At 64.9% G+C, this 55683-nt stretch carries 58 protein-coding genes and 1 pseudogene (2 of these 59 only partly in view); 29 read left to right on the forward strand and 30 right to left on the reverse strand.

Features of this window, described 5'->3' with window-relative positions; all coding sequences use genetic code 11:
• The 4 genes from AC07X9_RS23250 to AC07X9_RS23265 all read right to left on the reverse strand — a co-directional run.
• Nucleotides 1-1614 carry the 5' portion of a copper resistance system multicopper oxidase gene (locus tag AC07X9_RS23250; protein WP_086485388.1) on the reverse strand. Its footprint begins 339 nt before the window's first position, so only the first 1614 of its 1953 coding nucleotides appear in the window; its start codon is at nt 1612-1614; its stop codon lies beyond the left edge, outside the window.
• Nucleotides 1615-1680: 66 nt separating this feature from the next.
• Nucleotides 1681-2247 (reverse strand): RNA polymerase sigma factor, encoded by a 567-nt coding sequence (locus AC07X9_RS23255; RefSeq protein ID WP_086485387.1) that lies wholly within the window; start codon nt 2245-2247, stop codon nt 1681-1683.
• Nucleotides 2244-2681: a periplasmic heavy metal sensor gene (locus AC07X9_RS23260; RefSeq protein WP_025550099.1), complete on the reverse strand. Its 438-nt coding sequence runs from the start codon at nt 2679-2681 to the stop codon at nt 2244-2246. The genes AC07X9_RS23255 and AC07X9_RS23260 overlap by 4 nt, the downstream gene beginning before the upstream one ends.
• Nucleotides 2681-2953, reverse strand: coding sequence for a hypothetical protein (locus AC07X9_RS23265; protein ID WP_007406394.1), 273 nt, complete (start codon nt 2951-2953; stop codon nt 2681-2683). Before AC07X9_RS23265 ends, AC07X9_RS23260 begins: the two co-directional genes overlap by 1 nt.
• Before the next feature lie 132 nt (nt 2954-3085).
• On the opposite strand from AC07X9_RS23265, the gene copC reads away from it, so the two are divergent.
• From copC to fabI, 10 genes are all read left to right on the forward strand, one after another.
• Nucleotides 3086-3463 carry a copper homeostasis periplasmic binding protein CopC gene (gene copC, locus AC07X9_RS23270; protein ID WP_007406420.1) on the forward strand — a complete coding sequence of 126 codons (378 nt, stop codon included), beginning with the start codon at nt 3086-3088 and terminating at the stop codon, nt 3461-3463.
• 4 nt (nt 3464-3467) lie between these two features.
• Nucleotides 3468-4412 (forward strand): copper homeostasis membrane protein CopD, encoded by a 945-nt coding sequence (gene copD / locus AC07X9_RS23275; RefSeq protein ID WP_007406374.1) that lies wholly within the window; start codon nt 3468-3470, stop codon nt 4410-4412.
• 36 nt (nt 4413-4448) lie between these two features.
• On the forward strand, nt 4449-5123 hold the full coding sequence (locus tag AC07X9_RS23280) for a class I SAM-dependent methyltransferase (RefSeq protein WP_017501308.1): 675 nt from the start codon (nt 4449-4451) through the stop codon (nt 5121-5123).
• Between the two features lie 107 nt (nt 5124-5230).
• Complete coding sequence (locus AC07X9_RS23285) at nt 5231-7588, forward strand: heavy metal translocating P-type ATPase (protein ID WP_021245221.1); 2358 nt, start codon at nt 5231-5233, stop codon at nt 7586-7588.
• Nucleotides 7585-7983, forward strand: a complete 399-nt coding sequence (gene cueR / locus AC07X9_RS23290; protein WP_007406402.1) for a Cu(I)-responsive transcriptional regulator — start codon at nt 7585-7587, stop codon at nt 7981-7983. Before AC07X9_RS23285 ends, cueR begins: the two co-directional genes overlap by 4 nt.
• A 41-nt stretch (nt 7984-8024) precedes the next feature.
• Nucleotides 8025-8198, forward strand: coding sequence for a hypothetical protein (locus tag AC07X9_RS23295; RefSeq protein WP_021245222.1), 174 nt, complete (start codon nt 8025-8027; stop codon nt 8196-8198).
• Nucleotides 8199-8386: 188 nt separating this feature from the next.
• The gene (locus tag AC07X9_RS23300; protein WP_021245223.1) at nt 8387-10108 is read left to right on the forward strand and encodes a PHA/PHB synthase family protein; all 1722 of its coding nucleotides are present in this window, start codon (nt 8387-8389) and stop codon (nt 10106-10108) included.
• A 3-nt stretch (nt 10109-10111) separates the two neighbouring features.
• Nucleotides 10112-11539: a bifunctional enoyl-CoA hydratase/phosphate acetyltransferase gene (locus tag AC07X9_RS23305; protein ID WP_021245224.1), complete on the forward strand. Its 1428-nt coding sequence runs from the start codon at nt 10112-10114 to the stop codon at nt 11537-11539.
• Entirely contained in the window at nt 11532-12722 is a 1191-nt protein-coding gene (locus tag AC07X9_RS23310) for an acetate/propionate family kinase (protein ID WP_031291181.1), read from the forward strand. Before AC07X9_RS23305 ends, AC07X9_RS23310 begins: the two co-directional genes overlap by 8 nt.
• Nucleotides 12719-13492, forward strand: a complete 774-nt coding sequence (gene fabI / locus AC07X9_RS23315) for an enoyl-ACP reductase FabI (protein WP_021245226.1) — start codon at nt 12719-12721, stop codon at nt 13490-13492. Before AC07X9_RS23310 ends, fabI begins: the two co-directional genes overlap by 4 nt.
• Before the next feature lie 27 nt (nt 13493-13519).
• On the opposite strand, the gene AC07X9_RS23320 is transcribed toward fabI, so the two are convergent.
• Nucleotides 13520-13939: a hypothetical protein gene (locus tag AC07X9_RS23320; protein ID WP_017501314.1), complete on the reverse strand. Its 420-nt coding sequence runs from the start codon at nt 13937-13939 to the stop codon at nt 13520-13522.
• A 281-nt stretch (nt 13940-14220) separates the two neighbouring features.
• Between AC07X9_RS23320 and atpD the strand changes: the two genes are divergently transcribed.
• The 10 genes from atpD to AC07X9_RS23370 all read left to right on the forward strand — a co-directional run bounded on the left by atpD (nt 14221) and on the right by AC07X9_RS23370 (nt 22452).
• On the forward strand, nt 14221-15627 hold the full coding sequence (gene atpD / locus AC07X9_RS23325) for a F0F1 ATP synthase subunit beta (protein WP_438943869.1): 1407 nt from the start codon (nt 14221-14223) through the stop codon (nt 15625-15627).
• Nucleotides 15624-16034: a F0F1 ATP synthase subunit epsilon gene (locus AC07X9_RS23330; protein WP_017501317.1), complete on the forward strand. Its 411-nt coding sequence runs from the start codon at nt 15624-15626 to the stop codon at nt 16032-16034. Before atpD ends, AC07X9_RS23330 begins: the two co-directional genes overlap by 4 nt.
• On the forward strand, nt 16031-16306 hold the full coding sequence (locus tag AC07X9_RS23335) for an AtpZ/AtpI family protein (protein WP_021245229.1): 276 nt from the start codon (nt 16031-16033) through the stop codon (nt 16304-16306). Before AC07X9_RS23330 ends, AC07X9_RS23335 begins: the two co-directional genes overlap by 4 nt.
• Complete coding sequence (locus AC07X9_RS23340) at nt 16303-16569, forward strand: ATP synthase subunit I (RefSeq protein ID WP_017501319.1); 267 nt, start codon at nt 16303-16305, stop codon at nt 16567-16569. Before AC07X9_RS23335 ends, AC07X9_RS23340 begins: the two co-directional genes overlap by 4 nt.
• 26 nt (nt 16570-16595) lie before the next feature.
• On the forward strand, nt 16596-17267 hold the full coding sequence (locus AC07X9_RS23345) for a F0F1 ATP synthase subunit A (protein ID WP_441347661.1): 672 nt from the start codon (nt 16596-16598) through the stop codon (nt 17265-17267).
• Nucleotides 17264-17506 (forward strand): F0F1 ATP synthase subunit C, encoded by a 243-nt coding sequence (locus tag AC07X9_RS23350; protein ID WP_017501321.1) that lies wholly within the window; start codon nt 17264-17266, stop codon nt 17504-17506. The genes AC07X9_RS23345 and AC07X9_RS23350 overlap by 4 nt, the downstream gene beginning before the upstream one ends.
• Before the next feature lies 1 nt (nt 17507).
• A complete protein-coding gene (locus AC07X9_RS23355) occupies nt 17508-18257 on the forward strand; it encodes a F0F1 ATP synthase subunit B family protein (RefSeq protein WP_021245231.1) in 750 nt (249 codons plus the stop codon).
• Entirely contained in the window at nt 18229-19761 is a 1533-nt protein-coding gene (locus AC07X9_RS23360) for a F0F1 ATP synthase subunit alpha (protein ID WP_306303067.1), read from the forward strand. The genes AC07X9_RS23355 and AC07X9_RS23360 overlap by 29 nt, the downstream gene beginning before the upstream one ends.
• Complete coding sequence (locus tag AC07X9_RS23365; protein WP_021245233.1) at nt 19758-20606, forward strand: F0F1 ATP synthase subunit gamma; 849 nt, start codon at nt 19758-19760, stop codon at nt 20604-20606. Before AC07X9_RS23360 ends, AC07X9_RS23365 begins: the two co-directional genes overlap by 4 nt.
• Before the next feature lie 79 nt (nt 20607-20685).
• Nucleotides 20686-22452, forward strand: coding sequence for an oleate hydratase (locus AC07X9_RS23370; protein ID WP_021245234.1), 1767 nt, complete (start codon nt 20686-20688; stop codon nt 22450-22452).
• 143 nt (nt 22453-22595) lie between these two features.
• Here the strand turns inward: AC07X9_RS23370 and AC07X9_RS23375 are convergent, their stop codons facing one another.
• The 5 genes and pseudogenes from AC07X9_RS23375 to AC07X9_RS23395 form a co-directional block, all read right to left on the reverse strand.
• Nucleotides 22596-23216 carry a response regulator transcription factor gene (locus tag AC07X9_RS23375; protein WP_021245235.1) on the reverse strand — a complete coding sequence of 207 codons (621 nt, stop codon included), beginning with the start codon at nt 23214-23216 and terminating at the stop codon, nt 22596-22598.
• A gap of 592 nt (nt 23217-23808) precedes the next feature.
• Nucleotides 23809-24004, reverse strand: a pseudogene (locus tag AC07X9_RS23380) (hypothetical protein); the annotation flags it as partial.
• Nucleotides 24005-24173: 169 nt separating this feature from the next.
• Nucleotides 24174-25058: a ribose-phosphate pyrophosphokinase gene (locus AC07X9_RS23385; RefSeq protein ID WP_021245237.1), complete on the reverse strand. Its 885-nt coding sequence runs from the start codon at nt 25056-25058 to the stop codon at nt 24174-24176.
• Entirely contained in the window at nt 25055-26593 is a 1539-nt protein-coding gene (locus tag AC07X9_RS23390) for a thymidine phosphorylase family protein (RefSeq protein WP_021245238.1), read from the reverse strand. Before AC07X9_RS23390 ends, AC07X9_RS23385 begins: the two co-directional genes overlap by 4 nt.
• Nucleotides 26590-28050 (reverse strand): MBL fold metallo-hydrolase RNA specificity domain-containing protein, encoded by a 1461-nt coding sequence (locus AC07X9_RS23395; RefSeq protein WP_021245239.1) that lies wholly within the window; start codon nt 28048-28050, stop codon nt 26590-26592. The genes AC07X9_RS23390 and AC07X9_RS23395 overlap by 4 nt, the downstream gene beginning before the upstream one ends.
• 251 nt (nt 28051-28301) lie before the next feature.
• Between AC07X9_RS23395 and AC07X9_RS23400 the strand changes: the two genes are divergently transcribed.
• From AC07X9_RS23400 to AC07X9_RS23410, 3 genes are read left to right on the forward strand one after another with little or no spacing between them, the layout of a single operon-like run.
• A complete protein-coding gene (locus tag AC07X9_RS23400) occupies nt 28302-28565 on the forward strand; it encodes a DUF2933 domain-containing protein (RefSeq protein ID WP_013039078.1) in 264 nt (87 codons plus the stop codon).
• A complete protein-coding gene (locus AC07X9_RS23405) occupies nt 28562-29311 on the forward strand; it encodes a methyltransferase family protein (protein WP_021245240.1) in 750 nt (249 codons plus the stop codon). Before AC07X9_RS23400 ends, AC07X9_RS23405 begins: the two co-directional genes overlap by 4 nt.
• Nucleotides 29312-29366: 55 nt before the next feature.
• Nucleotides 29367-29642 (forward strand): hypothetical protein, encoded by a 276-nt coding sequence (locus AC07X9_RS23410; RefSeq protein WP_030541607.1) that lies wholly within the window; start codon nt 29367-29369, stop codon nt 29640-29642.
• 823 nt (nt 29643-30465) lie between these two features.
• Here the strand turns inward: AC07X9_RS23410 and istB are convergent.
• A complete protein-coding gene (gene istB, locus AC07X9_RS23415; protein ID WP_031304487.1) occupies nt 30466-31194 on the reverse strand; it encodes an IS21-like element helper ATPase IstB in 729 nt (242 codons plus the stop codon).
• Complete coding sequence (gene istA, locus AC07X9_RS23420; protein ID WP_021238707.1) at nt 31181-32695, reverse strand: IS21 family transposase; 1515 nt, start codon at nt 32693-32695, stop codon at nt 31181-31183. Before istA ends, istB begins: the two co-directional genes overlap by 14 nt.
• 136 nt (nt 32696-32831) lie before the next feature.
• Between istA and AC07X9_RS23425 the strand changes: the two genes are divergently transcribed.
• Nucleotides 32832-33404: a DUF3320 domain-containing protein gene (locus AC07X9_RS23425; RefSeq protein ID WP_086485386.1), complete on the forward strand. Its 573-nt coding sequence runs from the start codon at nt 32832-32834 to the stop codon at nt 33402-33404.
• Nucleotides 33405-33572: 168 nt separating this feature from the next.
• Here the strand turns inward: AC07X9_RS23425 and AC07X9_RS23430 are convergent, their stop codons facing one another.
• Nucleotides 33573-33842, reverse strand: a complete 270-nt coding sequence (locus tag AC07X9_RS23430; protein WP_017182168.1) for a hypothetical protein — start codon at nt 33840-33842, stop codon at nt 33573-33575.
• 122 nt (nt 33843-33964) lie between these two features.
• Between AC07X9_RS23430 and AC07X9_RS23435 the strand changes: the two genes are divergently transcribed.
• Nucleotides 33965-34642, forward strand: a complete 678-nt coding sequence (locus AC07X9_RS23435) for a hypothetical protein (protein WP_007684587.1) — start codon at nt 33965-33967, stop codon at nt 34640-34642.
• Here AC07X9_RS23435 and AC07X9_RS23440 read toward each other — a convergent pair.
• The 9 genes from AC07X9_RS23440 to AC07X9_RS23480 form a co-directional block, all read right to left on the reverse strand.
• Entirely contained in the window at nt 34622-35248 is a 627-nt protein-coding gene (locus AC07X9_RS23440; RefSeq protein ID WP_495198004.1) for a DUF6088 family protein, read from the reverse strand. The two genes, AC07X9_RS23435 and AC07X9_RS23440, sit on opposite strands and share 21 nt — an antisense overlap.
• A 144-nt stretch (nt 35249-35392) precedes the next feature.
• Nucleotides 35393-36499 carry a relaxase/mobilization nuclease domain-containing protein gene (locus tag AC07X9_RS23445; RefSeq protein WP_017182165.1) on the reverse strand — a complete coding sequence of 369 codons (1107 nt, stop codon included), beginning with the start codon at nt 36497-36499 and terminating at the stop codon, nt 35393-35395.
• Entirely contained in the window at nt 36492-37028 is a 537-nt protein-coding gene (locus AC07X9_RS23450) for a plasmid mobilization protein (RefSeq protein ID WP_017182164.1), read from the reverse strand. The genes AC07X9_RS23445 and AC07X9_RS23450 overlap by 8 nt, the downstream gene beginning before the upstream one ends.
• A gap of 251 nt (nt 37029-37279) precedes the next feature.
• Nucleotides 37280-38212 (reverse strand): ParB/RepB/Spo0J family partition protein, encoded by a 933-nt coding sequence (locus AC07X9_RS23455; protein WP_015449366.1) that lies wholly within the window; start codon nt 38210-38212, stop codon nt 37280-37282.
• On the reverse strand, nt 38212-38976 hold the full coding sequence (locus tag AC07X9_RS23460; protein WP_021245271.1) for a ParA family protein: 765 nt from the start codon (nt 38974-38976) through the stop codon (nt 38212-38214). Before AC07X9_RS23460 ends, AC07X9_RS23455 begins: the two co-directional genes overlap by 1 nt.
• 13 nt (nt 38977-38989) lie before the next feature.
• Nucleotides 38990-39166, reverse strand: coding sequence for a hypothetical protein (locus AC07X9_RS23465; RefSeq protein ID WP_017182162.1), 177 nt, complete (start codon nt 39164-39166; stop codon nt 38990-38992).
• 183 nt (nt 39167-39349) lie between these two features.
• Nucleotides 39350-39742 (reverse strand): DUF3768 domain-containing protein, encoded by a 393-nt coding sequence (locus AC07X9_RS23470; RefSeq protein WP_021245272.1) that lies wholly within the window; start codon nt 39740-39742, stop codon nt 39350-39352.
• A gap of 423 nt (nt 39743-40165) precedes the next feature.
• Complete coding sequence (locus AC07X9_RS23475; protein ID WP_017182161.1) at nt 40166-40687, reverse strand: hypothetical protein; 522 nt, start codon at nt 40685-40687, stop codon at nt 40166-40168.
• A 93-nt stretch (nt 40688-40780) separates the two neighbouring features.
• Nucleotides 40781-40945, reverse strand: a complete 165-nt coding sequence (locus tag AC07X9_RS23480) for a hypothetical protein (RefSeq protein WP_007682673.1) — start codon at nt 40943-40945, stop codon at nt 40781-40783.
• Nucleotides 40946-41251: 306 nt separating this feature from the next.
• On the opposite strand from AC07X9_RS23480, the gene AC07X9_RS23485 reads away from it, so the two are divergent.
• Entirely contained in the window at nt 41252-41686 is a 435-nt protein-coding gene (locus tag AC07X9_RS23485; RefSeq protein WP_025546704.1) for a thermonuclease family protein, read from the forward strand.
• 75 nt (nt 41687-41761) lie between these two features.
• On the opposite strand, the gene AC07X9_RS23490 is transcribed toward AC07X9_RS23485, so the two are convergent.
• The 5 genes from AC07X9_RS23490 to AC07X9_RS23510 all read right to left on the reverse strand — a co-directional run bounded on the left by AC07X9_RS23490 (nt 41762) and on the right by AC07X9_RS23510 (nt 47503).
• A complete protein-coding gene (locus AC07X9_RS23490) occupies nt 41762-42169 on the reverse strand; it encodes a single-stranded DNA-binding protein (RefSeq protein ID WP_007682669.1) in 408 nt (135 codons plus the stop codon).
• A gap of 432 nt (nt 42170-42601) precedes the next feature.
• Nucleotides 42602-43237, reverse strand: coding sequence for a hypothetical protein (locus AC07X9_RS23495; protein WP_017182158.1), 636 nt, complete (start codon nt 43235-43237; stop codon nt 42602-42604).
• 110 nt (nt 43238-43347) lie between these two features.
• Nucleotides 43348-44289 carry a DUF2493 domain-containing protein gene (locus tag AC07X9_RS23500; RefSeq protein ID WP_017182157.1) on the reverse strand — a complete coding sequence of 314 codons (942 nt, stop codon included), beginning with the start codon at nt 44287-44289 and terminating at the stop codon, nt 43348-43350.
• 557 nt (nt 44290-44846) lie between these two features.
• Nucleotides 44847-46031 (reverse strand): Na+/H+ antiporter NhaA, encoded by a 1185-nt coding sequence (nhaA, locus tag AC07X9_RS23505; RefSeq protein ID WP_021245275.1) that lies wholly within the window; start codon nt 46029-46031, stop codon nt 44847-44849.
• 167 nt (nt 46032-46198) lie between these two features.
• Nucleotides 46199-47503 (reverse strand): SLC13 family permease, encoded by a 1305-nt coding sequence (locus AC07X9_RS23510; protein WP_017183728.1) that lies wholly within the window; start codon nt 47501-47503, stop codon nt 46199-46201.
• Between the two features lie 307 nt (nt 47504-47810).
• Between AC07X9_RS23510 and AC07X9_RS23515 the strand changes: the two genes are divergently transcribed.
• On the forward strand, nt 47811-48473 hold the full coding sequence (locus tag AC07X9_RS23515) for a hypothetical protein (protein WP_235600929.1): 663 nt from the start codon (nt 47811-47813) through the stop codon (nt 48471-48473).
• A 290-nt stretch (nt 48474-48763) separates the two neighbouring features.
• On the opposite strand, the gene AC07X9_RS23520 is transcribed toward AC07X9_RS23515, so the two are convergent.
• The 3 genes from AC07X9_RS23520 to AC07X9_RS23530 all read right to left on the reverse strand — a co-directional run bounded on the left by AC07X9_RS23520 (nt 48764) and on the right by AC07X9_RS23530 (nt 53797).
• On the reverse strand, nt 48764-49684 hold the full coding sequence (locus AC07X9_RS23520; RefSeq protein WP_031291232.1) for an ArdC family protein: 921 nt from the start codon (nt 49682-49684) through the stop codon (nt 48764-48766).
• 90 nt (nt 49685-49774) lie between these two features.
• Nucleotides 49775-51787 (reverse strand): ParB/RepB/Spo0J family partition protein, encoded by a 2013-nt coding sequence (locus AC07X9_RS23525; RefSeq protein ID WP_022684360.1) that lies wholly within the window; start codon nt 51785-51787, stop codon nt 49775-49777.
• Nucleotides 51788-51898: 111 nt separating this feature from the next.
• A complete protein-coding gene (locus tag AC07X9_RS23530; RefSeq protein WP_254908005.1) occupies nt 51899-53797 on the reverse strand; it encodes a strawberry notch C-terminal domain-containing protein in 1899 nt (632 codons plus the stop codon).
• Here AC07X9_RS23530 and AC07X9_RS23535 point away from each other — a divergent pair.
• On the forward strand, nt 53779-55326 hold the full coding sequence (locus AC07X9_RS23535; RefSeq protein ID WP_086485384.1) for a tyrosine-type recombinase/integrase: 1548 nt from the start codon (nt 53779-53781) through the stop codon (nt 55324-55326). The genes AC07X9_RS23530 and AC07X9_RS23535 overlap by 19 nt on opposite strands.
• Nucleotides 55320-55683 carry the beginning of a tyrosine-type recombinase/integrase gene (locus AC07X9_RS23540; protein WP_007015935.1) on the forward strand. It continues 551 nt past the right edge of the window, so 364 of the gene's 915 nt are visible here — the first part of the coding sequence; its start codon is at nt 55320-55322; its stop codon lies off the right edge, out of view. Before AC07X9_RS23535 ends, AC07X9_RS23540 begins: the two co-directional genes overlap by 7 nt.

Genomic DNA, 55683 nt, shown 5'->3' on the forward strand with positions numbered 1-55683 from the left:
GTTGCCGGTGAGGTGAATGTCGATGCTGCGGCTCGGCGCGCGCACGTCCGGATTGCGATCGAGCGCCATCAGGTCCCTGTAGACAAGCACCTTGTGGCCGACGTCGGCGAGGCCCTGGCCGGGCTCGCCGGTGCGGTCTACGGGCATCGGCGAGATGGTCTGGACGCTCGGATCGCGCTTCACCTGCGGCGCGTTCGAGAAGTCGCGCATCTTCATCGAACCCATCGCGTGCCCGCCATGATCCATGCCCGCCATCTGGCCATCGGCGCCCATCGCGCCGTGGTCCATGCCGGCCATCGATCCATGATCCATCCCGCTCATCGCGGAATGATCCATCCCCGAATGGTCCATGCCCGCCATGGCGCTGTTGTCCATGGTCGCCATCGCTGCCGCCGCGCCGGTCGCGAGGCGCGCGGACGCGTTCTTCTCGGCCGTCGGATCGACGCCCCGCATAGCGCCGCCCGACATGTCCATGCCTTCCATGCCCGGCATCGAGGACATGTCCATGCCCATGTCCTTCATGTCGGCGAGCGGCCGTTTGCGTAAGGGAGGCACCTCGCCAGCCATGCCGGCGCGCGGCGCGAGCGTGGCACGCGCCATACCCGAGCGGTCGATGGCCTCGCCGACAAGAGTATAGGCCTTGTCCTCGCCTGGGCTGACAACGACGTCGTAGGTCTCGGCGACACCGATCTGGAACTCGTCGACGGTGACGGGCACCACATTCTGCCCGTCGGCCTGGACGATGCTGAGCGGCAGGCCGGGTACGCGGACGTTGAAGGTGGTCATCGCCGACGCATTGATGACGCGCAGCCGCACCCGCTCGCCCGGGGTGAAGAGCGCGGTCCAGTTGTCCATCGGACCATGGCCATTGACGAGATAGGTGTAGGTCGATCCGGTGACATCGGAGATGTCGGCGGGGTCCATCCGCATCTGGCCCCAGTCGAGCCGGTCCTTGAGTGGCTGGTCCTTGCCCGAGAGCAGCCCGGCCAGCGTCTGGCGCTGGAAGTTGAAATGGCCGGGGTTGACCTTGAGGCGCCGGAAGATCGCCTGCGGCGAGAGCGCGCTGTGATCGGCGAGCACGATGACATGCTCGCGGTCATAGGCGACCGGATCGGCACCGGCGGGATCGATGATGATCGGGCCGTAATGGCCTTCCTGTTCCTGCAGGCCTGAATGGCTGTGGTACCAGTAGGTGCCGCTTTGCACGACGGAGAACTGGTAGAGGTAGTTCGAGCCCGGCTTGATGCCCGGAAAAGACACGCCCGGCACACCGTCCATATTGGCCGGCAGGATCAGCCCGTGCCAGTGGATCGAGCTGTCCTCCTCCAGCTGATTGATGACGTTGAGCCGCACGCGCTGGCCCTCGCGCAGCCGGATCAGCGGGGCGGGGACCGTGCCGTTGAGGCCGATTGCCCGGAACTTGCGCCCGTCGATGGTCATCGACTGCCGGGCGATGGTGAGCGTGATGTCTTCGCCCGACACGGTCGGCAGCGTCGGTCGCATCCCCGGCGAGATCGTCTGCGCCCAGGCCGGCAGCCAGGCTGACAAGGCGGCGCCGCCGCCGGCGAGGGCCGCGCCGCAGAGGAACTGGCGGCGGTCGAGAGCAGAAATCATTCGGTTGTCTCAGCTTTAAGAAAGAGGGCGGACCTATTGGAAATACGCAGCGTGGCCTCATCCCCCTCAAACTTTCTTCAACATTTCCGCGAGGCGTGCGCGGGCGCGGTAGAGGCGGGTCTCGACGGCCTTCTGGGAGATGCCGAGGATCTCGGCGGTTTCGGCTTCCGATTTCTCGTCGATCGTCCGCAGGATGAGCGTGTCCTTGAGCGAGGCGGGCAGGGCGGCGATCGCTTTCATGGCCTCTGCCAGCTGCTGCTCGGCGCCGATCGCCTGGTCGGGTAGTGGCGCCTCGTCGACGACATGTTCGGCTTCCCCCAGCGCCAGCGCGTGGGAGAAGAAGTTGCGGACCGCGCGGCGGCGGCGCCAGTCATGGCATTTGTTGATGACGATCCGCGACATCCAGACCGGAAAAGGTCGCGCAGCGTCATAGCGGTTGAGTGCGGCGAAGGCGGCGACGAAGCTCGCCTGGGTCACGTCGAGCGCTTCGTCGCGGTTCCCGACATGGCTGCGCACGAGGCGGTGCACCCAGCCCTGATGCCGGCGGACCAGCTCGCCATAGGCCGCTTGCCGGCCTCCAAGCGCCAGAGCCGCGAGCTCCCCGTCCGAGCAGTCGGGGAGGCACGCGGTCATTTGGACTTGGCCGTCAGCGCTTTCACCACGGCGTCGTCGAACTTGTCCGTCTGATCCGGGCGCAGCACGGCCCGCATCGCGAAGATATGCTCGAGTGTTTCCTTCTGCAGCGCGCCCATCGCCTGGTGCGAGCGATCCACCGCCCCTGCAACCCGAGGACCATAGCCATGCTCCGCCTCGATCGCCTCGGCGAGCCGCGCGTTATCGGCGCGCAGTTCGGCCTCCAGTGCCTGACGCCGGATCGCATAGTTCTTCTCGATCGTCTCGAGACGGCTATGTTGCGCGGTGTCCAGCTTCAGATCGCGATGGAGCAGGTCGTGCAACTCATTTTCGACCGGGCGCACCGGAACCACATAGACGCGGCCGATGACCACACCGGCGATCGCCGCGGCAAAGGTCAGCAGGACGAGGAGCAGGAGCCGGCGGTCGCGCATCATTGTGAACTCAGCAGCGTCGAAGGAGCGAGCGCGAGCCGCGCGTCAAAGGGCGATATCGGCCCGGCTTCGGTCGACCGCACAGGCACGGCCGAGCCGGCAATTCCCAGGAACAAGGCTGCTGCCGCGGCGATACCGAATGTCGTGGCGCTCAGGCGGGGCATGGCCTGGAGCCGGGCGATCTCGGCCATGACGCGGCTGTCCAGCCCGGCAAGCCGGGGATCGAGCGGCGCTTCCCGCAACCGGCTGAGCATGTCGTCGAGGTGGTCCATGATGTTTCTCCGTCTTCACTTCTCAATACGCAGGATGGTCCGGCAACCCTTGTCCGGGAACAAAAAGAAAATTGCGAGGGGTGCAGGTCGCGGCTGCGTATTCTCTCATGTCACTGACAGGAGAATGTCCAAATGCGCTTCTTTTCGCCGCTCGCAGCCATCGCCGCCGTCGGCCTGAGTGTTTCGGCTCCGGCCTACGCCCATCCCAAGCTCGTGTCCTCGACGCCCGCCGCCAACGCCAGCGTCCCGGCGCCGTCGCGTATAACGCTCACCTTCAGTGAAGGTCTGATGCCGAAGCTGTCGGGCGCCGAGATCGTGATGACCGGCATGCCCGGCATGCCCAACCACCGCATGGCGGTAACCGGCTTCAAGACGTCCGTCGAAGGCGACAAGACGCTCGTGCTGACGCTCGCCAAGCCGCTCATGGCGGGCAGCTATCAGGTCGCCTGGCACGTCGTCTCGACCGACACGCACCGCATCCAGGGCAATCTCGCCTTTACCGTCAAGTGACGCCATGAACGACGTGGCACTCGTCGCCGTCCGCTGGGCGCTCTACGTCGATCTCGGCCTGTTGTTCGGCCTGCCGCTGTTCGCGCTCTATGCGCCCGGCGGCGGCCGGATGGTACAGCGGCATCTGCCGATGGTAGCAATGGTGGCCGGTCTCGCCTGTCTCGCCCTCCTGCTGTCGGCGCTGGGGTTCGCGTTGCAGGCAGCGGCCATGACCGGGCTGCCGCTCACCCAGCCTGATCTTTCCATGGTCGCAGAGCTGTTCAACGGCACGTCCATGGGAACGGCGCTGAAGGCGCGCCTCGTCGCGCTCCTCGTTCTTCTGCTCTCCATCCCCTTCTATCGCCGGCAATCCCGTCCTGCCTTCATCGCCTCCACTCTGGCAGGCGCGGTCGCACTCGCGACCCTCGCCTGGAGTGGGCATGGCGCGGCTGGCGAAGGCGAGGCGGGCTGGCTGCAACTGGGGGCCGATCTCATCCATCTGCTCGCCGCCGGCGCCTGGGTCGGCGCGCTTGCCGCATTCCTCGCGCTGGTACTTCCCAGGCTCGCAACCGACGATCTCGCCGCTCAAGACATGGACCGGGTCACGCTCGCCGAGGAAGCGTTGCGGGGCTTCTCCCTCGTCGGCACGATCATCGTCGCCCTGCTGATCCTGACCGGGACGGTGAACGGCTGGTTCCTCGTCGGTCCGGGCAACATCGCCTCGCTCGGGCAGTCGACCTACGGCCTGCTGCTCATCGCCAAGCTGCTGCTGTTCGCCGGCATGCTGGGCCTGGCCGCGCTCAACCGTTATCGCCTGACCCCGGCACTTGCGCAGGCGATCGAGGAAGAGGACGCGCCACGGGCGCAGGCGCTGCTGCGCGCGAGCCTCGTCGTCGAAGGCGGTCTTGCGATCGTCATTCTCGGGCTCGTCGCCTGGCTGGGGACACTATCGCCGCCCATGTCGATGTAGCTTATCGTTTCGGACGCCTCGCGTTGGGAGAAGCCAATGCAATCCTACACCCCGCCGCTCGGGACCGGATCGACGAAAGACTATGATCGCGCGATCCGCCTGTGGACGCGGGAGAAGCGGTGGCGTGCCGCCATGCTCGCCGCCCTGGCGCCCAAAGCCGGTGAGACGGTCGTCGACGTCGGCTGTGGCACCGGCAGCTTCGCGCTGATGCTCAAGCAAGCCGAGCCCAGGACGCAGGTGATCGGTCTCGATCCCGATGCCGAGGCGCTCGACATCGCGCGGCACAAGGCCGCTGTGCGGCGGGCCGATATCGACTGGCGTCAGGGATTTGCCAGGGACGTGGCCCCGGGTACCGCCGACGCTGTCGTGTCGAGTCTCGTGCTGCATCAGATGCCGGTCAGGGAGAAGGCGGCAACCCTGCGCGCCATGTTCGCCATGCTGCGCCCGGGTGGGCGCCTGGTGATCGCCGATTATGGCCGCCAGCAGGGTTTCATGCGGCTTGCCTTCCGCCTGACCGTGCAGCGGCTCGATGGCATCGATGATACCCGGCCCAATGCCGACGGCGTGCTCCCCGGCCTGATCGCGGCGGCCGGCTTCAGGCATGTGGCCGAGACGTTTCGGCTTTTGACCATCACCGGCGCGATCGACTTGTTTACGGCGCATCGACCGGCGCAGGACCACGGCCTTACGGTTGCCAATGACCTTGGCTGATGGCGGCCAGGCGAACGGGCCCGCCGATTTGTCCGCTTAGGCGATTACGTATTGACCCTGACACGGTGTCAGACCCTAGATCGTCAGGCGTCGAAAGGAGCAAGGCGATGAACGAGACACATGGAGCGGCGCATGGCGGCGGTTGCTGCGGCAGCCACGGCGCTGCGAAACCAGCGGCTGGCGTCAAGGACCCGGTCTGCGGCATGACCGTCGATCCTGCGATCACTGCGCACCATGCCGAGCATGGCGGTGAAAGCTATCATTTCTGCAGCGCGGGCTGCCGGGCAAAATTCATCGCCGATCCCGAGCGCTATCTCGGCCCGCCGGCACCGCCAGTCGCGGTGCCAGAAGGCACGATCTGGACCTGCCCTATGCATCCCGAGATTCGGCAGGACCATCCCGGGTCCTGTCCGATCTGCGGCATGGCGCTCGAGCCCGCGACCGTGACTGCCGACAGCGGCCCCAGCCATGAGCTGGTCGATTTCACACGGCGCTTCCGGGTCGGCCTGATGCTGGCCCTCCCGGTGCTGATCCTCGAGATGGGCGCGCATCTCTTTCCCGCGATCCATCGCCTCGTGCCGATGTCGATCTCGGTATGGATCCAGTTCGTGCTGGCGACACCCGTCGTGCTCTGGGCGGGCTGGCCCTTCTTCGAGCGTGGCTGGGCCTCGCTCAAGACCCGCAACCTCAACATGTTCACCCTGATCGCGATGGGGACCGGGGTCGCCTGGATCTACAGCGTCGTCGCGACGCTCGCGCCCCAGCTGTTCCCGCCCGCCTTCCGCGGAGAGGACGGCATGGTTGCCGTCTATTTCGAGGCGGCCGCGGTGATCACTGTCCTCGTGCTGCTCGGCCAGATGCTCGAACTGCGCGCGCGCGAGCGGACCTCGGGCGCGATCAAGGCGCTGCTTAACCTTGCGCCAAAGACCGCGCGCCGGATCGGTTCCGATGGCAGTGAAGAGGAAATCAGCCTCGATCTCGTTGCGGTCGGCGACCGCCTGCGTGTGCGTCCTGGCGAGAAGGTGCCGGTCGATGGCGTGGTCGAGGACGGCCGTTCCTCGCTCGACGAGTCGATGGTCACCGGTGAGTCCATGCCCGTCACCAAGGCCAAGGCCGACACGGTGATCGGCGGCACGCTCAACCAGACCGGCGCGCTCGTTATCGTCGCCGACAAGGTTGGCCGGGACACCATGCTGGCGCGCATCGTCCAGATGGTCGCCGAGGCGCAGCGCTCGCGCGCGCCGATCCAGCGCATGGCCGATCAGGTGTCGGGCTGGTTCGTGCCCGTGGTCATCGCGGTCGCGGTGGTCGCGTTCATCGCCTGGGGCATCTGGGGCCCCGAGCCGCGCTTCGCCTACGGGCTGGTTGCGGCGGTCGCCGTGCTGATCATCGCCTGTCCCTGCGCACTGGGTCTCGCCACGCCGATGTCGATCATGGTCGGGGTTGGCCGCGGCGCCGGGCTCGGCGTCCTCATCAAGAATGCCGAAGCGCTCGAGCATATGGAAAAAGTCGACACGCTCGTCGTCGACAAGACCGGCACGCTGACCGAAGGCCGGCCTGCCGTCACCCAGATCGTGCCGGCGCCCGGCTTCGACGAAGCCGAACTGCTGCGGCTTGCCGCCTCGGTCGAGCGGGCCTCCGAGCATCCGCTCGCGCTGGCGATCGTCGAGGCCGCCAAGGATCGCGGCATCCCCACGAGCGACGTCACCGACTTCGATTCCCCCACCGGACGCGGCGCGCTCGGCACCGTCGACGGCCGCCGGATCGTGCTCGGTAATGCGCGGTTCCTCTCGGAAGAGGGCATAGCAACCGACGCGCTGGCGGAGCAGGCCGACGCCCTGCGCCGGGATGGCGCCACCGCGATCTTCATCGGCGTCGACGGCACCGTCGGCGGCGCCTTTGCAATCGCCGATCCCGTGAAGCAGACGACGCCGGAGGCCCTGGCCGCACTCAAGGCCGAAGGCATTCGCGTGGTGATGTTGACCGGCGACAACCGCACCACAGCAGAGGCGGTGGCAAGGCGGCTCGGCATTGACGATGTCGAAGCCGAGGTACTGCCCGACCAGAAGAGTGCCGTCGTCGCGCGGTTGAAAAGCGAGGGGCGCGTGGTGGCGATGGCCGGCGACGGGGTCAACGACGCCCCCGCACTGGCTGCCGCCGATGTCGGTATTGCCATGGGCTCGGGCACCGACGTCGCGATCGAGAGCGCGGGCGTGACGCTGCTCAAGGGCGATCTCATGGGCATCGTGCGGGCACGGCGGCTGAGCCAGGCGACCATGTCCAACATTCGCCAGAACCTGGTCTTCGCCTTCATCTACAATGTCGCCGGGGTGCCGGTGGCGGCGGGCGCGCTCTATCCGCTGTTCGGCATCCTGCTCTCGCCGATCATCGCGGCCGCCGCCATGGCGCTCTCCTCGGTCAGCGTGGTCACCAACGCGCTGCGCCTCAACCGGAAAGCGCTGTGAACATCGGGGAGGCGTCGAAGCAAAGCGGGGTCTCGGAGCGGATGATCCGCCATTATGAGAAGATCGGCCTCATCCCGGCGCCGCCGCGCCGGGGAGCGGGTTATCGCGACTATGGCGAGAGTGACCTCCATCGCCTGCGGTTCATCGCCAATGCCCGCGATCTCGGTTTTCCGATCGAGGAGATCCGGACCCTGCTCGGCCTGTGGGCCGACACGGGCCGCAGCAGCGCCGATGTAAAGCGGGTCGCGTTGGCGCGGGCGGAGGAATTGCAGCGCAAGGCCGAAGCGCTGACGACCCTGCGCGAGACCCTCGTCGATCTCGCCGAGCGCTGTCATGGCGACGAGCGGCCAGATTGTCCCATCATCGCCGAACTGAGTCTCGACAGAAAATGTTAGCGCCGGCCGCCTCTCGGACCAGACCCGCTCTGGCGGCCGGGGTGCTGATCGCACTTGGCATTCTCACGACGGGCCTCGCGATATATTTCCTCGCAGTCCGCCCGCCACTGCTGGCGGAGGATCTTCGCCATATCGGCGGCAACCCGCAGACCCTTTCGCCGGTATTGCGGGACTGGTTCGGCGGGATAGCTGGCTCGCCCGTGCGACCGCACTGAGCCTCCTGATCGTATTTGGCCGCTTTTCATACAGCAATGTCGTGCTGAGCTCTGACTTCTGGGGCTGGCATATGCGAGGCAATCCCTCCGTAGGACTACGGAGTGCGCAGAGGCTTCCTGCGCTTCAGGGCTTGTTGCACCGCAGCAGGAGCGAAAATGTGCAGAGTCGAAGCAATATCCCTGACCCGTTGGACGGTCTGGCCACGACGCTGGATCGGTCGAGCTTCGCCGCCATCGCGCAGCTGACTTCAGGCCAGTCGCCCGCCACTTTGGCGCAGTCTTTTTCCGACTGGTGGACGCACATTCTCTGCTCGCCAGGCAGGCAGCTGCAGCTCGCCGCCAAGGGCGGGCGCAAGCTGATGCGGCTCGCCGACTATGCCATGCGCAGCGCATCCGGCAGCGATCCCGAGCCGGCGATCGATCCGCTGCCCCAGGATCGGCGCTTCGCCGACGCAGCCTGGAAGCGCCATCCGTTCGACCTGATCGAGCAGGCCTTCCTGCTCCAGCAGCAATGGTGGCATGCCGCGACGACCGGCGTGAGCGGCGTCACCGGGCACCACGAAGCGATCGTCGAGTTCGCGACCCGCCAGATGCTCGACATGGTGTCCCCGACCAATTTCATCCCGACCAACCCCGTGCTCCAGCAGCGCATCCTCGAAACCGGAGGACAATGCCTTGTCGAGGGTGCGCGATTTTTTTGCGACGACCTGGAACGCCTGGTACGCGGGGAGCCCGCAGCGGGCACGGAGGCCTATCGGGTCGGCGAGAAGGTCGCAGCCACGGCTGGCAAGGTCGTGTTTCGCAACAGGGTCATGGAACTGATCCAATATGCGCCCGCAACCGAGACGGTGCGTCCGGAGCCGATATTGATCGTGCCGGCATGGATCATGAAATATTACATCCTCGACCTGTCGCCGGAAAATTCGCTCATCCGCTGGCTGGTAGGGCAGGGCTACACCGTGTTCTGCATCTCCTGGCACAATCCCGACAGCGCCGACCGCGATCTCGACATGGAGGATTATCGCCTGCTTGGGCCGATGGCCGCCGTTGATGTCATCCAGGCGATTACCGGCACCGAGAAGATCCACGCGGCCGGCTATTGTATCGGCGGCACGCTGCTCGCCATCACCGCGGCCGCGATGGCGCGCGATGAAGATGAGCGTCTGGCGAGCGTCACGCTGTTCGCCGCCCAGACCGAGTTCAGCGAGCCGGGCGAACTTGGTCTGTTCATCGACGAGGCGGAGATCAACCTGATCGATGCGATGATGTGGGCGCGCGGCTTTCTCGACAGCAGCCATATGGGCGGCGCCTTCCAGATGCTGCGGTCCAACGATCTGCTCTGGTCGCGCATCCTCTCGACCTATCTCATGGGCGAGCGCGAGCCGATGACCGACCTCATGGCATGGAACGCCGACGGCACCCGCATGCCCTATGCCATGCACGCGCAATATCTTCGGCGCCTGTTCCTCGACAATGACCTGTCCGAAGGGCGCTACGAGGCCGGCGGCCACCCGGTCTCGCTCTCGGGGCTGCGCATGCCGATCTTCATGGTGGGCACGGAAACCGACCATGTCGCGCCGTGGCGCTCGACCCACAAGCTCCACATGCTGACGGGCGCGGAGATCCGCTTCGTGCTGACGAGCGGTGGCCACAATGCCGGGATCGTCTCCGAGCCCGGGCATCCTCATCGCCATTATCGCATCGCGACACGGATGCAGGATGGCCCGGCGCCAGGTCCCGATGCCTGGCTGGAGCGGGCCGAGGTGCGCGAAGGGTCGTGGTGGCCGGAATGGAGTTCATGGCTTGGATCGCACTCGGGCGAGGCGGCGGCCCCACCGGCGATGGGCGCGCCCGAACGGAACTATCCGCCGCTCGGTGATGCCCCCGGGCGCTACGTGCTGGAGCGCTGAGCCATGGCCGCCGCCAACCTCATCGAGAACCGCACGTTCGACGAGATCGCCGTCGGCGATACGGCCAGCCTCACCCGCACGCTGACCGCCGACGACATCCAGCTCTTCGCGGCGGTGTCAGGCGACGTGAATCCGGCGCATCTCGACCCTGTCTATGCCGAAACGGACATGTTCCACAGGGTCATCGCTCATGGCATGTGGGGCGCGGGGCTCATCTCGGCGATCCTGGGAACCGAGCTGCCAGGGCCCGGTGCGATCTATCTCGGCCAATCGCTTCGCTTCACCCGCCCGGTGGGCGTCGGCGACACCATCACGGCCTGCGTCACCGTCGCGCAGAAGCGCGCCGAGCATCATGTCATCGTTCTCGACTGCACCTGTGTGAACCAGAAGGGCGAGACCGTCATCAGCGGCCAGGCCGAGGTCAAGGCGCCCACCGAGAAAGTCAGCCGGCCCCGCATGCCGCTTCCCGACGTGCGGATCGCCAGCCACGACCGCTTCCGCCAGTTGATGGCGCGCGCCAAGGACGGATCTGCGTGCGTCACGGCCGTGGTCCATCCGTGCAGCGCCGACGCCATGCGCGCAGTGGCTGAGGCCGCCGACGCCGGCATCGTCGTTCCGATTCTCATCGGCCCTGCGGCGCGTATGACGAATGCGGCGAAGGACGCCGGTGTCGATATTGCGGCCTTCCGGGTGATCGACGTCCCGCACAGCCACGCCGCCGCCGCCGAAGCCGTCGCGCGCGTGCGGGCCGGCGAAGCCGCGCTGCTGATGAAGGGCTCGCTTCATACTGACGAGCTCATGGGCGCGGTCGTATCGTCCGACACGGGCCTTCGGACCGAACGCAGGATCAGCCACGCCTATGTGATGGACGTGCCCGGCTATCCGCGCCCGCTCATCATCACCGACGCCGCGATCAACATCGAGCCGACGCTTGAGGACAAGGCCGACATCGCGCGCAACGCGATCGACCTTGCCCATGTGATCGGGATCGAACAGCCCAGGGTCGCGATCCTCGCCGCCGTCGAAACGGTCAATCCGAAAATGCGCACCACATTGGATGCCGCGGCGCTCTGCAAGATGGCGGACCGGGGCCAGATCGAAGGCGCGCTGCTCGATGGCCCGCTCGCCCTCGATAATGCGATCAGCGAGGCGGCCGTGCGCGAGAAAAGTATCGTCTCGCCGGTCGCCGGCCAGGCGGACATCCTGCTGGTGCCCGATCTGGAGGCCGGCAACATGCTCGCAAAGCAGCTGACCTTCCTGGGCGGCGCCGATGCCGCAGGCGTGGTGCTCGGCGCGCGCGCTCCGATCATCCTCACCAGCCGGGCAGACAGCGTGCGCACGCGCCTCGCCTCCTGCGCGCTCGCGGTGCTGCTGGCGCGGGCTGCGACCAAGGCGGCTCCCGGCGTTGCGGGACAGCGCCGCGATGGCTGAAATCCTGTGCCTCAACGCCGGTTCGTCGAGCCTTAAGTTCGCGCTCTACGCCGAGCCGGGCACTGATGAGCCCTCTTTGCTGGCGAGCGGCAAGATCGAGAATATCGGCCTTGAGCCGCACCTGATCGCGCGCGATGCGAAGGGGGATGTCCTTGCCGAGCGGCGCTGGACGAAAGACGGCACGATCACGCACGAGACGCTGCTCGAGGATTTGCTGCGGGAGATCGAAGCCTCGGTCGGCGACGATCTGATCGCGGTCGGCCATCGGATCGTTCATGGCGGCACCGACTATTCAGCGCCGGCGCGGGTCGACGCGCCACTCCTCGCCGCGCTCGAGGCGCTTTGCCCACTGGCGCCATTGCATCAGCCCCATAATCTCGCCGCGGTCCGCGCCGTCTCCAGGCTGCGCCCCGCTGTGCTGCAAGTCGCCTGCTTCGACACCGGCTTCCATCATGGCCAGCCCCCGATCGCGACGCGCCTCGCGCTGCCGCGCGCGCTTGGCGAAGAGGGCATGCGGCGCTACGGTTTTCACGGCATCTCCTACGAATATATCGCGCGGCAGCTGCGTTCGATCGATCCCGATACAGGCGGTGGCCGCACGATCGCCGCGCATCTCGGCAACGGGGCCAGCCTTTGCGCGATGGCCGGGGGGCGCAGCATCGACACGACGATGGGGTTCACCGCGCTCGACGGGCTGGTGATGGGTACGCGCTGCGGCGCGCTCGACCCGGGCGCGGTGCTCTATCTTTTCCAGCAGAGGGGCATGACGGCGCGTGAAGTCGAGCATCTCCTCTACAGTGAGTCCGGCCTTTTGGGCGTGTCCGGCGTCTCCAGCGACATGCGCGCGCTTCTCGGCAGCGAAACGCCCGCCGCTGGGGAAGCGATCGAGCTCTTCGTCTGGCAGATCGCGCGCCAGGCCGGCGCTCTCGCGTCCTCGCTCGGGGGTCTCGACACATTCGTGTTCACTGCCGGGATCGGCGAGAATTCGCCTGAAATTCGCGCCCGCGTCGCCGGTCGGCTCGGCTGGCTCGGCGTGGACCTCGACGCGGACGCGAACCTCCGAGGAGATGCAGTCATCAGCGCGCCGTCCAGCCGTGTCGCCGTCCGCGTCATCCCGACCGATGAGGAAAGGATGATCGCCATCCACACCGCCGATCTGCTGCGTGAGGAGCCGAAAGCATGAAACCTCTCGTCGATCTTACTGGCAAGCGCGGCCTGGTGATCGGTATCGCCAACGCGCATAGCATCGCGGCGGGTTGCGCCCAGGCCTTTCACGACTGTGGCGCGAGACTGGCGGCGACCTATCTCAACGGAAAGGCCGAGCCGTTCGTGGCGCCCGTCGCGGAGACCCTGGGAGTCGAATGGCTCGCCGCGTGCGATGTCCGGGTGCCGGGCGAACTGGAGGCCCTGTTCGAGCGGGTGAAGTCCGAATGGGGCGGCCTCGATTTCCTGCTTCACTCGATCGCTTTCGCGCCGAAGGAGGATTTGCACGGCCGCGTCGTCGACAGCTCGGCCGAAGGCCTCGCGCTGGCGATGGACGTCTCGTGCCACAGCTTCCTGCGCATGGCGCGTCTCGCCGAGCCGCTGATGTCGGATGGCGGCTGCCTGCTGTGCGTCACCTTCTACGGGTCGGAGCGGGTGGTCGAGCACTACAACCTGATGGGGCCGGTCAAAGCGGCCCTCGAAAGCGCGACCCGCTATGTCGCGGCTGAGCTTGGCCCCAAGGGCATTCGCGCCCATGCGATCTCGCCAGGCCCGATCGCGACCCGCGCTGCCAGCGGCATCGACCGCTTCGACGAGCTGCTCGAACGGGCCGCGGCGACGGTCCCGCAGCACCAGCTCGTGACCATCGAGGATGTCGGAGGGCTCGCCGCCTTTCTGGTGAGCGATGCCGGCCGCCATATCACCGGCACGATCATTCCGGTCGATGGCGGTCAGCACCTGCTCGGCTAGGGCGGCTCGCCGCGATCGGGGGCTATCCTATTTGTCGCTGGTGGCCTGCTTCTCGCCGTCGCCCGGGCTTTTCTGCCCGAACCATGGTCCGACAATGGCAGCAAAGGCATCCAGCGCCCCGGGAGCCGTCGGAGCGCTCGCGACGGCCTGCCAGGCCTGCTGCCATTCCTCGAACGCCGATCTTGTGCCGGCAATCATATGCTCGCGGACCGTGGCCATGTCCTCGAACAGTGCCCGCGGTCCGGCCGGGCTGACCGCGCCGGCGTCCGACGTCTTGTCCGTCGCGCCCGCAATCGAGGCACGCGCCTCTTCGGCGAAGCGGCCGGCGGCGCGGTTGCCGACCTCGAGCGACTCTTCGCCACCTTTCCGGGCGACTTCGGCGAGCTTCAGCATCAGGCCGACATTCGCTTTGGCGAGCGCGGCGAGTTGATCAACGGGATAGGGCATGAAACGGTGAACCTTTCTCTTCGCGTTTGAGCTCTGGCATATCGGGCATAGCGCCCTGGCCTGAGGCCCATCGCGTCGCGCCGCCGTTATTCGGCGAGGCTGAATCAGAGAGAATCGGTAACTCTACGTATGCCGAATCTGCGGCTTGCCTGCGACGCTCAGCCAATGCACTTTTGGCTTGTCGTCCATGTCGTGCCCGCGGGCAGCGACTTCTACCCGTCCCGTCATGATCGCGGCACGGTCGGGCATGATTATGGTCTGACCCGGCAACCGGCATGGGCGTGATACCGTCCATAGCCAGGCTCGGCCGGATTGCGGCGCTGCGCGGTCCCGTCCTCGACGTCGAGTTCGACGAAGGGCCGCTGCCCGCGGTCAATGAAGCGCTGCGCGTCGATGCGTCGTCAGGCCCGCTGGTCGCGGAAGTGCAGAGCCATATCGATGACCGCACCGTCCGCGCCGTCGCGCTTCAGCCGACCTCCGGTCTCGCTCGGAATGTCGGCGTGATGGCCTTGGGCGCCCCCATCGCGGTCCCGGTCGGAGACAAGGTTCTGGGGCGGCTCCTTACGCCGACCGGGCAGGTGGGTGACGGCGGCGCGCCGCTTGGGCCGGATGTCCCATTGAGGCCCATTCACCGCGCCCCCCCGCCGCTCGACGAGCAGAGCGCGGCGACGGCGATGTTCGAGACTGGCATCAAGGTCATCGATCTGCTCGCGCCGCTCGCCCAGGGTGGCAAGGCGGCAATGTTCGGGGGCGCGGGGGTGGGGAAGACCGTGCTGGTGATGGAACTCATCAACGCGATGGTCGCGCGCTATGAAGGTGTTTCCGTCTTTGCCGGCATCGGCGAGCGATCGCGCGAGGGCCATGAGCTGCTCACGGACATGCGCGGCTCGGGCGTGATCGACAAGACCGTGCTCGTTTTCGGGCAGATGAACGAACCGCCGGGCGCGCGCTGGCGGGTAGGGCTGACCGCGCTCACCATCGCCGAACATTTCCGCGACGAGCAGAAGCGCAATGTCCTGCTGCTCATGGATAATGTGTTCCGCTTCGTCCAGGCCGGCAGCGAAGTCTCCGGCCTGCTCGGACGCATGCCTTCGCGCGTCGGCTACCAGCCGACGCTGGCCAGCGAAGTGGCCGCGCTGCAGGAGCGCATCGCCTCGGTGCATGGGGCGGCGGTGACCGCGATCGAGGCGGTCTATGTGCCCGCCGACGATTTCACCGACCCTGCGGTCACCGCCATCTCCGCCCATCTCGACAGTTCCATTCTGCTCTCGCGCGCCATGGCGGCCGAAGGCATCTATCCCGCGGTCGATCCGCTGGGATCGTCGTCGATCCTGCTCGATCCGCAGGTCGTGGGCGATCATCATTACGCGCTCGCCCAGCAGGTCCGGGAGACGATCGCGCATTATCGCGAGCTTCAGGACATCATCTCGCTGCTCGGTATCGAGGAACTGGGCCGCGAGGATCGGCTGATCGTCGGCAGGGCGCGGCGGCTGCAGCGCTTCCTGACCCAGCCCTTCATGGTGACCCAGGCCTTCACCGGGCAAGCCGGCCGTTCTGTGGCGCTGGCCGATACGCTGCAGGGCGTCGCGGCCATCCTGGCCGGCGAGACCGACGACTGGCCCGAGAGCGCCTTCTACATGGTGGGCGATATTGAAGAGGCACGCTCTCGCGTGGGGGAGGGCGCATGAAGCTGCGGATCACCGATCCGACCGCGATCCTCGTCGACACGGACGTCAGGTCGGTTCGCGCCGAGGATGCCAGCGGCAGTTTCGGCATCCTGTCGGGCCACGCCGATTTCCTGACCGCGCTTGGCGTCTCGATCGTCTCCTGGCGGGGCCTCGATGGCGCTCCCGGCTATTGCGCGGTGCGCAACGGCATTCTGACCGTGAGCCACGGCACGGAGGTCGCGGTCGCGACGCGCGAAGGCCATGTCGGCGATGACCTCGGAACGCTCGAGCATGACGTGCTCGCGCGCTACCGCGAGCGCGACGAGGGCGAACGATCCGAACGGACCGCGTCGGCGAAACTCAGGATGCAGGCGATCCGCCATATGGTCGAGGCCCTGCAGGGTGGTGGCCGGGAGCTTGGTCTGTGACCGCGGACAAGCCCGAGCAGCCGATCGTCGAAGCCATCCGGACCCGCGCGGAACGGCGGCGGCTTGCGCAGCGGCTTCCTTCCGTCGCCCGCAATCTCGGCCAGATCGGCGTGCTCGGCTGGCAGATCGTCCTGCCCGCGCTGGTCGGTCTCGCGATCGGCCGCTGGCTCGACCACCGGCTGGATAGCGGCATCTTCTGGACCGCGCCGCTCCTGCTCGTCGGGCTCGCCCTCGGCTGCTGGTCGGGCTGGCGCTGGATGCACCGGCAATGAGCCAGCTCTCCCCCATCCTGTTCCTGGCCCTCGGATTTGCGGTCGGCCTCGCCCATTTCGCGGCCATCGCCAGAGAAGCCGACCTCGTCACCCATGGCGGCCCGGCATCGCGCGCGATCCTGCTCAGGCTCGGGCGTCTCGCCGTCACTATTCTGGTTCTCGTCATCGCCAGCCGGCAAGGGTGGCCGGCGCTTCTTGCCGCTACAACCGGCTTCATGGGCGGGCGCCAGATCATGCTCCACCGGCTCGGAGGCGCCCGATGAAATTCGCGTCACCACTTGAAAGCCATGTGCTGTTCGCGATCGGTCCGGTGCCGATCAGCCAGCCTGTGGCCACGACCTGGGGCATCATGGCTGTCCTTACAATCGGAAGCTGGCTGTTGACCCGCCGCCTTGCGTTACGCCCATCACGAGCCCAAGCGGCGCTCGAGCTGGTCGTCGAGACCGTCGCCGGCCAGATCCGCGAGACGATGGAGGCGGAGCCGCGGCGTTATCTGCCGCTGATCGGCACGCTGTTCCTGTTCCTGCTGGTCGCCAACTGGTCGTCGCTGATCCCCGGCGTCGAGCCGCCGACCGCGACCCTCGAAACCGACGCGGCGCTGGCGCTGATCGTCTTCGGCGCAACGCTCTGGTTCGGCGTCCGCGCGCTCGGGCCCAGGGCCTATCTCGCGACCTTCGCGCGCCCCTCGATCCTGCTCGCCCCGCTCAATATCGTCGAGCTCTTCACCCGCAGCTTCTCGCTGATGGTGCGCCTGTTCGGCAACGTCATGAGCGGCGTCTTCATGATCGGCGTCGTGCTGAGCCTCGCCGGGCTGCTCGTCCCGATCCCGCTCATGGCGCTCGAAATGCTGACCGGCGCGGTCCAGGCCTACATTTTCGGCGCGCTCGCCATGGTCTTTATCGGGAGCGCTATCAGCGAGAACGGCGCCCGCCCGCCATCCAAACAGGAGTCCCCCGCATGAACTGGATCCATCTCGCCAGCATCCTCGGAGCCGCTTTCGCGATCTCGATCGGCGCAATCGCCCCGGCGCTCGGGCAGGGCAGGGCCGTCGCCGCCGCGATGGACGCGATCGCGCGCCAGCCCGAAGCCGCCAACACCGTCTCGCGCACGCTGTTCGTGGGCCTCGCGATGATCGAGACGATGGCGATCTACTGCCTCGTGATCGCGCTGCTGCTGCTCTTCGCCAACCCGTTCGCCTGACATGCGGATCGACTGGTGGACGCTCGCGCTGCAGGCGGTCAATGTCCTCATCCTCGTGTGGCTGCTCGGACGCTTCCTGTTCCGTCCGGTGATGGATGCCATCGCTGCCCGCCAGGCATCGGCCCAGGCGCTGCTCGACGAAGCGCGGGAGGCAAAGGACCGGGCACAGGCCGAAGCGCAGGCGCTCAAAACGCAGAATGACGGCTTCGTCGCGGATGCGGCGGCTCGCCGCGCCGAGATCCGGACCGAGGCCGAAGCGGAGCGCCAGCGCCTCCTCGCGCAGGCCAGGCTCGAGGCGGACGCCGTCGTCGAGCAAGGCCATGCGGCGATCGATGCCGAACGCGGGCGGGTGGCGGCGCAGTGGCGGGAAAAGGCAGCGAACCTCGCCGCCTCGATGGCAGGCACGTTGCTCGCTCGTCTCCCGCCCGAGCAGACGGTGCAGGCCATGGTCGACGCGCTCAAGGCGCGGCTCGGAGACCTTTCCGAGGCGGATCGCCGCAGCCTGGCGGCCGCCGGGCCCGTCACCGTCGCGACGCCCGCGCCGCTGACGGCCGATCTGCAGACGCAGGTAGCGCGCGCGCTTGGCGAAATCCTGCCGGATACCGCGACCCCGATCTTCGCAGTCGATCCAGATCTCATCGCCGGCGCGGAGCTTCGCACGCCCCACGCCGTCGTGCGCAACAGCTGGCGCGCCGATCTCGACGCCATGGTTGAGAGCCTCAATGAAGACGATCATGCCCGGATCGCCTGAAGACTGGCTGACGCAGGCCCAGAGCTGCATCACGCGCGCCAATCTCGGGCCGCGTGTCGATGCAATTGGCCGGGTGGAATCGATCGGCGACGGCGTTGCCATGGTCTCGGGCCTTCCGGACGCGCGCCTCGACGAATTGCTCTATTTCGCCCGGGGCCAGACCGGATTCGTCCACACGCTCGACCGGGACCGGATCGGCTGCGTGCTGCTCGACGATGCCGCCCAGGTGGAGGCAGGAGACACCGTAACCGGCTCGGGCGAGGTGGTGCGCGTGCCGGTTGGCGAGGCATTGCTTGGCCGAGTCGTCGATCCGCTCGGCCGTCCGCTCGATGGGGGCGCGCCGATCCGGGCCAGGCGCTTCGATCCTGTCGAACGGCCGGCGCCGGCGATCATCGAACGCGACCTCGTCGTCCAGCCGGTGCAGACCGGCACGCTCGCAATCGATGCGATGTTCGCCATCGGCCGGGGGCAGCGCGAACTCATTCTCGGCGACCGCGCCACAGGCAAGACGGCGCTCGCGGTCGACACGATCATCAACCAGCGCACCAGCGACATGATCTGCGTCTATGTCGCGATCGGCCAGAAAAGCTCGGCGGTCGCGCGCGTGGTCGACCAGGTGCGGCGGCATGGCGCGCCGGACCGCACCATCTTCGTCGTGGCGAGCCCCGCCGCGGCGCCGGGGCTGCAATGGATCGCGCCGTTCGCGGGCTTCACGATGGCCGAGTATTTTCGGGATGGTGGCGGCCATGCGGTGGTGGTGCTCGACGATCTCACCAAGCATGCCGCGACCCATCGCGAGATCGCCCTGCTGACCGGACAGCCGCCCGGGCGCGAGGCCTATCCCGGCGACGTCTTTTTCCTCCATTCCCGCCTGCTCGAACGTGCGGCGCGTCTCTCGACGGAGAAGGGGGGCGGTTCGCTCACGGCTCTGCCGATCGCGGAGACCGATGCCGGCAACGTCAGCGCCTATATCCCGACCAATCTGATCTCGATCACCGACGGTCAGATTATTCTCGACGCGAAGCTGTTCGCGCAGGGGCACAAGCCCGCCATCGATGTGGGCACGAGCGTGAGCCGGGTCGGCGGCAAGACGCAGCTTCGCGTCCTGCGCGACGCGAGCGGGACCATGCGCCTCGACTATGCGCAGTTCCTCGAGCTCGAGATGTTCACCCGCTTCGGCGAGCAGCCCGAGCCGCGTGTCCGCGCCCAGATCGAACGCGGCAAGCGCTTGCGCGCCTTGCTCGTGCAACCGCTGTCGAGTCCACTACGGGTCGTCGACCAGGTGGCGCTGGTCGTGGCGCTCGGCGAAGGGTTGCTCGATGGCATGGCGGTCTCGGAGATATCGTCGCTCCGCACGCGGCTGCCCGCCTGGATCGACGATCACGTCCCCGATCTATGCGCGCAGATCGAGCGGACTGGACAGATCGACACCGCGCAGCGGTCCGCTCTGATGACGACGGTGAAAGCGCTGATCGAAAGCCAGCCGGCCGGTTCTGCATCATGAGCGATCGCCTCGCCGAGATCGGCCAGCGGATCGAGACCGTCCGCCAGCTCGGTGCGGTGGTCAACGCCATGCAGGGCATCGCCGCGCAGCGGGCGCATCAGGCGCGCGCGCTGCTGCCTGCGGTGCGACGCTATGCGGAGACCGCCCGCACCGCCATTGGCCAGGCGCGCCGCCTTGACGAGCCACTGGCGCGTTTTCCGGCGCGGGCGGTCGGTGGTGCGAGAGGCGGCCTTATCCTGTTCGGTGCGGAGCAAGGCTTTGCCGGGGCCTTTCCGGAGCAGCTGCTCGACGGCGCCGCGGCCGACATGCAGGACAGGCATATTCTTCTGATTGGCGCGCGCACGGCCACGCTTGCGGCCGAGCGCGGTCTGCGCATCGCATGGAGCGCGAGCATGCCGAGCAAGGCCGATGCGCTGCCCGCACTCGCGACAAGCATCATCGACGCGCTGTACGACTATCTGGACGAGGTCGGCGCGGTGCCCATCACCATGGCTTATCCGGTCTGGAGCAGCGGCAAGGGCGTCTCGATCGTGCGCGCGAGCCTCCTGCCGCTCGACCTCGACACTTTCCCCGCGTCCACGGCGGATTTGCCGCCGCTCGTCAATATCAACGCGGCGGACCTTATCGGCGACCTGACCGCGGAATATGTCTTCGCCCACATCTGCGCGGCTGCGGTCGAGACGTTCGTCGCCGAGAATGAGGCACGGCTGCGCACCATGGCGACCGCCCGCAGCCACATCGATCGCAAGGGCGAGGCCCTGCGCCTCGAGGAGCGCCTCACGCGTCAGGATCAGATCACCAGTGAAGTCGTCGAACTGAGCGGCGGGCGACATCGGCGAGAATGAATGCAGGGCAGGCATTTCTGCTGTTCAGCAAGAAACCGCAGAACCGCCATTGTCGTCGGGATCAAGGATGGAGTTGAGCATGCACTATAGTAGCGGGAACTACGAAGCTTTCGTGCGGCCCCGCAAACCTGAGGGCGCTGACAGGAAGACGGCCTGGTTCGTCGGCTCGGGTCTTGCGGGACTGGCAGGCGCGGCGTTCCTGATCCGCGACGGCGGCGTCGCCGGCGAGCATATTACCATCCTTGAGGAGTTGCATATTCCCGGCGGCGCGCTCGACGGCCTCGACGTCCCCGAAAAGGGGTTCGTCATCCGCGGAGGGCGCGAGATGGAGGAGCATTTCGAATGCCTCTGGGATCTCTATCGCTCGATCCCGTCGCTGGAGATCGAGGATGCGAGTGTGCTCGACGAATTCTACCGGCTCAACAAGGACGATCCGAATTTCTCGCTGCAGCGCGTCACGCAGAACCAGGGCCAGGATGTGCCCGACAAGGCTTTGCTGACACTCGGCGATCGCGCGCGAAGAGATCTGATCTCCGTCTTCCTCGCGACGCGGGAGGAGATGGAGAACAAGCGGATCAACGAAGTCTTCGGCGATGATTTCCTCAGGAGCAACTTCTGGCTCTACTGGCGCACCATGTTCGCCTTCGAGGAATGGCATTCCGCGCTCGAGATGAAGCTCTATCTGCATCGCTTCATCCACCATATCGGCAGTCTGGCGGATTTTTCCTCGCTCAAGTTCAACCGCTACAACCAATATGAATCGATGGTCCTGCCGTTGGTCAAATGGTTGCAGGATCGCGGTGTGAGATTTCGCTACGGCGTCGAGGTCACCGACGTCGATTTCGACATCCAGCCCGGCCGCAAGCAGGCGACCCGGATTGCCTGGATCGAAAACGGCGTCGAAGGCGGCGTCGATCTCGGCGCCGATGATCTCGTCTTCATCACTATCGGATCGCTGACCGAAAATTCCGACAATGGCGATCATCATACACCGGCCAGGCTGAATGAGGGGCCGGCGCCGGCCTGGGACCTGTGGCGCCGGATCGCGGCCAAGGACCCGGCCTTTGGTCGTCCCGACGTGTTTGGATCCCATATCCCGGAAACCAAATGGGCGTCGGCGACCATCACCACGCTCGACGCGCGCATTCCGGCGTACATTCGCAAGATTGCCAAGCGCGATCCGTTCAGCGGCACGGTGGTGACCGGCGGCATCATCACGGTCAAGGACTCGAGCTGGCTGCTGAGCTGGACGGTGAGCCGGCAACCCCACTTCAGGAAACAGCCGAAGGACCAGATCGTCGCCTGGTTCTATGCCTTGTTCGTCGACCGACCCGGCGACTATGTGAAGAAGCCGATGCAGGACTGTACGGGCGAGGAGATCACGCAGGAATGGCTTTATCATCTCGGCGTGCCGGTCGAGGACATCCCCGGCCTCGCCGCGACGGGGGCGAAGACCGTGCCGGTGATGATGCCCTACATCACCGCCTTCTTCATGCCGCGCCAGGCCGGCGACCGGCCGGACGTGGTGCCCGAGGGCGCGGTCAACTTCGCCTTTGTCGGCCAGTTTGCCGAGTCGAAGCAGCGTGATTGTATCTTCACGACGGAATATTCGGTGCGCACGCCGATGGAGGCCGTCTACACGCTGATGAAGGTCGAACGCGGCGTGCCCGAAGTGTTCAACTCAACCTATGATATCCGCACGCTTCTGGCCGCAATCGGGCCGCTCAGGGATGGCAAAGGGATCGACATTCCCGGCCCGTCCTTCCTGCGCAAGCTGTTGATGACGAAGCTTGAAGGCACAGAGATCGCCCAGCTGTTGGAAGAGTTTCATCTCCTTTCGCGATAGCAATCAAGCGCGACCCTTCGCCTGGGCTCACGAAAATTCCGCCAAAAGCTGATGAACACCGTCGATGCATCCCAGCAGGCACTATGTCCGCGCCATCAGGTGACACGCAGAGATTCAACCGCAGCAGCCCTGGCCGCCTTTACCTACAGCGGCCTTCCCATTCCAGCCGCAAAGGCGATCCGCAAGGTTTCGGCAAGGGTACGGACTCCAAGCTTGGACATGATGCTCGCGCGATGGACTTCGACCGTCCGTGAAGAAATGCCCAGATCATAGGCGATGGTCTTGTTCGGAAGGCCTTGCGCAAGGCCTTCGAGAACATCCCGTTCGCGCGGTGTCAGTAGATCGACCTGTCGGCATGCCTCGGCTTCTTCGAGAGCGCGCCCCTCGGCCGTGTCGATGCGCGCGAACGCTCGGTCTATCGCATCGAGCAGCAGCGGCCGTTCGATAGGTTTGGCCAGGAAATCGACAGCACCCGCCTTCATCGCTTGGACAGCAAGCGCAATGTCTCCGTTGCCGGTCAGCATCACGACTGGCATGCTTATATCCATCTGCGTCAGCGCTGCCTGAACCTGTAGACCGTTCATGTCCGGCATGTGCATGTCGAGAACGATGCTACCTCTTTCAGCTTCATCTGCAATTTTCAGAAAGTCGACTCCCGAGCCATAGGTCTCGACGGCAAATCCCGCTGTCCTTAATGTGAATCCTACAGCTTTCCTGATTGTTTCTTCGTCATCAATGACATGAACGACGCGCTTGCTCTCCATGGCCCCCCGGACGTGTTGGCATTGCTGCGCACCCCAGCGGGCACAGCTTCAAAGGGGAGACCTTCTACGGGTAGGACCATGGTCCAAGGTCAAGGCCGAAATACCGCCGCATCACAACAGGCAAGGCAGGTGCTCGGCGAGAGGGGGTAAGCGACCCGGCATCATGTGCCGAACTTTGCGAGATGACCGCTCTTGCGAACGGGGCGGCGCTCCCTCTGGTCTCCCGGCGGCAAGGCGCCGCAAGACGCTGCCGCCGGGAGTGGGCACGCCTCTTGGGGGATGAGCGCGCTGGTTGCTCCTAAGCTCGACGCGTCATGTTGTCATGGCAAGAAGCTGATAATCGCTATTCTGTGTCAGCAGCGCGCCGTAACGCCGATGTCCGGGGCGGATCGCAGCTCCGCTCGCGCGCCGCTACGGCACGGCGAATCCGATTCAGCACGAACCGGTGATCATAGGGTTTTGAGATCGAAGGCTGATCATCGCAGAGATCGCCCGCCTTCCGTGTCGCAGTTTCGATATTCCCGGCGAGGATGGCACCGATACCGGGTTGTTCCTGACGAACCAAGGATGCCAGGCCCGCGCCGCGCTCAGCGCGATCGAGCCAGCGCAGCGCTGCCATCACATCGTCGACCGGCACCGGGATGCTGGCGGGCGACGGAGGGCCGGTTGGCCCTCGACGGCGGAGCGATCGGACGCCCAGGATGCAAGGATGGCGGGCTTCACTTCGGGCTCAAGCTGCGGGTCCGAGCAACGATGAAGGGATCAAGGAAAGAGCGTGTGTGCGACATGACATATCCTCCTTTCCTGCCGCGACTTTCTCCGAAAGCGAAGTTCCCGGAAGATTGGTTCGGGCTCGTGTAGGGTCAATGGATGGGAATGCGCCCGGCGTTTGCCGGGCGTTCGTTTTCATCGTGCATTGAGCATTGAGTACTGAAGAACTGACGCGCAGCGCACCGTTCAAATTCCGTGACGAACGGCCTCCGCAATCGCCGGCATCACGTCGATATCATTAGAGGTATGCGCAACAGCGTTCGTGCTGACGATCCTCTCGACGAGCCCACCCAGGACTTGCGCTGCATCGCCGGCGAAAAGCGGATGCACGACCACGCAATCCGGTCGCGCGAACCCCATGCCGACCAGCTGGCGCGCCGCCTCGGCGAGGGTCCGGCCGGATGAGGCGATATCGTCGACCAGCACCGGCTGGCGATCGAGAAACGCTGGGGCATTCGGAATCGAGATGGTGACGTCACGGTCGCCGGACCGGATTTTCTCGCACACGAGAAACGGAGCATCGGCATCGGCCGCCACCTGCGAGACCCACTGTTCGCTTTCCAGGTCCGGACCGATGATCAGCGGACGAGCGACATTGCGCTTGATCCACGAGGCCAGAAGTGGCGCGGCATGAACAACCTGGGTCGGGATGCGGTAGATTTCCGACAACGCATGATAGCGATGGAGATGCGGATCGACCGTCACCAGCCAGTCGAGATGGCGGGACAGAATCGCGGCAAAGGTTCGCGACGTCACCGCCTCGCCGGCATGGAAGCGTATGTCCTGGCGCATGTAAGCGAGGTAGGGGGCGACGAGCCCGATCCTGCGAGCGCCCAGATCGCGCGCGGTGTCGGCTGCGAACAGCAGCGGCAACAGCTTGGCGTCCGGATGATCGAGACTCGACAGCAGGATGACCTCGCGGTCGCTGACGTCGCTTACGACCCTGAGATAGGTTTCCCCGTCAGGAAACTGACGATGCTCGATCGTGCCGACCTCTGCATCGAGCGCGGCGGATAGCGGCTGTGCCAGGGCCTCGCTGCCAGGCAGCGCGAACAGCACGGGACGGTTCATAGCGCTTCAATCCCGAAGATCGGCCCGTCGCTCACCGCATAGGCCGCCGCATAATCGAGCTCGCCCGGGCTCTCGGCATGAATGGTGCACAAGGGAGCCCCGGCATCCACCATCTGGTTCAGCCGACACTGCAGCGCGACGCCGGCGGCCTTGGCCATCGGCGCGCCGGCAAGCTTCGCGACCGTCGCGAGCTTGCGATTGTCGATACTCACCAGGCGGCCGCTATAGGGAGCGATCATATCCTGTTGGAACCGGGCGACCGGTGGAGCCCGCATGCCGCCCTGCGCTTCGCAGATACGTTGGAACTTGGCCCAGGCCCGGCCGCTTTCGAGGCACGCCCGCGCACGCGCATAGCCTTCGCCGGCCGGGGCTGCGTCCGCGAGCTCAAGCAGTCCTCCCGCCAGCTCGCAGGCCCGGTGGGCGAGATCCTCGGCGCCCGGCTGCCCCTGGAGCACGGCAAGGATATCCTGCGCCTCGAGCGCCGGACCGATGCCCCGTCCGATCGGCTCGGCGCCGGGGCCGCGCATCACGCGCGTGCGAAGCCCGAAGGCTTGGGCGACAGAGCTCAGCGCCCGCTCGAGCGTGTCGGCGGCATCGGCTCCGCGTACCTTGGCGGTCGGCCCGACCGGGATGTCGATGACCAGATGGGTCGCACCGGCCGCGATTTTCTTGGACAGCACCGAGGCGACCATCTGCCCGACGGCATCGATATCGAGCACCCGTTCCACGCCGATGATCACATCGTCGGCAGGGCTGAGGTTGACGGCGCCGCCCCAGGCGATGCAGCCGCCTTCGCGCTCGACCACCTTGCGGATTGCGGAAACGTCGAGGTCGACAGGTGCCAGCACCTCCATCGTGTCCGCCGTGCCGGCCGGCGAGGTGATCGCCCGCGACGATGTCTTGGGCATGATCAGGCCCTCCGCGGCCATGATCGAGACGATGATCGGCGTGGTGCGATTGCCCGGCAATCCACCGACGCTATGCTTGTCGACGATGACCGTTCCGGGCCACTGCAATCGCTCGCCGACATCGACCATCGCCCTGGTCAGGCTGATCGTTTCGTCCGTATCGAGCGGGACCGCTGAGCAGGCCGTGACGAATGCCGAGAGATGGACATCGCTATAGCGTCGCTCGGCGATGTCGGTGATGATCGCTGAAAAAGCCCCGTCACTGAGACGATTGCCATAGATACGCCGACGCACTTCGGCGAGCGAGGCGAGAGGCTGGGCGTGCGCGATCTCGACCGGATCGCCCTCGCTGACGCCGAGCCGCTGCCATGCGGATTCCGAGAGGCCGATCTCGCCGGGCGCTGGAGTCTCCGCGGAACTGTGCAGCAGCGAGACGACGATTTCCCGCCCGCCGGCGCGCAGCGCGACCTGCGCGCGGGACGCAAGACCTTCCGAGCGGCAGACGGGACAGTCGTGGCGCATGACCGCGATCAGATCGCTACCGGCACCCGACAGGCCGATGCGGCGTGCCCGCAGCGTCGTCGCGACAGACTCTGCTTCGGCGTTCTCGATGATCCCGGGCTTCACGCGAGCATGCCCCAGCTACCCAGCGCCGGTACGCTGCATGCCCAGCCCAGTTCCTCCGAGACACGCTTCGCCAGGACGTGGGCGCCGGTCGGCTCGCCATGGGTGACATAGACGTGGCGCGGGGCCTCGTGCAGCGAGCCGAGCCAGCGCATGAGCTCGTCGCTGTCGGCATGCGCCGAGAGCATCGTCAGGTTGGCGACCTCGGCTTCGACCGGGATATACTCGCCGTGGATCTTGATCGTCCGGGCGCCGCCGATCATGGCGGCGCCGCGGGTGCCCGCCGCCTGGAAGCCCGAGAAGAGGATGAGGTTCTTCCCATCCGGCGCGAAGCGCTTGAGATGGTGGAGCACGCGGCCGCCCGTTGCCATTCCGCTGGCCGAGATGATGACCTTTGGGGCGGGGTTGGCGGTGAGTTCCTTGGATTCCTCCACTTCGCGCACATAGTGCGCGACGCTGCACGCCGCTTCGCACTCGGCGCGGGCCAGGCGATGCTCGTCCATGAAATCGCACATCAGCCCGCTCGCGTTGATCGCCATCGGGCTGTCGAGGAAGATCGGGATGTCGCGGAGGCGTCCCTGCGCGCGCAGACGCGAGAAATGATAGAGAAGCGACTGGACCCGTCCCACGGCGAAGGCCGGGATCACCACCGTCCCTCCTCTCTCGACGCATCGTTCGACATGATCTCCAAGCGTCTTTGTCGGATCGACCTGCTCGTGGCGCCGATCGCCATAGGTCGATTCCACCAGGACATAGTCGGCGCGCGCGGGCGGCTCGGGATCTTTCATCACCGAATCGCCGTAACGGCCGATGTCGCCTGAGAAGAGGATTGTCCGCCCCTTCCAGTCGATCTCGATCGACGCCGCGCCGAGGATGTGGCCGGCGCGATGATAGCGCACCCTGATGCCGTCCGTGACTGCATGCCACGCTCCGAACTCGATCGGCCGGAAGAGCTGCAATGCCAGACGCGCGTCAGCCTGGGTGTAGAGCGGCAGCGCCGGCTGGTGCCTGGAGAAGCCGTGCCGGTTGGCGAACTCCGCATCCTTTTCCTGCAGATGACCGCTGTCGGGAAGAAGGAGCTCGCACAGGGCCGCGGTCGCCCGGGTGGCAAGGACGGTACCGTCCCAGCCCAGGCGCGCCATGCGCGGTAGCGCGCCCGAGTGATCGAGATGAGCGTGGGTCAGCAGGACTTGGCCGACATCGGCGACTTCGGGTGGAATTGGCGCCCAATTAAGGCGGCGCAGATCCCTGGGTCCTTGAAACAGGCCGGAATCGACAACGATCTGAGTTTCACCATCGTCCACCAGATAACGCGACCCTGTGACCGTTCCCGATGCGCCGAGAAAGGCGACGCCGAGACCATCGGCCGGGCGCTTAGCCAGATCGATCCTTGCTTCGCGCTCGAGGACGGTCACGCCGGACTGGTTGCGGGAATGGTGCCGTTTCTTTCTCTTGTGCATGGACGCGGGCCTGCCTCTCACGATTATGTTCGTGAGCGCAGCTTTGATTCGCGGACGCCGCACGCCTATACGCAAAAGCCGCAGCACGACTGCTGCTCCCGACAGTTGCGTCGCGCGAACACCGGTGGCCGATCCGATCGATCACCTTACCCATGCTTGCGCGATGCCCTTCGGACTTCGGTCTCTACTTATACCTTGCTCCTTGGACTCGAGCCTATGCAGGCTGGACGTTGACTAGAAGAGAACGGCATATGGGCGAACATGACCATCGCATGCGCAAGCGCGGCAAGATCGTTCTGATCGGCTTCCTGCTCGTCGCCAGCTTCTTCCTCATTACCGAGCATACCGCGCACTTCCTGGGTGTGCTGCCCTATCTCATCCTGCTCGCCTGCCCGCTCATGCACCTGTTCATGCACCACGGCCAAGGTGGGCATCAGCATGGCCATGAGCCCGGCCAGGCACCCGCCGGCTTGCCGGCCAATCCCAACGGCCGCATCGAAGGAGAGTCGCGATGACGCACGCCGACTATGGCTATGGTCTGTGGGGGCTCGCGCTGGTCAATGCCGCCGTTTTCATCCTCTTTGCGTTCAGCTTCTTCAAGCCGGCAACGCGGCGCGACTGGCGCAGCTTCGGCGCGTTCAGTGCGTTCATCGTCGCGCTCTTCGCCGAAATGTATGGCTTCCCGCTCACCATCTTCCTGCTGTCGGGGTGGCTCCAGTCGCATTTCCCCGGCGTCGACTGGTGGAGCCACGATGCTGGCCACATCCTGGAAATGATGTTCGGCTGGCGCATCAATCCGCATTTCGGCCCGTTCCACATCGCCAGCTTTGTGCTGATTGGTGTAGGCTTTTGGCTAATCTCGATCGCGTGGACGGCGCTTCACACGAGTCAGCGCAAACACGAATTGGCAATGACGGGGGTCTACGCCCGGGTGCGGCACCCTCAATACGTAGGGTTCATCCTCGTCATGCTCGGTTTCTTGCTACAATGGCCGACGCTTCTGACGCTTGCCATGTTTCCAGTGCTGGTGGTGATGTACATTCGTTTGGCTAAGCATGAGGAGAGATACGCGCTCGCGACCTACGGCGATAGCTACCGCCAGTACATGGCCCATGTTCCCGCCTTCTTCCCCAGCTTGCGTTGGAAGCGGGAGATTGCAGGACTGGCCTTCACAGGAAATGCTCGAATGGCAGGCCATCAGACGGACGGGCCGGTTAGCGAGGGTTCTCGAGAACACGACAACATGCTGCCAGGAGGTTAGACGTTGTCCTCCTCCGCAAGATCATCACGAACATGACGAAATCGAGGGGGCGTATGTGACCATGCAGGTGACGATCCTTGCGATTGTAGTAAACGGCGTTCCCGTCCTGAGCCTCCATCAGACCCGATCCGCGGCCTGGAAGCGGCTCATGAGATTCATAGACGCGAAATGGCCGGAGCGCCTGGGAGCGATGCTTCCCCCTGCCGAAGACGAAGCGAAGGCGCGCATGTTCTTTCGCGAGGAAGATAAAGACCTGTACGCGATCATCGACGCCGACATATCAGAGCTGCACGATGCCTTGGGGTGGGTCAAAGATCCCGTCGTTGGTTAGCCCGTCACGCGATCGCCCTCGAAAAGCTGGGCCGCCCACCGATCGAGATCGCAGCCACGTCCTGAACGTCACCGAAGTTCAGGACGTGACCGAGCCCGGGCAGTGCGATCGGGCGCTATCTGTAAGCCGGACAAGCAACTGACCTGTTCGACCGCCGTGCCAGCGGGCTGATTGCCAAGGGCGCGGCCGGATTTTGCGTCGGCGCAACGGGTGTCAGTCGGTGTCGGCCTCTACGGAGAGATGTGCAGCGGCTGTCATCTATCGCCCCGGCGCGGAGGAATCGGAGGTGAGCCAAGGCCCTTAACGGCAAGCCCCGAACTGGCGAGGGGTGGCGCAACGCCTCACGCCCGCTCAGCAGCCCTGGATTATCAAGCATGGTGTAAGCTGACGGCCGAGCCGGCGGGGGGCAAGACGCACCGGATCCCCTGTCTGGGACACGGTGGCGTTCGTGCGCTAACTCTCGGGGATGACGGCTGAGCCGTACAAGCGCTGGTCGCGGGCGCACCTGTCGGCCACGCGGGATGATGAAGAATCTGGCAGGCACGAAATGAGACACGCAAGGATGGAGATTCGACCCTGAGAAGCACCAAACTTCGGCTGCACCTTCTCGCGAGCCGCACTCACAAGTGGCTCGCGATCATTGTCTGTCAAACGGCGTTCAAAAGGGACCCCCGATCGGCGTCGAAGAGGGACCCCCTTTTCAGATAATATGATGCTGGTTTGTTGAAGATGGCCTTGCGCTGCGTGCGGCGGAGGGCGGGCGTAGCCCGACCGGAGGCGCGCGCAGCGCAAGATAGATTTTTGAAGGCGCCGAAGGTGGCTGTCAGCTGCGGTTTTTGAAGCGCCAGCTGTCGTTGCCCGTCTCGACGATATCGCAGTGGTGGGTGACGCGGTCGAGCAGCGCCGTGGTCATCTTGGGATCGCCGAACACGGTCGGCCATTCGCCGAAGGCGAGGTTCGTGGTGATGATGACGCTGGTCCGCTCATAAAGCTTGCTGATGAGGTGGAACAGCAACTGCCCTCCCGAGCGGGCGAACGGCAGATAACCGAGCTCGTCGAGAACGATCAGGTCGAGCCGCGACAGCTGCGCCGCCAGGGTCCCGCCTTTGCCGATCCGGGTCTCCTCTTCGAGGCGTGTCACCAGATCGACGGTGTTGAAGTAGCGGGCGCGAGCGCCCCTTCGCACGACATTGGCGGTGATCGCGATGGCGAGGTGGGTCTTGCCTGTCCCCGTGCCGCCGACCAGCACGATATTGCGGCGAGGCGGGAGGAAGGAGCCATCGTGAAGGGAGCGGATCATCTCCTCATTGATCGGTGTGCCCTCGAAGCTGAACCGCTCCAGGTCCTTCACCACGGGCAGCCTCGCAGCCGTCATCCGATAGCGGATGGAGGCTGCATCCCGGTGGGTCGCCTCAGCACGGAGCAGGTCGGTCAGTATCTCCATGGTGGTGCGCTTGCGCTGGAGGCCGGTGGTGACCGCCTCGTCGAACGCCGCCGCCATGCCCTTGAGTCCGAGGCCGCGCATCGTGTCGATCATATCATGCCGCTGCATCATAGCCTCGCAGCAGATCATAGCGGGCACAGTCGGCGAGCGGAGGATGCTGCAGCATCCGGTCTTCCGAAGTGACGATGCTGTGGGGTGTCGCCGGCTCGCGGCGCCGGGAGAGGATGTTGAGGATCAGCTCGTCGCTGGCCGTTCCGTTCGCCAACGCTTCGCGCACGGCAGCCTCTACCGGCTCCAGGCCATCGGTGAGCACCGCCGAGAGGACCCGCACGAACCTGCGATCGGCCTCGTCCCCGGTGCCGAGCCTTCGCCGTAATCGGTGCAGGGCGGGCGGCAGATCCCAGTCCTGGAACGGTGCGCCGTTACGCAGCGCGCCGGGCTTGTGCGCGAGGACCGGCAGATAATGCCAGGGATCGTATATCGTGCGGTTCCGACCGAAGTGGCGCTCATGCTCCCCGACGATCGCATCGCCGCAGCGTATGACGATGCGATCGGCATAGGAGCGCACCTGAACGGTCCGGCGTGCGGCCGTCGACATGACCGAGTAGCGGTTGCGATCGAAGCTGATGAGGCAGGTGCCGGTGACGGCATGCTCGCTCTCATGGAAGCCGTCGAACGGTGCCAGGATCGGCTGCAGGGCCGGTCGCTCCATATCCAGCGCCTCGGCGACGGTAATATCCCCGCGTTCGGGATGGGCATGATGCTCGGCCCAGCGCCGGCACTCGGCCTCCAGCCACCCGTTGAGCTCGGCCAGGCTGGCGAACCGGAGCCGCGGCTGGAAGAAGCGGCCTCGGATTGTCTGGACCTGCTGCTCGACCTGGCCCTTCTCCCATCCCGCCGCCGGCGAGCAGGCGGTCGGCTCGACCATGTAATGATCGGTCATGATCAGGAAGCGGCGGTTGAACACACGCTCCTTGCCGGTGAACACGGCCGTCACCGCCGTCTTCATATTATCGTAGATACCGCGTCGCGGCACACCGCCGAAGAACGCGAACGCCCGGGCATGGGCATCGAACAGCATCTCCTGGCCCTCGCGCGGATAGGCCCGGACATAGGGTGCGCGCGAGTCGCAGAGACGCATATGCGCCACCTTCACCCGCATCGGCTTGCCGGCGATCTCCACATCCTCGTGGCTCCAGTCGAACTGGTAGGCCTCACCCGGCTGGAAGGTCATCGGGATGAACGCCGGTGCGCCTTCGCCAGCATCCTTCCGCCGCGCAGCACGCCAGCGCGCCGCATAGCGGCGCACCGCATCATAGGATCCATCGAACCCCTCGCGCACCAGCAGGTCATGGATACGCGTCATCCGTAGCCGATCGCGGCGGCCGCGACCTTCGTTCTCCTCAAGCAGCGCATCGAGACGATCCTGATAAGGACCGATCCGCGGCAGCGGCTGGACTTTGCGCTGATAGTTGAACGCCGCCTCCGGCGACCGGATCGCTTTGCGGACGACCTTCCGCGACAAACGAAGGTCACGAGCGATCGCCTTGATCGCCTTACCCGCTGCATGCTCACGCCGAATCCGAACCACTGTCTCCACGATCAACATCCCGTTCTCGCCAACTGATCAAAACCAGTCGGCCGACTAAATCCCCGGGATGAAGGGGTCCTTTTTGCACGCCGATCACCCCACGAAGGGGGTGCCTATTGCACGCTGATCCTCAGGGCCCGTCGACAAAGCCGCCGTGGTCCGCCCCTCCAGCCCCGAGGATGGCGAGAAAAGTTATTCGCCTCCTGCAATCGAAATCGGCACCGAATACCAAATCGCCTCTCTGGTTGTTCCATTGGAAGAGATCGAACAGATCTATCAGCCAGAGTATAAGCCAAGACTTGAAAGGCTGATCGACGCCACACTTCAGGCCGAGGGGCCAATGTATGAAGACATCCTGATTGAAAGGATCGCCCGCGCTCACAAAAAGGAGCGAGCAGGCCGGATTATTCAGGATATCGTTACACAGGCAATTTCCGATCGTCATCCATCGGTGCAAGAAGATGGCCGGAACGTGGTATTCCACGAAACGATGGATACTGGCCAGTTGGTTGCGTATCGACCGGCCCGATCAGATTGGCGATCTCACCGCGACATTCCTCTCATTGAACTCGCGAGCCTGGCGTTGCCTCTTGTCCGAAGAGGCAAGGCGGAAGCCGATGTCCTTGCCCATTTTGCACGGACTTTCAGCTTGGCTCGATTGCGGGAGCCTACGAGGAAGCGGTTTGAAGCTGCTATCGCAATGGCAAAAGCGACGCGCGAGAATTGATGTCAGGCTTGTGAACGCCCTGCGTTATCGCGGCCGTGCAAGAAAGCTGGCAGCCGTCGAACGTGGGCACCCCACTACTGAAGCTCAAACTACGGCAATTTAACATAAGATATATTATCAAACTTTTATCGTTTTATATCAATCATTTATCATCTGAAAGAGCAAGGGTCATTCCGGTGAATTGATATCCGCCCAATAGGTGATCTCCTCGAAAAGGTGCATGCCTTCCGGAGCTTCCCATCCCTTACGCCCGTCATCCCATCGGCCGATTACGGGGCGATCTCCTTCCCAGAGCAGCATGAGGCGACCGTCCTTTCGGTCGTCGGGCATCGCGCCAATCGGGTCCCACGGGATGTATTTCGCTGTGATCACGCAAAATCTCGTCGCATGCCGGCGGCGCGCGAGTTCATTCACGCTGCGCTGCTCCAGCAACGGCATTGAAGATCGAATCGACGATGTCTAGAAATAAAGTGCCCCGACGGTTTGCAAAGCAGGGACCGCCGGGGGATACCCAGTTCATATGGCGCAAGGGTGCCTAAAAATCAAGTGAAAAGGTTCCCGTGCCAACGTTCGTTCATGCCTTGTCCGCTGACCGCTTCGACACTTATCTGAAGTGGGCCGGAGCCGATCAGACGCTCGCAGAGCGCCTGTACACCTATAATGTGCAGCTTTCCGCAGCCCTCTATGGCCCTCTACACATGCTCGAGGTCGTGCTGCGTAACATGGCGGACGCGCGGCTTGCGGCCCAACATGGCGCCGCCTGGATCGACGATCCTGCGATCCTTGTGACGAACTATCAGACGGGCGCAATCGCAAAAGCACGGCAAACGCTACAGAAAGACGGGAAGGCAGCGACCCGTCCGCAGATCGTAGCGGAGTTGAACTTCGGCTTCTGGGCGTCACTCTTCGGCCCCAAGTCACACCACCTCTGGCAAAGCCTGCGACCCATCTTTCAGGCCAAAGGCGTACAGCGCGGTGTGATCGCGCGGGACTTGCGCGACCTGCGTATATTGCGCAACCGCGTCGCCCACTATGAACCCATCATCGCGCTTCCGCTCGCGCAGCGCTATGCGAGTATCACGACCTTGACGGGCTGGCTGTCGCCAAGCGCCGCGACATGGATCGCCAAGTATTCGACATGGCCGACACTTTATCCGGCCGTACCCATCCTTGTGCCCGACCCTGCATCTGGAGATTTGCTGGTGGCGCCAGCGGCGCTACCCTTTCTCCCTGCATGACCTATCTCTCCGCGACGCCTGAATCTTCAGGACAATGTCGCCCATCCAGCCCGGCATGGCCGGGCGGCCCGCGACGAGCGCACGCGTACCGGCATCGTCGAGCCGCGCGGCGAAGCGCCCGATCGCATCCGCGTCGATATTGCCCTTCCCCAGATGCGCGAGCGCCTGAACGATCGCATTCACAGACTCCGGCGCGTCGAGCACCGGCGCGCGGCTGTGCTTCAAGGTAACGCTGCGGCCGCCAGCCTTGGCGGTGCGGGTGCGACCGCTGGTGGCGTAGCTCGCCCGGGCGGGCACCTGCGTCGAGAGACCAAGGCTATTGGCCGCCGCCGCTCCCGACGGCGCGAGCGCATCGCCGCTCTGCGCGGAGAGCGCCTGGGCCACCTGCCCGGGATCCGGGCTCAGGGCACCAAGCTTGTCATGCTGGCGGGGATAGTCGTAGAGACCACGGCCGATCCGACGGATGTCACCGGCATGCGCGAGACGCGACAGCGCCATGTCGACCGAGCCGCGCGTGCCGAAGTCGACAAACTGCTTGGGCGTAAACACCCAGCCACGGCCCTTGCCGCGCACACGCTTCATAATCCGATCAGCCACCGCAGACATGTCCATGCTCCTGTCTGTTAGATAATAGCATGGTTTTTTCTAACAAGCCATGACCACAGAAAGCGCCAGTTCCCTCGACTTTCCAAGACATTCTAGCACATGGTAGTGGGAGCATCCCTTCGCAAGATCAACCACCCATGCGAATCAACGCTCCCGCCCACGCTCCGGCACTGGCCGCTCGGGACCAGCTCCACCCTCCAGCTCGCGCGCCGGCTGTGTCGCTTGCCGCCCCTGCATCATCTCGCGGGCCAGGGCCAGACGTCGGGAGACCGCCGGCGGCATAGCCGCCAGGAAACCCGCAATTTCGTCGGAAAGCGCCTGGTCGTCGGCCTCGCCGGTACGTGCAAGCGCCACCGCCGCCTCCGCATAAGCACCGCGTATCTGCTTCTGGCGAACCAGCGCCATCACGTCTTGCGGCCGCCGTTCCTCATCGCGCGCGTGCGCAAAGGCCCGGGCGCGCAGCACGTTGAGTTCATCCATATTGAGCCGGCGCCCCTCCTGACCGATCCGAGCATCGAGATGCAGCGCTGCAGAGCGCACACGCTTTTGAACGTGACCGCGTGCGCGTCTGGGCGTCGCCTCAGCCGCGATGCCGCGCGCCCGTAGCTCATGCGCGAATGTCTCTCGCATATGATGGAGGTCGGCCTTGCGCGGATTGAACCGCGTGCCGTCCGCACCTTCGGTGGCCACCGCCAGATGGATGTGCGGATGATCGGTATCGGTGTGGAGCGCCAGCATATAGGCGTGATTGTCCTCAAACAGGATGCGGGCGAACGCCTGGGCGGCATCCTGCAGCGTCTCGGGATCGGTCGAACCGCCGGGCATGGAAAGGACCAGCGACAGCGAGGTCGGCCGGTCGCGGCCATGCTCGTTCATCGCCTCGTCGAGCATGGCCCAGTCCTGCGCGATCTCCTTCAGCCGTTTGGGATCATTGATGATCTCACCCTCGCTCGAGCGCACCGCAAGCTTCCCGTGCCGCGCAACATAGCCGAAATGCTCCGATAGATGATGCGCGCCATATTGCTTGCCCGAGACCTTGACCATGACCTCCGGGGCCTTGCGCACGATCCGCTCGAGCTTGGCCCGAGCCTCGGCCTGGCTCAGCGGCACGGACCGCCCCTGCCCTCCCCGGCCCGGTGCGCCTCGTCCGATGCGGACATAGGCCCCCCGCAGTGTCCGTTTACCGCCGGTGGGCGGCCGCCATGCCTCCATGAGGCTGGGCAGCGGCAGGATGCCCTCCTCCTCAAGCATCGAGGCTATCCCAATAGGCAAGATCGCCCTTGAGCGCGGTGCCGAGACCGGCAAGCGCCATCCGGATTTCCGTCTGAAAGCTTGCCACCCGTGCCGCCTCGCGCGCGACATCGAGCCCGGATTCGACCATCACCGATGCGTTGAGCGCCCGCGTCGCCTGATTGAGATTGATGCCGATCCGGTTGAGCTCGCGCCACGCCTGGGCCACTGCCGCCCGTTCTTCAAGCGGCAGCGGTGCCGCCGAATGCAGCCGGCAGCGCACCAGCCTCGTCACCCAGTCGGTTCGCTTCATACCCAAAGCATCGGCCTCGGCATCCAGCGCGGCAATTTCCGCTTCGGTCAGCCGGATCTCAAACCGCCGTGTTGCTCGCTCCCGCCGGCGGACTGGCCCCGACCTCTCGCCCTCCTCCGCGTCCACTGCATTCATGACGAGGCGCCGCAGCAAAACCGAGCGGCCACCGGCGCTCTCCGCCACAGCATCGAAGCGCTGGGCGATGTCATCGTCGAGACGGAAGGTGAAGACGGGCATGCATCAAAGGCTATTGTCATACATCCCCGGCGTCACGCCTATCCGGCCCTCACCTTCACTCAACTCATCTGATAGTCTGCTTGAGCAGACTTCGACCATATTTGGGAAAATGCGCCTATCATTCACGCCTGATCCACGAAGGGCGGCGCCAACGGCGCCGCCCCAGCTCGGACCTGCGCAAAAGGCCGCACCCCGAAAGGGGCACGGCCGACATACACACGAACAGGATATGCGAACGCGGAGGAAGAGGGTCAGAGCATCGCGGCGTCGGGGCGTCCCTCAGACGCGGAGCAAAGTCGTTCGGTCGCCACCTCTTGCCGAGAACCATCGCCGAAGATCACGACGACACGCGGGCCAAGGACAAGACGCGCGGGACGGCCATCAACTTCAACGGCAAGGCTGGCCTCTGGCGTTTGCTCCCCTGGTCGCGCGACTGGCTCAGTCCCTCCCCGCGGTTCCGGACGAGCGACGGTCACTGCCGCGGCCTGCATCGGCGTTGCCTCGATGCTGGGAATGTCCGCCTTACCCTTCAGCCCGGCAATGAACCGCGCGCCTTCCGCCAATGTCGCGCCGCTCTCATCCCAGGCGCCCACATAGGCCTCGACTTCCGCAGGATAATCCCTGGCTGTGCGATGCAGGTCATAGAGCAGCCGGATCGGCGCGCGCGGGAGCGCCTCCCTGAGATAGGCAGGCATGTCACCATAGGCCGCATAGAGCGAGACGAACTGCTTGGAGCGTCCCAGCGCAGCAGCGATTTCGACCTGGCTCATGCCGCCCTTGAGCATACGGGCAATCGCATGAGCGAGCTCGACCGAAGACAGGTTCGCACGCTGATCGTTTTCAACGATCTGATCGGCCAGCAGATGGGTTCCCTCGCCCTCGGCCACGATAATCGCCGGGATCGTCACCCGGCCCGCGAGCTCGGAGGCACGAAAGCGCCGCTCGCCCAACCGGATGCGATACAGGCCAGCGGCGTCGGCGGGAGCAACCGTGATCGGCTGCAAGACCCCGCGGGCCGCTATGGACGCCGCAAGCTCGGCCAGGGCGTCGTCGTCGAAACTGCGCCGGGGATTGCCGGGGTCGGGGATGACCCGCTCCAAAGGAATATCCTCGACCCGGCGCGCCATTTCATGCGCGCCGACCAACAGGCCAAACTCCTCGATGCGTTCATCGAACTTACCCATCAGGCGGCGGCCGCTGGCGCTGAACCCAGTCGCCGTTCGATCTCGGCGAGGATCGGCCGAATTTCCTCGGCCGCCGCCTTGGCGCCGCCACCCCCTTCCATCCAGACCGGTCGATGATTTTCCGCGGCATGCTTATAGGTCGGTCGCGCCTTGATGAAGGCAGGGAACATCAGCCGCTCGCCCACCGCGTGGGCGAGCTTGACGGCATTGTCTATTTCGCGCCGGTCGAACGGGTTGACCATTGATGGCAGCAATCCGAGGAAATCGATCTTGCGCCCTGCCCTCGCCGCCTCGGCCTTGCGCAGCGCGGTCAGCAGCATCTTGGCGCATTCGACTGAATCTTCGGCGACCTGGACCGGCGCGATCACTGCGTCGGCGACCGCGAGAGCGCTCAGGGTAAGCTCGTCCCATTTGGGACCGGTATCGATCACGCACAGGTCGAAATGAGGCGCGAGCGCAGGAAAGCGGCCGAGAAAGTCGCGCACATCCTGTGCCGCCTTGATCATCTGCAAACGCTGGTCGGCAGCGAGCAAAGTGAGCCCGACCTGGCCATCGGCGGCAAGCGCCGCCGATGGATCGAAGAGATCGGCCGCGAAGCCACCCGGCCGCTCGCCGGCCAGACGGCGCGAGGAACTACCTTGCGGGTCCAGGTCAACGAACACAACCCTGCGTCCCGCCGCTTCGGCCAGATACCAGGCGAGATGCGTGGCGAGGAAGGTCTTGCCTACCCCGCCCTTGAGAAGGCTCACAGCGATCGTCCTCATCGGGGCGGCCAGCTCAACAATAGTCTTCCGGACCGTCGCGCAGATTGCGCTCATAATGGTCACGCGATGACCAGTCGCCGCCACCGCCAATGCCCGGACCGACATAGCGGAACAGGTAGACGGTGAGCGCAAAACAGCCGAACGCAAAGAGGATCGCGTGATCGGGATGGGCGGCGAAATAAGCGGACATGGCGTTAACTCCTCAAATGGTCTGATCCCGCGGCGGTTCACGGCTTTGCACCGGCCCGGGGGCGATGCTCCGGTGCACCCTCCCCTCCCCGAGCGCACTTGGTGCGTGGACATCCTTTGCGCGCAGTCTGCTCAAGCAGACTTTTCACGGCCATCCCCCCGGTCAGGGGGATGGCCGTGCCGATCAGTATTCTTCGGCGAGTAGGATCGTCAGAACCCGAGTGGTGACGTCGGGATTGGCTGGATCGGGTGAGCCCCAGGCAAGCTCGAGATCATAATAATCGATCTTCCAGTAGAGAATGGCGCTGTCATATTCGAAGCGACCAAAATCATGCTCGCCCAATGGATCGTTGTCGGAATTGAAGCTGTCATAGTTTCGCACCGTGCGCAGGATCTCAGCGCGTCTGCGAAATCCGCGGAAGAGGGACACATCCCCGACCAGCGCGGCAACGCCTGCGGTCATGACGATCTGGTTTCGGCCAGGGCTGCAAATAGATCTCCGCAGGCTGTCATTCAGTGCGGCGATGCGGTCGATCCGCTCGGCTCGGTCTGCCGATTGTTGAGAAGGCTGCGACATGGCTGTGACTCCGGTCTGGATCAGCCCCGCCCATCGGGGCCTTCCGACAGGCGCCCCAAAGGGCGGCGTCATAGCGGGGTCGTGCACCCGGAGGGTCGCAACGCAGTGGAGAAGCCCGCCTATGCGGGCTTGCTCGGCCCCGCGCGCCGACCAGGAAGCCGACAACGGAAAAGGACCCAATGGCGTGGACACCTGTCCGGTGTCGCACCCGTGTGATTGGCGCTCTCGGACTGCAGGAGACTCACCCTCTCGATTACGCCCATCTCAAGCCGAAGTTCGAGATCGGTGGGAATGCCGAAGCAGCAGGCAAATGATGCCACCACCGCTCACGGCAGGGATCGTCACCCTAATGGGCTGAGACTTGGAAATCCAAGTCTCAGGGCGAAGCCTAGAGCCCGATCCGGGTTCGCCGGAGCCGCCCGTTCAGCTCTTCACGGTTCTCCGGAAATTGCCGAGAACAGAGCACAGCTTCTGGCTTTTACGCTTCAGATCAGCGAGCCTTTCTTCCGCTTCGGCTTGCTCGCAAAGCAGCATAAGGCGTTCAGCCTGCTGTCCGCGGATCGAGACATGGCGCAAGATCACGATCCATTTGCCGGTTCGTTCAAGCGCGATCTTCGCCTGACCATGGGCAAGAAACGACCGTAGGCCCTCGAGTGTGCGGAGATTCGAAAGGGCCTTGGCGGCCGCCTTGCCTTCTTGAGCGAAAGCGCCTTCTGCCTCGATAAGTTTGCTGAGGTCATCGAACCGCTGACCGATCAAATGCCGCAGCCGTACTGTCTCCCCTCGACCCGGAATGGCCTTGAGAAGGAGCAGCGTTTCGGTGACGGCCGCTTCAGCCGCCGAGAAATGCTGCAAACACGCGCCTCGCCACGCGTTCACATCTTGGATCGCCTGGTTCCACAAGGGATCATCGTTGGCAATTTCGATTGGCGCACCTTCATCCATGCCAAACGCCTAGCGCTGCCGCCTTTATTTTCCTTGAATCAATGACACGCCCTCCATGGCAAAGCCGGGAGCCGTAGGCTCCCGGAGAAGCCATCAGGCGAATGGATCATATTCGGCCACCAGGGCAACGCTGCCGTCCGCATCCTCTGCGGTGATGACCCCATATTGCTGCCCGATCGCGATGACGAAGGTGACCACCATGAGGCTGCGCGAGAGACTGAAGGCGTGACGACGAGCGGTTGCAATGTCGGTGAACATGTCGGGGTTCCTTTGCGCGCCGGCGGGTCCGTCCCGCTCGACTGGCGCCCGATGTGTCCAGCCGGCGGCCGCGATCACTTTTTTGGCGCAGCCCAAAAAGCCGTAGCGCAGCGACCGGACCCCTTGCGGGTTGATCGCAATAGGCCGCCGGTCGGACCAAGGATCGCGCCTGATTGAGAGCGGGTGGACCCGCCGGCCATGACCCCCATGATCCCGCCGACTTTTGCCCCGGCGGTCACCCCGCCCCGCCGGTCCGACGATGGCATACCCATGACAAGCACGCGCCGCTGGGCTAGCGTCGCCGCGATGCTGTTCGCACTCCTGCTTGCCGCCACCGTCATTCCCGATGGCCAGGTCTTCACCTGCACACCGACGCGCGTCTGGGATGGAGACGGGCCGATCTGGTGCCGCGAAGGTGTGCATGTCCGTCTCGCCGGAATTGCGGCCCGCGAGATGGACGGCAGTTGCCGGCCAGGTCAGCCCTGCCCCGAGGCGAGCGCCCTCGCCGCCCGTGACGCTCTTGTTAATCTGCTCGGCGGCGCTCAGGGGCGGACCAGCACGGGCCACATTCTGGTCGATGGTCCCACCATGCGCTGCCTTTCAACCGGCAACGCACGCGGCAACAGGACCGGTGCCTGGTGCGCCGCGCCCTCTATCGGCGACCTGAGCTGCGCCATGATCCGCACCGGCACCGTGCTGCGCTGGGATCGCTATGCCCAAGGGCGATGCCGATCCCGCTGATCCGCTTGCCTCCTTTCCCGCCCGAGCAGGGAAATAGGCCCGGCGGCGAGGCCGCCGGGCCTGATGGGACCGATTTCAGAATGGGATTTCATCATCCTCGGGCTCGTGGCCGCCGCCCGCATTGTCGTTCGCCTTGGCGCGGGTGAGGAAGGTCACCTCATCGGCGATGATCTCGACGCCGTAGCGCTCGATATTCTCGTTGTCGGTCCAGCGGGTGTAGTGAATGCGGCCACGGACCATGACCTTCATGCCTTTGTCGACATACTGCTCGACCGTCTTGCCGACCCCGTTGAAGCAGGTGATCCGGTGCCATTCGGTATCCTCGAGCCGGCGGTTGTTGTCGTCGCGGAGGATCTTGCCGTTGCTGTCGCGCTTCGGACGCGAGGTGGCGAGGCTGAAATGCGTGATACGGGTGCCGCCCTGGGTGGTGCGGGCTTCGGGCGTGGCGCCGACATTGCCGGCGAGGATGACGAGATTCTGCATGGCTGGAGTTCCTTCGAACTGGGTCCAAGGGACCGTCCCTTCGACTGATCCCCGGCCAAGGCGGACAGGACGGATCATCCACCGGCAGGCGCAGCGCCGGGAAACCCCGAGACAAGGGGTGGTGCGGGCAGCCGTGGTACACGGCAACTCGGCCCGAAGGATCGCGGGTTGGATGGACCGGACGGCCGACTTAGGGGTCAGATGAGGAGAAAGACGGCTCGTCGCTTGGCCGTGCCAGGAACCCCTCATGGTAATCACGGGCATCCCCGACCTATAGGGCCACGCCGGTCCAATGCCTTGGCGAACCTCAAGCTCGACTTTGCCCCGCCCGCCGCCCAAGCCGCGCGGCGAAACGGACCATATCCCGCGCCGCCGTCCGGCGGAACCCAAACCATGGCATGCTCATGCTAGGGGACGGGCAAGAAGGCGCAGTTACGGCGTCGGCATCGGCAGGCTCAGTCCGGCCGCCACGGCATCGAGGAACGAGCCAGTCGCGCGCAGCACGGCCGCGAAATCGCAAACATAACCATCCGCCACCAGCGCGTCGATACGATGCCCGGCATAGGCGGGACCGAGGCTTGTAAGCAAATCGACGAGAATACGGCCAGGGGACGGGAGGCCAAGCCGCCGCGCTTCGTCGAAGGCGGCGATGAGGTCGTGACGAATATCGCGCGCGACCTCCTCGTGCGACCAGACCCAGCTCATAAGATAGGCTTTGAGCCCCAGCTCGCAGGATATCGCCAGCAGGTGCAGCGCGGGAGCAAGAGCAACGGTGGCTCCAAAGCATGCCCCTTCGTGAAACTCGCGCGCGCGATCAAGGAAGATCAAGGCGGTCTGCCGATCGCCGGGCTCCGCCAATCTCTCGATCGCGCGCCAGCGGCGTGGCGACAGCTGGCCGAGCCATGCCGGGCCGCCTTGGTTGCGCAACTGGCGCAGGCAGGCGCCATTGGCCTCTTCGACGTCGCGGCCGGTCGACCACAAGAATAGCAGCTTCGCTTTCCAGCGGTGGCCATGCGCCGCGCGAAAGGCAAGGAGTGCGCGCGCCGTGGGATGATCGGGCATGAACATGATGCAAACCTCCGGGAAACAGGACGCACCCGCCCTGCCATCCTCCCCTCCGGCATTCGCAGCATTTCGAAACGGGGAAAGCCGGCCGCCGAAGCGGCCGGCGCGGCGGATCAGCCGCAGGGTCGCGACGCTGGCGGTGTGCCAAGCGGTCCGCGACGATCAACGACGTGGATGCCGCGCGCCTTGGCCTCGATCACCAGCCTTTCGGTGACACCATTGCCTTGAAAGGCGATGACGTAGCGCGGCTTGACCGCTAGCATCTGCTCATTGCGGCGGAACCCGGCGCGATCGCCGAGCTTGCGATCGAGCCCGAACCGCAGCTGCTGGATACCGTTCTGCTCGGCCCAAGACGCGGCCAGGCGCTCAATGCCTTTCATGTCACCGCCATGGACGAGATACATGTCGCCCACCCGCTCGCGGACGGCATTGAGCGTTCGCAGCAGGTTATCCGCAAACTGCTTGGCGTTGTCGTCGCTGGCGAAACGCAGCCGCCCGCCGGCGAAGATCACGGGCGTGCCATGGACCATATTGGCATCGCGCACCTTTTCTCGCCGCGCCTGGAGATAGGACCGGCCATCGACGATCGCCGCGGTCGTGCCGAGCGAAATGCGGTTGCCCGACGCCGGCACCCAGGAACGGCCCGTCTCGTGGAGATAATGGCGGGCCGCCGTGTCGCGCATGGTCTCATAGGCCTCGGCGGACTGTTCGATCTTGCGGGCGAGATCGATCTTGTCCTCAAGGTCGGCGGTCGCGACTTCCGAGCCATCCTGCTCGGCGAGCAGAAGCCGAATCTCGTCCGTCAGCCGGTCGATCATCTGGTGCTTCTTGGCGGCGGCGCGGTGGAAGAGATTGACCAGGCCCCAGCCCAGATCCTCGATGTCGCGCTCGAGCGCACTAAAGGGGAAAAGCGCGAAAAGATCGCTCCAGACAGCGCTGACGGTTTGTTCCATGGCTTCGGCGGGGGGCGGCGCCTCCAGGGTGCGCAGGTCGCCAGTGTGATCAAGATGACCAAGTTCGAGGGCGGAGAGTATCGCCGAGAGAGTGCTGGTCATGAGCTTTGCCTTTCGTTCCACTTGGGGCCGGCGGCCCATCCGCCGGATGCGCAGCCTCCGGGCCATCGAAGGAAGCGGCGGCAGCACCGCCGGGCAAAGCCCAAGGGAAACCCGGGACAATGCCGGGTGGAGCGGGCAGGCGCGCAAGCGCCAACACGGCCGGATTGGCCCCGGATTGCGGCAGCCAGCGCGATGGCCCAAGCATGCGCATTCTCTGGCGAGGGGCTGAGGCTTCATGGAATCAAGGAGCAGCGATTTTCCAGCGATCGTGTCAAATCTCGGATGCTGGATCTCGTCGCATCATGATCGACGCCTCCCGAACAGGCAGAGCTTGGGACGTTTCTGCCGTTCCCAAGCGCGTCCTTGGATGACAGGTTTTGCCGAAACCCGTCATTTCCAACTTAGCGATCCAAGCCCATCGGCCCTTCAAATACCGCACCAAGCCGCGAGATTGCACCACCCGATGAGTTCATCGATCCAGTGATCGCTGGTGGTGCCTCTCGGCTTCAGATCGATCCCATGCCCTCTGCGGGCGGCGTGCGATGCGGTGGGGCTGCTCAGACCGCGTCGGATTTTTGCCGGCGGATGGCGAGGGCCAGCACGCCATACCCCAGGAGTCCGGAGACAAGTGATCCAATGAGAACGCCAAGCTTCGCCTCCGCCTGAAGCATCGGCGCGCCCGGAAAGGCCAGGAGCGTGATGAAAATGCTCATCGTAAAGCCAATCCCGCATAAGAGAGCGACGCCGAGCATATGCAAACGGGTCGCATGGGCTGGCATATGCGCGATGCCAAGCCGGATCGCGAGTATCGAAACCCCGAGCACGCCAGCGACCTTGCCAAGCAGCAGACCCAGCGCTGCCCCAAGCGTCACCGGTGCGGCAAAGGCGCCCGCCGGGAGTGCTAGCACCGGCACACCGGCATTGGCGAGGCCCAAGATCGGCACGACCAGGTAGCCAACCGGCAAATGAAGCCCATGTTCGAGACGATGAAGTGGACTGCGCGCGTCGCCATCAGGCCGCGCGGGTGTGCGGTCCATAAGGATGGTGAACGCGAGAATAACCCCGGCGAGCGTGGCATGGATGCCCGAGCGATAGACGAAGAACCACAGGGCTCCGCCCAGGATCAGATAGGGTAGGAGGCGATGCACACGGAGGCGATTCAGGCCGTAAAGCATGCCGGTGAATATGCCGGCACCGGCAAGGTCAGGCAGAGACAGGTCAGCGGTATAGAAAAGCGCGATGATAAGGACAGCACCCAGGTCATCGATGATCGCCAGCGCCGCGAGGAATATCCTGAGCGATGCGGGGACGCGATTGCCCAGGAGCGCGATCACGCCGAGCGCGAAAGCGATGTCGGTAGCGGCAGGGATCGCCCAGCCTGCCGCAGTTGGCCCCTGGTTGAAAGCAAGGTAGACGAGCGCGGGCACGGCCATGCCGCCGGCGGCAGCGATGCCCGGCAGGACGCGCCTCGGCCAGGTGGATAGCTGGCCGTCCAGCATCTCACGCTTAATTTCCAGCCCGACGAGCAGGAAGAAGAGGGCCATCAGGCCATCGTTGATCCAGTGCGCCAGCGAAAGCGGACCGAGGTTTGAATGAAGGACCGCCTCATATCCGGAGCGCAAGGGCGAGTTCGCGATGATGAGTGCCAGCGCAGCGGCCGCCATCAACACCAGGCCCGCAGAAGACTGGCTGTTGAGAAAGGCGCGAATGGCGCTGGGGTGTAAGACACGGAAAGTCTTCATGAGACGGGGCTCCAGGCACAGCTATCGTGCTGGCGGCCCGACCAGCACGAAGTCCTGCCCGTCCCTTATCGGGGGCGAACACCCAGGGACGCTATTGCATCCATGGCGTGAGCGCACAAGTTGAGCTGCTTGGCCTTTCGAAGCCTAAGCGGCTCAAGAGAGCGGCATTAAAAAGGAAAGGCCGCCTGGATCGCTAGGATCGCCACTGCAAACGTGATCAGATTGAGCGGTAGCCCGACGCGGACGAAGTCCATATAGCGGTAGCCCGCCATCTGGTAGACGATGACATTGGTCTGATAACCAAAGGGTGTCGCGAACGCCGCGCTGGCCGCCATCATGACGGCAATAAGAAACGGACGTGGACTGACCCCCAGACTGTCGGCCAGCGCAACAGCAACAGGCGTCACCAACACCGCGACCGTGGCGTTGGAGAGCAGTTCGGTCAGCACCATGGTGACGCCGTAGAGCACGATGAGTGCAACGAGCGGGCTCAGCCCCTCAACGCTGGCGATAAGCAGTCGCGAGGCCTGCGATGCCAATCCGCTCTGGTCCATGGCTATGCCCAGCACGACCATCCCGGCGATCAGGATAAGGATTTCCGGTTTGAGACCAGCATAGGCTTCATCCGGGCTGATCACGCGAAGCAGGATGAGCGCGACAGCGCCTGTAAGCGCCGTTGCGGCGATCGGTGCAATGTTGAAGGCCGCAAGCGTGATCACGGCTACGAATATACCGGCCGCCAGTGCGGCCTTGCGTGGTTGCAAGGCGCGCGGCTCTGCGAATAGAGTGGCGTCTCCGATCTGCGCGCTGTGGATCGCATGCGGGTCGATCGCCTTGGGGCGTATCGGCGTTTCCTCTTCGGGCCGGGCAAGCATGCGCCCGCTCACCAGGAGAAGATAGAGACCGCCGACGATCGCAACGGGCAGTCCCACAGGGGTGATCTCGAAGAAGCCGAAGCGCGGCTGTCCCGCGACGCGCGCCATGTCGTCGACAAGCAGGTTGGTGGAGGTACCAATCAACGTGCAGCAACCGGTCAGCACGGTGATATAGGAAAGCGGCATCAGATAGCGCTTGGGCGACTGACCCAGCGACTGGGCGATATCGCGGATAACAGGAGCGCCCAGCACAACAATGGGCGTCGAGTTAAGAAAGCATGAGGCGCAGCCAATCATGCTCAGGAGCAGCCAGATCCCCTTAGACCCCATGCGCTTGCACAGGCTCACCCCTAAAGCGATCGCCCGGTCGAGCAGGCCGCTAAGCTCCAGCGCGTAAGCGATGACAAAGAGCGAGGCGAGCGCCATGATTGCTGGGCTGGCGAAAGCGCTCTGCACCTCGACCGGCCTCACCACCCCGGTAATCAGCAAAAAGGCCGCGCCGCTCAGCGCTACTACGTCCGCACGCACCTTGTCCCAGATGAGCGCGGCAACGACCGTGGCCAGAACCAGGAGAGTAAGAAGTTGATCGAGCGTCATTGCGTCTCTGCCTCGGTCCAAGGTCGCCGTCTGTCAACGGAAGACGCGCCAACAGGTCTTCGGGGTGGGAGAGCAGCGGATGCTTTGCTAGGAGGGTCCTATGCAGGAGCCGACCCCTCATTCCAGTCGATTGGCGTTGGCCGGCGGGCTCATCGCGCTGCTGCTCGTGGGCGGCGGTGGCTTTTTGATCGGCCGCACAACGGCGCCTAAGCCCCCCGCTCCAACGTCGACCGCTACGACGCCCCAGCCCGCACCGCCGCCGCCGCCAGCAGCCATAGCGCCGCCACCGACTCTGGAACGCGCAGGCTTGATCGACCTAGTCGCCGACGCAGTAGATGCTGCCAGTGCTTCACGTCCTCTGCCGGAGGCAGTACGATCAGCGGCGGGCCGGCGCTTCGATCTGGTGCTCCCGTTCGGCTGCGAGGGGCTCGTCGATAGCGACCGGACGGCGCCGTTCGGATGGCAATATGACGCAGCAAAGACCACGCTACGCGTGTGGATTAATCCCACGCGATGGGCACGCAGCGCATGGTTGTCGGCAGAGACCGAGGCAGACAAGGCCGCGCTCGAAGGCTTCTGGATCGCCAGGCCCTGGTCGAAGGCAACACATTGTCCGGCGTCCGCGCCGGGCGGTGCGGCGCACGTCGCCGTACCCAGCCAGTCTCAAGGCGAGGTTGCGATCGCGCGCTTCATTGAAGGCGACGCGGATAAAAGTGCGCGCAGGCTCGAGATCGTCAAGCGGATGGAGCCGGGTGATTTTGATCCGGCGCGCGGCTTTGCGCTGAGGATCATCGGACGCATGCAGTCGGTCGAGGCGGGCGGGCCGGTACAATGTCTTCAGCGAACGGGATGGCAGCAAAGACCACAATGTATGATCGTCGGCGACTTTGCTGAGTTGCGCGTCGAAAATCCAAAGACGGGCGATGTGCTCGCCGTGTGGTCGATCAGCGGGACCACCCAACGCGATTGAGACAGATTGCACCGTTTCTCCAAAACGCAGTTCTGACTCGCTCATCCCAAAACAGAACGCTGCCTCTCCCTATCGCCCACCGCGCCATCGCTTATTTCCGCGCATGGGCATGCTTTCGCCGAATGGCGGCTCCGCTCCGACTCAGGCGTTCGCGCCGGTTCGAGTGGATGACTGAGTTTGGTCGGGAGCAGACATCTGGCGTTTGCCGACCCCTCCCGGAAAGACGCGGACTGTGGTCATTGGATCCGTCATCGCGATGATCACATGAACAGGCAATACTATCGACCGGCTCAAGCGGCGGCCTGCTCATCCACATCCTCGCGGGCAAGACCCGTTGCGCGCAGCAAGTAGCCTGCGGCCTCCTCTGCCCGCGCCGCCGCCGTGAGCAGAGCACGATTATCCCTGCGCAGGATCGAAAGCCAGGAACCGATATAGGCCGCATGATCGTCGAGATGGGTGGTTGGGAGACCCACATCGGCGCCAACCAGCGCTGCCGACAGTTCAGCCACCAACTCCTCGAACGCATAGGCCTGATCGCCGAAGCGCTTGCCGAAGGATCGGGCAAGCCGGTCTGGATGACCCGTCCAATGACCAGCCTCATGCGCGAGCGTGGCCGCCCATGCAGCACGCGTGTCGAACTGTTCGACGGGCGGCATCGTGATGAGGTCTGCGCGCAGGTTATAATAGGCGCGATCGCCTCCAGTCCGCAGCCGCGCCGGCAGGCGATCGACGAAGCGTTGTGCCCGCGCACCGAGCCGGTCGCCCGGTGGGACGAGCGATAGCGGTTCTGGATAGAAATCGGACGGCAGCGCGTCGATCTGGTCTGCATTGAAGACCGCATAGGACCGCATCACCCGGCGATGCTCATCGACCAGCTCGCCGGGACGTTCGCTGGAATCGACCTTCTTCGAATAGGCCTTGTAGAAGATTGCAAATTGCGCCTGCTCACCGGCACGGACCTGCCCGCCAAGGGTCTGCGCCTGGCGGTAGGTCATCCAATGCCGTGACCGATAGCCGCATTGCTCGGCAGCCAGCCACAGCCAAAAGGTGTTCATGCCGCGATACGGCTCGCCATTGGCCCGCAGCGGACGCCCCTGCGCCGCACACGAACGCCAGGGCCGCACCCAGGGTCGCACACCGGCCTCGAGCCGGTCGATGATGGCGCACGTGATGGTCTCGGCCGGCGAGGGCCGGCCCGATGATCGAGTCATGGTGGATACTCCACGAAAGAGCGGCGGCCAGCGCCGCCGATGAAGGACTGCGGGCGACGCAAGAGCGCCGCCGGCCATTACGCGTTGGTCTCAGGCCGCCTCGTCGAGGTCATCAGCATCGCCATCGGGGGCGATCTCCCCTGCCCCGCCGTCGCTGTCGTCTTCGTCGCTGAGGAAGGCGGAATAGCTACGGAAGCTTTCGGGCTTCTCCACCGCGCCAAACCGCATCTCATCGGGCAGCCAGCAGAGCGCCTTTTCCCGGACTTCGGCCTCGACGATGCCCTGCCCGGAACAGAGCGCCGCGCAGGCATTGGCAAGGTCACCCTTCTTGGCGTCCTTGTAGCGGCCGCGCAGTACTGGCCCGCCGATCTCTTCAAGCGCTTCGAGCATGACGTCCTTCTTCACGCGTCCGAAAAAGTTCTGGGCATCGGGCCGCCACCATTGCGCGACATCAATGTCGAGCAGACGTCCGAGATGATCGTGGAAGCCGTTGCGGCGCCCGCCATCGTCGACGTTGAGCGTCGGTTCGAGCGTCTGCGCCACGACATGGGCAAGCCAATCGGCGCGCGCCTGTTCATCCAGTTGCCGGAAGGCATCGAAACGCGACGACAGCGTGTTCCCGCCTGCCCAGCTCACATCGAGCCCCTGGCGCTGTTCGGCCAGGACGTTGCTGGCCGCGCTGCCTTCGTCGCGGAAGCCGACGATCGGGAAGCTCGCGGCGGCCGCTTGCAGCGTCGAGTGGTCCCGGACATAGCCGCTGGCGAACACGGTCCGGTGCGCGATCAGGAATATCGCGAGGTCGAGCGCGAACCCCGCGTCCGAGGCGACATGGGACGCCAGGATCTGCCGCCGCTGGGTCGCGAGTTCGTCAACCAGCGTCGCGCTGAGCCGGGAGGCCGCGACCTTGCCGGACGGTGCTTCGGGTTCTGCGTCCGCGCCCGCCTGACGAATGGCGCGCTCGCTGAACATGCGGCTGTGCACCCGCGGACTGCCATCGGGCGCCAGATAGATGAAGGTGCCCAGCTGGTCCTTGATCGCATCGTCGACCATCGTGCGCGCCGCCTCGATCGCATCGAGTTCCCGCTCGATGTCGGCGAGCCGCACCGAAGCCGCCTCGGCCTCTGGTGTGCCGTCCTCAAGTTCGGTTTCCAGTTCACGGATGAGCGCATCGCCCTCATCGGAAAGACTGTCGACGCGATCCTGCTCGTCCTCGCTCAATTCGCGCAGCGCCGGATGATATTCGTAGAGCTGGCACTCCATGTCATAGGGCACATGGGTCGCGAGGACCGGTGTCACGAATGCCAGCTTCTGCTCGGCAGCGAGTATTTGTGCCGCTGCTTCGAGCTTCTGGGCGGCAAGCTGCTCGATGATCTCCACGTCGATCCAGCTCTCGTCCGCATCATCGCCGAACAGGTCGCGCTCGATCCGGCCGCCCGCACCGACATAGGCATCGCGGCCAACGAACCGCGCCTTCGCATCGGTCGCCTTCACCGTCCCGTTGAGGAGCGCACGGCGGACATTGTCGGGATTGTCACCATAATAGGACCGGCTCATGCTCTCGAACACGCGCGCCTGGCGATCGACGTCGGGCGTGACGGCATAAGCCTGGGCGACCCCCAGCGTGATCTCGCCCGCCGCCAGCGCCGCGAAGACTACCGGAGCCAGTTCGGCAAGCCGGACCCGCTGCTCGACGAAGCGGGTCGTGACCCCGAAGCGTTTCGCCACATCCTCGGCGCTCGCCCCCCGGTCGAGGAAGTGCTTGAAGGCCGAGCATTCATCCGCCGGGTTCATCGCGACGCGATGGAAATTCTCGGCAAGGCTCGCTTCGGCCGATCCGGCATCATCCTCGAGCACCAGCACCTGAACCTCATGGTCCGCGGCGAGCCGGTTCGTCTCAATCAGGCGTTGGAGCGCCCGCAAGCGGCGGCCGCCCGCCTTGACGGTGAAGTGCCCCGCTTTTTTTAGCGGCGTGACCACGAGATTCTGCAACAGGCCATGCGCAGCGATATTCTCGGCCAGACTGTCGAGGTCGGCATCGCGATTGGATTTGCGGACATTATCCTTGGAGAGCGAGAGGTTCTTGACCTTCACGGACTGGATCATCGGTTGTCTCCTTCGAGGGTTGCGCCGACGTCGTCGGCCGGCTTGAGCCACTCAGGCCCACCCGGCCGAAGGCCCCCTCCCCTCTCTTCGATCGCTTGACGCTGCCGCTGCTCAGCCTGCTATCTCGCCAAGGATCTCGACGGCGCGGCTCGGTGGGACGAAGAGCCGCGTGCGGTGTTGGATGATCTCGGTGAAGCAGCCCGCCGCCTTGAGATGAGGAAGGGCGTCGGACTTCCAGTCGAGCAATTCGAGGCGTTGGTCGCCGGCGACCAAGGCCCGCTTCAGCCGGAGCGACCCGATCGGCATGATCTCGCCCGAGGTGCGAACGTGCTCGACCCGCGCGCCTAGATCGATCGCGACATGGGCGGCGATGCCGAATGCGCTGGCGATCCGCTCCACCAGCGGCGCCGGAATAAGACGCCCGAGAAGCGACTGGCCGTCATCGCTCGTCAACCGCCAGACCTGGACATGATCGTCGGGCAGCTTTCCCCAGACCGGGAGCAGCAGGCCCGTGACCAGATAGATGATCTGCGTACGCGTCTGCGCGGCCATCGCGTCGCATTCGGCCTGCCAGGCTTCGTCGAAGCTCGCGCGGTCCACGTCGGTCCAATGGGTTTCGGCGAAGAGGTCCTGCCGGTGCCGTTCGGTGCGCGTTGGACGCACCAGCTCGTAGCGGCGCACGGTCCGCCCCTCTTCGTCCGTCAGCGAGAAGGTCGGCCGGCAAATGGCGGCCTTGCCGGAACGCGGGTTGATCAACCCGCGCGCTTCCGGGTCGGCCAGAAGCCAATGCGCTCGTTCCAGAGTCAGCGGCCGATATCGTTCCTCGGTTTCGATACGCAGGATCTCGGTTTCGGCGCCGCTCACGGGATCGCGCCGGATCACCGTGCGGTCGAGGATCGAAATTCGGTCGGCCGCGATCGTTTCGACGCCAAGATCGAGGGTGCCAGCCTCGCGGGCCTTTTCCACCCGTGCTTCGATCAAGCCCAGATATTCGTCGAAGATCGCGTTCTGCAGGTCGATGCGCAGTGCCAGGATGCGGTTCAACCACCGCTGGATCGTGGGCAAGGTCTCAGTGAGCCCCCCACCCTCCCCGGCCAGGTTCAAACCGGTGAGCGACTGGAATTGATCAAAGCGCACCGATTGGAGCTTTCCCTGGAACAGTAGGCGAAACCACTGGTCGAGCGATTCCCGCGCGAAGTCGGACTCCAGATTGTCGCGGGGGTCGAAAAGTCCCTGCCCGCCGGTCTGGCGTTGGCCGCGGGTCAGGGCGCCCAAGCTGTCGAGGCGCCGGGCGATGGTCGAGATGAACCGCCGTTCGCCGCGGCAATCGGTGGAAACGGGCCGAAACAGGGGTGGGCTGGCTTGGTGGGTGCGGTGCGTGCGGCCCAGCCCCTGGATCGCCGCGTCAGCACGCCAACCGGGCTCGAGGAGATAGTGAATGCGGCGCCTCTGATTGAGCGCGTCGAGGCTGGCATGATAGCTCCGTCCCGTGCCGCCGGCGTCGGAAAAGATCAGGATACGCTTTTCGCCGCGCATGAAGCTGTCGGTCTCCGCGAGGTTCGTGCGCGCGCTGCGCCGTTCGATCCGCTGACGGCCCTCGGCATCGACGATGATCCGCCGGCTGCGACCCGTCACCTCGGCCACTGCCTCCGTCCCGAAATGCCCGATGATATGATCGAGCGCCGAGCCGACCACCGGCAGCGCACAGAGTTGCTCGAGGAGCTGGTCGCGCATGGCCATCGCTTCCCGGCACAGCACGGGCTGCCCAGCCTCGTCGATCATCGGTTCCGAGCGCACCGTGCCGCTATCGTCGGTATAGGTGCGCATCTGGCGCACCGGAAAGGCCGCCGTCAGATAGTCGACCAGGAATTCTTTGCAGTCGCAGTTTATGTCGAGCGTGGTGGCGGGAGGCGCAGGTTTCCTTCGGTTTCCCATGATTTCACTCCAGATAATTACGGTTCCCTCGACCTCAACAAGTCGAAGGAACCAACATGCGATCAAGATCATCATTGCCGTTTCGAGCGGCCCCGCTCCGGGTCGAAGACCCGCCCAGTCACGGCGCCCTTCTCACCGCATTCCTCTCCTCTCTGTCGCTCGACGAGAGGTCAGGCTGTGCGGTTCTGTATGGCGCGGCGGTCCGCCATTTCCTGCATTGGCTGGACCTGCACGAGATCGCGATCCGCACGATTGACGATCGGGCTGTCCGGCGGTTCGAGAAGCATCGGTGTCGGTGCCACCGGTATTCGGCGCAGCAAGCGCACTACAAGGCTGACCAAGCAGCAAGGGTCAGGCGCTTCGTCCGGTTCCTGGAAGATCAAGGCTACGTCGAAGTCGACGACGGGATCGACGATCTGCCACGGCACCTCGCTGACTATTCCGATGCGATCGATCGCCTGCAACTCGCCGAGGGACCGGCACAGACCTATCGGTCCGAGGCCGAGCATTTCGTGGCCTGGCTTCGCATGGCGCGGCGCCAGTGGATCGATATCGATGACACGATCATCGACCAGTACGCCGCGCATGATTGCCGATGCCCGGTCTGGCGCAAGCGGGGCAAGCTGGTCGCAACGGGCACCAAGCGGCGGCGGCGATGCGCACGGCACTTCGTCGGGTTCCTGCGAGGCCGGGGTGTCATCCCATCGGTTGAACCGGTGGCGGACGATGACCCGCACATGTCGGCTTACCTGACGTGGCTCAAGCAACATCGCGGTGCCACCGATGAGACGATCCGGCGCTACCGGACCGATATCAGACGGCTCATGCCGATGTTGGGCGAGCCTTCACAATGGGATGCCGCCGCGCTCAGGAGCGCATTCCAACGACGAAGCAAGGAGACGCCGGGCTCGGCATCGCTGCTCGTCACGATTATGAGGAGCTACATTCGGTTTCTGGTCGTGCAAGGCGAGTGCCGGCCGGCATTGTTGCATGCGGTTCCATCAGTGCAGCGTTACCGCCTTTCGACGCTACCCCGCCACGTCGATCCGGCAACGATCGAGAGGATCATTGCAGCCTGTCCGACAGATCGTCCGGTGGAAGTCCGGGACAAGGCCATCATTCTCCTGCTCGCCAGGCTCGGCCTGCGGGCTGCCGATATTCAGGACATGCGTCTCGACGACATCGACTGGCGATCCGGCCACCTGACGGTCAAAGGCAAGACGCGTCGGCCGGACCGCCTACCGTTGCCGCAGGATGTCGGCGACGCGATCCTGGCATATCTTGCGGCAGCCCGCCCGAAGGCCGCCGAAGAGCATCTGTTCCTGCGTGCACAAGCACCGTTTCGGCCCTTCCGGTCGTCCGCCGAGATCGCGGGCATCGTTGCACGTACGCGCGACCGGGGTGGGATCGAAGGAGTTCCGACCGGGTCGCACATATTCCGGCATTCGCTTGCCACCAACCTGCTGCGAGCGGGCGCGGGCCTAGAGTCCGTTGGGACCATCCTGCGTCACAGCTCGCCCGAGACCACTGCCATCTACGCCAAGGTCGATCTGCCGATGCTCATGAAGATCGCGCAGCCATGGCCGGGAGAACAGTCATGCTGAACATCCACATTTCCAGATACGTGGCGCTGCATCGCAGCCTCGGGCGGAAGTTCTCTGAACAGGAACGCATGCTGCGCCTGTACGCCGCCTACGCCGAAGGATTCGGCGACCGGCACATCCAAGTCCAGCGGATCTACGACTGGTGCCACACGGCGAGTTCGCAAAATGTGGCCCGCCGGAGGTTTGATACCGTTCGCAACTTCAGCCGCTTTATCCAAGCCGATGATCCAGTTTACGAGGTTCCGCCTGTCGGTGTCTTCGGTCGGGGCAAGCGGCCACGCCCGACCCCGACCATCATCGAACCGGAACAGGTCCGGGCGATCATGACCGCGGCGTTGGACGTTGCGTCCCAAGACA

Source organism: Sphingobium sp. GW456-12-10-14-TSB1 (assembly GCF_059424385.1).

Excerpts from the sequence above, each read along its gene's own strand:
- AC07X9_RS23405 (WP_021245240.1), top strand. The coding sequence starts at position 28,562 with ATGACGCACGCCGACTATGGCTATGGTCTGTGGGGGCTCGCGCTGGTC.
- AC07X9_RS23280 (WP_017501308.1), top strand. The coding sequence starts at position 4,449 with ATGCAATCCTACACCCCGCCGCTCGGGACCGGATCGACGAAAGACTAT.
- copD (WP_007406374.1), top strand. The coding sequence starts at position 3,468 with ATGAACGACGTGGCACTCGTCGCCGTCCGCTGGGCGCTCTACGTCGAT.
- AC07X9_RS23510 (WP_017183728.1), bottom strand. The coding sequence starts at position 47,503 with ATGACGCTCGATCAACTTCTTACTCTCCTGGTTCTGGCCACGGTCGTT.
- AC07X9_RS23330 (WP_017501317.1), top strand. The coding sequence starts at position 15,624 with ATGAAGCTGCGGATCACCGATCCGACCGCGATCCTCGTCGACACGGAC.
- AC07X9_RS23285 (WP_021245221.1), top strand. The coding sequence starts at position 5,231 with ATGAACGAGACACATGGAGCGGCGCATGGCGGCGGTTGCTGCGGCAGC.
- AC07X9_RS23430 (WP_017182168.1), bottom strand. The coding sequence starts at position 33,842 with ATGCCGTTGCTGGAGCAGCGCAGCGTGAATGAACTCGCGCGCCGCCGG.
- AC07X9_RS23400 (WP_013039078.1), top strand. The coding sequence starts at position 28,302 with ATGGGCGAACATGACCATCGCATGCGCAAGCGCGGCAAGATCGTTCTG.
- fabI (WP_021245226.1), top strand. The coding sequence starts at position 12,719 with ATGAAACCTCTCGTCGATCTTACTGGCAAGCGCGGCCTGGTGATCGGT.
- AC07X9_RS23265 (WP_007406394.1), bottom strand. The coding sequence starts at position 2,953 with ATGGACCACCTCGACGACATGCTCAGCCGGTTGCGGGAAGCGCCGCTC.
- copC (WP_007406420.1), top strand. The coding sequence starts at position 3,086 with ATGCGCTTCTTTTCGCCGCTCGCAGCCATCGCCGCCGTCGGCCTGAGT.
- nhaA (WP_021245275.1), bottom strand. The coding sequence starts at position 46,031 with ATGAAGACTTTCCGTGTCTTACACCCCAGCGCCATTCGCGCCTTTCTC.
- istB (WP_031304487.1), bottom strand. The coding sequence starts at position 31,194 with ATGCAGCGGCATGATATGATCGACACGATGCGCGGCCTCGGACTCAAG.
- AC07X9_RS23395 (WP_021245239.1), bottom strand. The coding sequence starts at position 28,050 with ATGCACAAGAGAAAGAAACGGCACCATTCCCGCAACCAGTCCGGCGTG.
- AC07X9_RS23520 (WP_031291232.1), bottom strand. The coding sequence starts at position 49,684 with ATGACTCGATCATCGGGCCGGCCCTCGCCGGCCGAGACCATCACGTGC.
- AC07X9_RS23360 (WP_306303067.1), top strand. The coding sequence starts at position 18,229 with ATGAAGACGATCATGCCCGGATCGCCTGAAGACTGGCTGACGCAGGCC.
- AC07X9_RS23480 (WP_007682673.1), bottom strand. The coding sequence starts at position 40,945 with ATGTTCACCGACATTGCAACCGCTCGTCGTCACGCCTTCAGTCTCTCG.
- AC07X9_RS23500 (WP_017182157.1), bottom strand. The coding sequence starts at position 44,289 with ATGACCAGCACTCTCTCGGCGATACTCTCCGCCCTCGAACTTGGTCAT.
- AC07X9_RS23350 (WP_017501321.1), top strand. The coding sequence starts at position 17,264 with ATGAACTGGATCCATCTCGCCAGCATCCTCGGAGCCGCTTTCGCGATC.
- AC07X9_RS23530 (WP_254908005.1), bottom strand. The coding sequence starts at position 53,797 with ATGATGATCTTGATCGCATGTTGGTTCCTTCGACTTGTTGAGGTCGAG.
- AC07X9_RS23525 (WP_022684360.1), bottom strand. The coding sequence starts at position 51,787 with ATGATCCAGTCCGTGAAGGTCAAGAACCTCTCGCTCTCCAAGGATAAT.
- AC07X9_RS23460 (WP_021245271.1), bottom strand. The coding sequence starts at position 38,976 with ATGAGGACGATCGCTGTGAGCCTTCTCAAGGGCGGGGTAGGCAAGACC.
- AC07X9_RS23445 (WP_017182165.1), bottom strand. The coding sequence starts at position 36,499 with ATGCTTGAGGAGGAGGGCATCCTGCCGCTGCCCAGCCTCATGGAGGCA.
- AC07X9_RS23490 (WP_007682669.1), bottom strand. The coding sequence starts at position 42,169 with ATGCAGAATCTCGTCATCCTCGCCGGCAATGTCGGCGCCACGCCCGAA.
- AC07X9_RS23440 (WP_495198004.1), bottom strand. The coding sequence starts at position 35,248 with ATGTCTGCGGTGGCTGATCGGATTATGAAGCGTGTGCGCGGCAAGGGC.
- AC07X9_RS23370 (WP_021245234.1), top strand. The coding sequence starts at position 20,686 with ATGCACTATAGTAGCGGGAACTACGAAGCTTTCGTGCGGCCCCGCAAA.
- AC07X9_RS23305 (WP_021245224.1), top strand. The coding sequence starts at position 10,112 with ATGGCCGCCGCCAACCTCATCGAGAACCGCACGTTCGACGAGATCGCC.
- AC07X9_RS23375 (WP_021245235.1), bottom strand. The coding sequence starts at position 23,216 with ATGGAGAGCAAGCGCGTCGTTCATGTCATTGATGACGAAGAAACAATC.
- istA (WP_021238707.1), bottom strand. The coding sequence starts at position 32,695 with ATGTTGATCGTGGAGACAGTGGTTCGGATTCGGCGTGAGCATGCAGCG.
- AC07X9_RS23340 (WP_017501319.1), top strand. The coding sequence starts at position 16,303 with ATGAGCCAGCTCTCCCCCATCCTGTTCCTGGCCCTCGGATTTGCGGTC.
- AC07X9_RS23365 (WP_021245233.1), top strand. The coding sequence starts at position 19,758 with ATGAGCGATCGCCTCGCCGAGATCGGCCAGCGGATCGAGACCGTCCGC.
- AC07X9_RS23450 (WP_017182164.1), bottom strand. The coding sequence starts at position 37,028 with ATGCCCGTCTTCACCTTCCGTCTCGACGATGACATCGCCCAGCGCTTC.
- AC07X9_RS23310 (WP_031291181.1), top strand. The coding sequence starts at position 11,532 with ATGGCTGAAATCCTGTGCCTCAACGCCGGTTCGTCGAGCCTTAAGTTC.
- AC07X9_RS23385 (WP_021245237.1), bottom strand. The coding sequence starts at position 25,058 with ATGAACCGTCCCGTGCTGTTCGCGCTGCCTGGCAGCGAGGCCCTGGCA.
- AC07X9_RS23465 (WP_017182162.1), bottom strand. The coding sequence starts at position 39,166 with ATGTCCGCTTATTTCGCCGCCCATCCCGATCACGCGATCCTCTTTGCG.
- AC07X9_RS23260 (WP_025550099.1), bottom strand. The coding sequence starts at position 2,681 with ATGCGCGACCGCCGGCTCCTGCTCCTCGTCCTGCTGACCTTTGCCGCG.
- AC07X9_RS23455 (WP_015449366.1), bottom strand. The coding sequence starts at position 38,212 with ATGGGTAAGTTCGATGAACGCATCGAGGAGTTTGGCCTGTTGGTCGGC.
- AC07X9_RS23355 (WP_021245231.1), top strand. The coding sequence starts at position 17,508 with ATGCGGATCGACTGGTGGACGCTCGCGCTGCAGGCGGTCAATGTCCTC.
- AC07X9_RS23470 (WP_021245272.1), bottom strand. The coding sequence starts at position 39,742 with ATGTCGCAGCCTTCTCAACAATCGGCAGACCGAGCCGAGCGGATCGAC.
- AC07X9_RS23535 (WP_086485384.1), top strand. The coding sequence starts at position 53,779 with ATGCGATCAAGATCATCATTGCCGTTTCGAGCGGCCCCGCTCCGGGTC.
- AC07X9_RS23485 (WP_025546704.1), top strand. The coding sequence starts at position 41,252 with ATGCTGTTCGCACTCCTGCTTGCCGCCACCGTCATTCCCGATGGCCAG.
- AC07X9_RS23255 (WP_086485387.1), bottom strand. The coding sequence starts at position 2,247 with ATGACCGCGTGCCTCCCCGACTGCTCGGACGGGGAGCTCGCGGCTCTG.
- AC07X9_RS23320 (WP_017501314.1), bottom strand. The coding sequence starts at position 13,939 with ATGCCCTATCCCGTTGATCAACTCGCCGCGCTCGCCAAAGCGAATGTC.
- AC07X9_RS23475 (WP_017182161.1), bottom strand. The coding sequence starts at position 40,687 with ATGGATGAAGGTGCGCCAATCGAAATTGCCAACGATGATCCCTTGTGG.
- AC07X9_RS23495 (WP_017182158.1), bottom strand. The coding sequence starts at position 43,237 with ATGTTCATGCCCGATCATCCCACGGCGCGCGCACTCCTTGCCTTTCGC.